General features: G+C 65.1%; 51 protein-coding genes (2 of these 51 cut by a window edge). 30 read left to right on the top strand and 21 right to left on the bottom strand.

The window, feature by feature from the left end:
* Both BRSPCE3_RS05195 and BRSPCE3_RS05190 read left to right on the top strand, forming a co-directional pair.
* Window positions 1–2,141, top strand: the 3' portion of a protein-coding gene (locus tag BRSPCE3_RS05195; RefSeq protein WP_244064624.1) for an efflux RND transporter permease subunit. 1,039 nt of this gene lie to the left of the window's left edge; the window shows 2,141 of its 3,180 coding nt (coding positions 1,040–3,180); its start codon lies off the left edge, out of view; it ends in the stop codon at window positions 2,139–2,141.
* Window positions 2,128–3,330, top strand: coding sequence for an efflux RND transporter periplasmic adaptor subunit (locus BRSPCE3_RS05190; RefSeq protein ID WP_244064623.1), 1,203 nt, complete (start codon window positions 2,128–2,130; stop codon window positions 3,328–3,330). Before BRSPCE3_RS05195 ends, BRSPCE3_RS05190 begins: the two co-directional genes overlap by 14 nt.
* Window positions 3,331–3,492: 162 nt before the next feature.
* On the opposite strand, the gene BRSPCE3_RS05185 is transcribed toward BRSPCE3_RS05190, so the two are convergent.
* Entirely contained in the window at window positions 3,493–5,004 is a 1,512-nt protein-coding gene (locus BRSPCE3_RS05185; RefSeq protein ID WP_244064621.1) for an acetyl-CoA acetyltransferase, read from the bottom strand.
* Between the two features lie 143 nt (window positions 5,005–5,147).
* Entirely contained in the window at window positions 5,148–6,281 is a 1,134-nt protein-coding gene (locus BRSPCE3_RS05180) for a nitronate monooxygenase (RefSeq protein ID WP_244064619.1), read from the bottom strand.
* 276 nt (window positions 6,282–6,557) lie between these two features.
* On the opposite strand from BRSPCE3_RS05180, the gene yghU reads away from it, so the two are divergent.
* The gene (yghU, locus tag BRSPCE3_RS05175; RefSeq protein ID WP_244064618.1) at window positions 6,558–7,436 is read left to right on the top strand and encodes a glutathione-dependent disulfide-bond oxidoreductase; all 879 of its coding nucleotides are present in this window, start codon (window positions 6,558–6,560) and stop codon (window positions 7,434–7,436) included.
* A 132-nt stretch (window positions 7,437–7,568) separates the two neighbouring features.
* Here yghU and BRSPCE3_RS05170 read toward each other — a convergent pair whose 3' ends face one another.
* From BRSPCE3_RS05170 to BRSPCE3_RS05150, 5 genes are all read right to left on the bottom strand, one after another.
* Window positions 7,569–7,844, bottom strand: coding sequence for a GNAT family N-acetyltransferase (locus BRSPCE3_RS05170; protein WP_244064617.1), 276 nt, complete (start codon window positions 7,842–7,844; stop codon window positions 7,569–7,571).
* Between the two features lie 10 nt (window positions 7,845–7,854).
* A complete protein-coding gene (locus tag BRSPCE3_RS05165; protein WP_244064616.1) occupies window positions 7,855–8,472 on the bottom strand; it encodes a flavin reductase family protein in 618 nt (205 codons plus the stop codon).
* A gap of 167 nt (window positions 8,473–8,639) precedes the next feature.
* Window positions 8,640–9,914, bottom strand: coding sequence for an acyl-CoA dehydrogenase family protein (locus BRSPCE3_RS05160; RefSeq protein ID WP_106329037.1), 1,275 nt, complete (start codon window positions 9,912–9,914; stop codon window positions 8,640–8,642).
* A gap of 175 nt (window positions 9,915–10,089) precedes the next feature.
* Entirely contained in the window at window positions 10,090–10,467 is a 378-nt protein-coding gene (locus BRSPCE3_RS05155; RefSeq protein WP_244064614.1) for a VOC family protein, read from the bottom strand.
* 282 nt (window positions 10,468–10,749) lie between these two features.
* Window positions 10,750–11,532, bottom strand: a complete 783-nt coding sequence (locus BRSPCE3_RS05150; protein WP_244064613.1) for an SDR family NAD(P)-dependent oxidoreductase — start codon at window positions 11,530–11,532, stop codon at window positions 10,750–10,752.
* Between the two features lie 163 nt (window positions 11,533–11,695).
* Here BRSPCE3_RS05150 and BRSPCE3_RS05145 point away from each other — a divergent pair, with 163 nt between their 5' ends.
* Genes BRSPCE3_RS05145 through BRSPCE3_RS05135 form a run of 3 tightly spaced genes read left to right on the top strand, consistent with a single transcriptional unit; the run spans window position 11,696 to window position 13,847 of the window.
* Window positions 11,696–12,490, top strand: a complete 795-nt coding sequence (locus tag BRSPCE3_RS05145) for an enoyl-CoA hydratase/isomerase (RefSeq protein ID WP_244064611.1) — start codon at window positions 11,696–11,698, stop codon at window positions 12,488–12,490.
* Window positions 12,487–13,473, top strand: a complete 987-nt coding sequence (locus tag BRSPCE3_RS05140) for a phosphotransferase family protein (protein WP_244064610.1) — start codon at window positions 12,487–12,489, stop codon at window positions 13,471–13,473. Before BRSPCE3_RS05145 ends, BRSPCE3_RS05140 begins: the two co-directional genes overlap by 4 nt.
* Window positions 13,474–13,475: 2 nt before the next feature.
* Window positions 13,476–13,847 (top strand): DUF6285 domain-containing protein, encoded by a 372-nt coding sequence (locus BRSPCE3_RS05135; RefSeq protein ID WP_244064608.1) that lies wholly within the window; start codon window positions 13,476–13,478, stop codon window positions 13,845–13,847.
* Window positions 13,848–14,009: 162 nt separating this feature from the next.
* On the opposite strand, the gene BRSPCE3_RS05130 is transcribed toward BRSPCE3_RS05135, so the two are convergent.
* Window positions 14,010–14,789, bottom strand: coding sequence for an enoyl-CoA hydratase-related protein (locus BRSPCE3_RS05130; protein ID WP_244064607.1), 780 nt, complete (start codon window positions 14,787–14,789; stop codon window positions 14,010–14,012).
* Window positions 14,790–15,009: 220 nt separating this feature from the next.
* Between BRSPCE3_RS05130 and BRSPCE3_RS05125 the strand changes: the two genes are divergently transcribed.
* Together BRSPCE3_RS05125 and BRSPCE3_RS05120 are read left to right on the top strand one after the other, a co-directional pair.
* A complete protein-coding gene (locus BRSPCE3_RS05125; RefSeq protein WP_244064606.1) occupies window positions 15,010–16,284 on the top strand; it encodes an acyl-CoA dehydrogenase family protein in 1,275 nt (424 codons plus the stop codon).
* A gap of 26 nt (window positions 16,285–16,310) precedes the next feature.
* Window positions 16,311–16,784 carry a GFA family protein gene (locus BRSPCE3_RS05120; RefSeq protein WP_244064604.1) on the top strand — a complete coding sequence of 158 codons (474 nt, stop codon included), beginning with the start codon at window positions 16,311–16,313 and terminating at the stop codon, window positions 16,782–16,784.
* A gap of 150 nt (window positions 16,785–16,934) precedes the next feature.
* Here the strand turns inward: BRSPCE3_RS05120 and BRSPCE3_RS05115 are convergent, their stop codons facing one another.
* The gene (locus BRSPCE3_RS05115; RefSeq protein ID WP_244064603.1) at window positions 16,935–18,515 is read right to left on the bottom strand and encodes a fatty acid--CoA ligase; all 1,581 of its coding nucleotides are present in this window, start codon (window positions 18,513–18,515) and stop codon (window positions 16,935–16,937) included.
* Window positions 18,516–18,760: 245 nt separating this feature from the next.
* Window positions 18,761–19,636 (bottom strand): SDR family oxidoreductase, encoded by an 876-nt coding sequence (locus BRSPCE3_RS05110; RefSeq protein WP_244064602.1) that lies wholly within the window; start codon window positions 19,634–19,636, stop codon window positions 18,761–18,763.
* A gap of 101 nt (window positions 19,637–19,737) precedes the next feature.
* Between BRSPCE3_RS05110 and BRSPCE3_RS05105 the strand changes: the two genes are divergently transcribed.
* The 3 genes from BRSPCE3_RS05105 (at window position 19,738) to ppc (ending at window position 25,219) form a co-directional block, all read left to right on the top strand.
* Window positions 19,738–20,550, top strand: a complete 813-nt coding sequence (locus tag BRSPCE3_RS05105) for a crotonase/enoyl-CoA hydratase family protein (RefSeq protein ID WP_244064601.1) — start codon at window positions 19,738–19,740, stop codon at window positions 20,548–20,550.
* A gap of 84 nt (window positions 20,551–20,634) precedes the next feature.
* Window positions 20,635–22,179 (top strand): acyl-CoA synthetase, encoded by a 1,545-nt coding sequence (locus tag BRSPCE3_RS05100; protein WP_244064599.1) that lies wholly within the window; start codon window positions 20,635–20,637, stop codon window positions 22,177–22,179.
* Window positions 22,180–22,411: 232 nt separating this feature from the next.
* Entirely contained in the window at window positions 22,412–25,219 is a 2,808-nt protein-coding gene (ppc, locus tag BRSPCE3_RS05095) for a phosphoenolpyruvate carboxylase (protein WP_244064598.1), read from the top strand.
* Between the two features lie 45 nt (window positions 25,220–25,264).
* Here the strand turns inward: ppc and BRSPCE3_RS05090 are convergent, their stop codons facing one another.
* The 4 genes from BRSPCE3_RS05090 to BRSPCE3_RS05075 all read right to left on the bottom strand — a co-directional run bounded on the left by BRSPCE3_RS05090 (window position 25,265) and on the right by BRSPCE3_RS05075 (window position 29,109).
* Window positions 25,265–26,377 (bottom strand): SMP-30/gluconolactonase/LRE family protein, encoded by a 1,113-nt coding sequence (locus BRSPCE3_RS05090; RefSeq protein ID WP_244064597.1) that lies wholly within the window; start codon window positions 26,375–26,377, stop codon window positions 25,265–25,267.
* A gap of 152 nt (window positions 26,378–26,529) precedes the next feature.
* Complete coding sequence (locus BRSPCE3_RS05085) at window positions 26,530–27,444, bottom strand: SDR family oxidoreductase (protein WP_028338734.1); 915 nt, start codon at window positions 27,442–27,444, stop codon at window positions 26,530–26,532.
* A 107-nt stretch (window positions 27,445–27,551) separates the two neighbouring features.
* Window positions 27,552–28,691 carry a chemotaxis protein CheR gene (locus BRSPCE3_RS05080; RefSeq protein ID WP_021079893.1) on the bottom strand — a complete coding sequence of 380 codons (1,140 nt, stop codon included), beginning with the start codon at window positions 28,689–28,691 and terminating at the stop codon, window positions 27,552–27,554.
* A 4-nt stretch (window positions 28,692–28,695) separates the two neighbouring features.
* Window positions 28,696–29,109, bottom strand: a complete 414-nt coding sequence (locus tag BRSPCE3_RS05075) for a Zn-ribbon domain-containing OB-fold protein (RefSeq protein ID WP_050420086.1) — start codon at window positions 29,107–29,109, stop codon at window positions 28,696–28,698.
* A 244-nt stretch (window positions 29,110–29,353) separates the two neighbouring features.
* On the opposite strand from BRSPCE3_RS05075, the gene BRSPCE3_RS05070 reads away from it, so the two are divergent.
* The 10 genes from BRSPCE3_RS05070 to BRSPCE3_RS05025 all read left to right on the top strand — a co-directional run bounded on the left by BRSPCE3_RS05070 (window position 29,354) and on the right by BRSPCE3_RS05025 (window position 38,863).
* Window positions 29,354–30,601: an amino acid ABC transporter substrate-binding protein gene (locus BRSPCE3_RS05070; protein WP_244064596.1), complete on the top strand. Its 1,248-nt coding sequence runs from the start codon at window positions 29,354–29,356 to the stop codon at window positions 30,599–30,601.
* A 45-nt stretch (window positions 30,602–30,646) separates the two neighbouring features.
* The gene (locus BRSPCE3_RS05065) at window positions 30,647–31,570 is read left to right on the top strand and encodes a branched-chain amino acid ABC transporter permease (protein ID WP_244064594.1); all 924 of its coding nucleotides are present in this window, start codon (window positions 30,647–30,649) and stop codon (window positions 31,568–31,570) included.
* The gene (locus BRSPCE3_RS05060; protein ID WP_244064593.1) at window positions 31,563–32,483 is read left to right on the top strand and encodes a branched-chain amino acid ABC transporter permease; all 921 of its coding nucleotides are present in this window, start codon (window positions 31,563–31,565) and stop codon (window positions 32,481–32,483) included. Before BRSPCE3_RS05065 ends, BRSPCE3_RS05060 begins: the two co-directional genes overlap by 8 nt.
* Window positions 32,473–33,204 carry an ABC transporter ATP-binding protein gene (locus BRSPCE3_RS05055; protein WP_244064592.1) on the top strand — a complete coding sequence of 244 codons (732 nt, stop codon included), beginning with the start codon at window positions 32,473–32,475 and terminating at the stop codon, window positions 33,202–33,204. Before BRSPCE3_RS05060 ends, BRSPCE3_RS05055 begins: the two co-directional genes overlap by 11 nt.
* Entirely contained in the window at window positions 33,194–33,913 is a 720-nt protein-coding gene (locus BRSPCE3_RS05050) for an ABC transporter ATP-binding protein (RefSeq protein ID WP_244064591.1), read from the top strand. Before BRSPCE3_RS05055 ends, BRSPCE3_RS05050 begins: the two co-directional genes overlap by 11 nt.
* Window positions 33,914–34,022: 109 nt before the next feature.
* Window positions 34,023–35,372 (top strand): amidase, encoded by a 1,350-nt coding sequence (locus BRSPCE3_RS05045; RefSeq protein ID WP_244064589.1) that lies wholly within the window; start codon window positions 34,023–34,025, stop codon window positions 35,370–35,372.
* The gene (locus BRSPCE3_RS05040) at window positions 35,365–36,051 is read left to right on the top strand and encodes a DUF2848 domain-containing protein (protein WP_244064588.1); all 687 of its coding nucleotides are present in this window, start codon (window positions 35,365–35,367) and stop codon (window positions 36,049–36,051) included. Before BRSPCE3_RS05045 ends, BRSPCE3_RS05040 begins: the two co-directional genes overlap by 8 nt.
* Window positions 36,052–36,211: 160 nt before the next feature.
* Window positions 36,212–36,955, top strand: a complete 744-nt coding sequence (locus BRSPCE3_RS05035) for a 2OG-Fe(II) oxygenase (RefSeq protein ID WP_244064586.1) — start codon at window positions 36,212–36,214, stop codon at window positions 36,953–36,955.
* Window positions 36,956–36,968: 13 nt separating this feature from the next.
* Window positions 36,969–37,622, top strand: a complete 654-nt coding sequence (alkB, locus tag BRSPCE3_RS05030; RefSeq protein WP_244064584.1) for a DNA oxidative demethylase AlkB — start codon at window positions 36,969–36,971, stop codon at window positions 37,620–37,622.
* A gap of 26 nt (window positions 37,623–37,648) precedes the next feature.
* Window positions 37,649–38,863: an MFS transporter gene (locus BRSPCE3_RS05025; protein WP_244064582.1), complete on the top strand. Its 1,215-nt coding sequence runs from the start codon at window positions 37,649–37,651 to the stop codon at window positions 38,861–38,863.
* Window positions 38,864–38,959: 96 nt separating this feature from the next.
* On the opposite strand, the gene BRSPCE3_RS05020 is transcribed toward BRSPCE3_RS05025, so the two are convergent.
* The 6 genes from BRSPCE3_RS05020 to hpaH form a co-directional block, all read right to left on the bottom strand.
* Window positions 38,960–40,588: a thiamine pyrophosphate-dependent enzyme gene (locus BRSPCE3_RS05020; RefSeq protein WP_244064580.1), complete on the bottom strand. Its 1,629-nt coding sequence runs from the start codon at window positions 40,586–40,588 to the stop codon at window positions 38,960–38,962.
* 24 nt (window positions 40,589–40,612) lie between these two features.
* The gene (locus BRSPCE3_RS05015) at window positions 40,613–41,485 is read right to left on the bottom strand and encodes a fumarylacetoacetate hydrolase family protein (protein WP_244064578.1); all 873 of its coding nucleotides are present in this window, start codon (window positions 41,483–41,485) and stop codon (window positions 40,613–40,615) included.
* A gap of 66 nt (window positions 41,486–41,551) precedes the next feature.
* Window positions 41,552–42,535: a 3,4-dihydroxyphenylacetate 2,3-dioxygenase gene (hpaD, locus tag BRSPCE3_RS05010; RefSeq protein WP_244064577.1), complete on the bottom strand. Its 984-nt coding sequence runs from the start codon at window positions 42,533–42,535 to the stop codon at window positions 41,552–41,554.
* A 122-nt stretch (window positions 42,536–42,657) separates the two neighbouring features.
* Entirely contained in the window at window positions 42,658–44,202 is a 1,545-nt protein-coding gene (gene hpaE, locus BRSPCE3_RS05005; RefSeq protein ID WP_244064576.1) for a 5-carboxymethyl-2-hydroxymuconate semialdehyde dehydrogenase, read from the bottom strand.
* The gene (locus BRSPCE3_RS05000) at window positions 44,195–44,593 is read right to left on the bottom strand and encodes a 5-carboxymethyl-2-hydroxymuconate Delta-isomerase (RefSeq protein WP_244064575.1); all 399 of its coding nucleotides are present in this window, start codon (window positions 44,591–44,593) and stop codon (window positions 44,195–44,197) included. The genes hpaE and BRSPCE3_RS05000 overlap by 8 nt, the downstream gene beginning before the upstream one ends.
* 21 nt (window positions 44,594–44,614) lie before the next feature.
* Window positions 44,615–45,421 (bottom strand): 2-oxo-hept-4-ene-1,7-dioate hydratase, encoded by an 807-nt coding sequence (gene hpaH / locus BRSPCE3_RS04995; protein WP_244064574.1) that lies wholly within the window; start codon window positions 45,419–45,421, stop codon window positions 44,615–44,617.
* 110 nt (window positions 45,422–45,531) lie between these two features.
* On the opposite strand from hpaH, the gene hpaR reads away from it, so the two are divergent.
* A complete protein-coding gene (gene hpaR / locus BRSPCE3_RS04990) occupies window positions 45,532–46,059 on the top strand; it encodes a homoprotocatechuate degradation operon regulator HpaR (RefSeq protein ID WP_244064573.1) in 528 nt (175 codons plus the stop codon).
* Window positions 46,060–46,083: 24 nt separating this feature from the next.
* Here hpaR and BRSPCE3_RS04985 read toward each other — a convergent pair whose 3' ends face one another.
* Window positions 46,084–47,079, bottom strand: a complete 996-nt coding sequence (locus BRSPCE3_RS04985; protein ID WP_244064572.1) for a GntR family transcriptional regulator — start codon at window positions 47,077–47,079, stop codon at window positions 46,084–46,086.
* A gap of 287 nt (window positions 47,080–47,366) precedes the next feature.
* Here BRSPCE3_RS04985 and BRSPCE3_RS04980 point away from each other — a divergent pair, with 287 nt between their 5' ends.
* The 8 genes from BRSPCE3_RS04980 to BRSPCE3_RS04945 form a co-directional block, all read left to right on the top strand.
* Complete coding sequence (locus BRSPCE3_RS04980; RefSeq protein WP_244064571.1) at window positions 47,367–48,512, top strand: ABC transporter substrate-binding protein; 1,146 nt, start codon at window positions 47,367–47,369, stop codon at window positions 48,510–48,512.
* 217 nt (window positions 48,513–48,729) lie between these two features.
* The gene (locus BRSPCE3_RS04975) at window positions 48,730–49,602 is read left to right on the top strand and encodes a branched-chain amino acid ABC transporter permease (protein WP_244064570.1); all 873 of its coding nucleotides are present in this window, start codon (window positions 48,730–48,732) and stop codon (window positions 49,600–49,602) included.
* Window positions 49,599–51,371 carry an ATP-binding cassette domain-containing protein gene (locus tag BRSPCE3_RS04970; protein WP_244064569.1) on the top strand — a complete coding sequence of 591 codons (1,773 nt, stop codon included), beginning with the start codon at window positions 49,599–49,601 and terminating at the stop codon, window positions 51,369–51,371. The genes BRSPCE3_RS04975 and BRSPCE3_RS04970 overlap by 4 nt, the downstream gene beginning before the upstream one ends.
* Window positions 51,371–52,099: an ABC transporter ATP-binding protein gene (locus tag BRSPCE3_RS04965; RefSeq protein WP_244064568.1), complete on the top strand. Its 729-nt coding sequence runs from the start codon at window positions 51,371–51,373 to the stop codon at window positions 52,097–52,099. The genes BRSPCE3_RS04970 and BRSPCE3_RS04965 overlap by 1 nt, the downstream gene beginning before the upstream one ends.
* A gap of 36 nt (window positions 52,100–52,135) precedes the next feature.
* The gene (locus BRSPCE3_RS04960; RefSeq protein WP_244064567.1) at window positions 52,136–53,221 is read left to right on the top strand and encodes a malate/lactate/ureidoglycolate dehydrogenase; all 1,086 of its coding nucleotides are present in this window, start codon (window positions 52,136–52,138) and stop codon (window positions 53,219–53,221) included.
* 62 nt (window positions 53,222–53,283) lie between these two features.
* Window positions 53,284–54,060 carry an HpcH/HpaI aldolase/citrate lyase family protein gene (locus BRSPCE3_RS04955; RefSeq protein ID WP_092125098.1) on the top strand — a complete coding sequence of 259 codons (777 nt, stop codon included), beginning with the start codon at window positions 53,284–53,286 and terminating at the stop codon, window positions 54,058–54,060.
* A 180-nt stretch (window positions 54,061–54,240) separates the two neighbouring features.
* Window positions 54,241–55,764, top strand: a complete 1,524-nt coding sequence (locus BRSPCE3_RS04950) for a UxaA family hydrolase (RefSeq protein WP_244064566.1) — start codon at window positions 54,241–54,243, stop codon at window positions 55,762–55,764.
* Between the two features lie 109 nt (window positions 55,765–55,873).
* Window positions 55,874–56,184: the 5' portion of a GDSL-type esterase/lipase family protein gene (locus BRSPCE3_RS04945; protein ID WP_244064565.1), read on the top strand. 193 nt of this gene lie beyond the right edge of the window; 311 of the gene's 504 nt are visible here — the first part of the coding sequence; it begins with the start codon at window positions 55,874–55,876; the stop codon falls past the right edge of the window.

The raw sequence follows: 56,184 nt of genomic DNA, 5'->3' as shown, positions 1-56,184 counted from the left end.
GCGTCATGATCCTGCTGTTCCTCGGCAGCTGGCGCTCGACCGTCATCATCGCGGTGTCGATCCCGCTGTCGGTGCTGGGCGCCATCATCATGCTGTCTCTGATCGGCGAGACGCTGAACATCATGACGCTCGGCGGCCTCGCGCTCGCGGTCGGCATCCTGGTCGACGACGCCACGGTGACGATCGAGAACATCAACTACCATCTGGAGCAGGGCAAGCCGGTCGAGCAGTCGATCCTCGACGGCGCCAACCAGATCGTGACGCCGGCCTTCGTCTCGCTGCTCTGTATCTGCATCGTGTTCGTGCCGATGTTCTTCCTCAGCGGCGTGGCGCGCTTCCTGTTCGTGCCGATGGCCGAAGCCGTGATGTTTGCGATGATCTGGTCGTTCATCCTGTCGCGCACCCTGGTGCCGACGATGGCGAACTACCTGCTGCAGCCGCATGTGCATCACGAGGGCGCGCCGCCGAAGTCGCGCAATCCCCTGGTCTGGTTCCAGCGCGGCTTCGAGGCGCGGTTCGAGCGTATCCGCAGCGGCTATCACAATTTGCTCGAGATGGCGCTCGGCCATCGCAAGGTGTTCGTCGGCGGCTTCCTCGTGGTCGTGGCGGCGTCGTTCCTGCTGGTGCCGTTCCTGGGCCGCAACTTCTTCCCGGCGGTCGACGCCGGCAACATCCTGATGCATGTCCGCACCCAGGTCGGCACCCGCGTCGAGGAGACCGCCAACCAGATGGCGGATGTCCAGAAGGCGATCCGCAAGCTGATCCCGGGCGAGATCGAGACCATGACCGACAACATCGGCATGCCGATCTCCAGCATCAACCTGACCTACAACAACACCGGCGTGATCGGCCCGCAGGATGCCGACATCCAGATCAAGCTGAAGGAAGGTCACAGGCCGACCGAGGAGCATGTGCGCGCACTGCGTGAGCAGTTGCCGCGGCTGTTCCCGGGCACCAGCTTCTCCTTCCTGCCGGCCGACATCGTCAGCCAGATCCTCAACTTCGGCGCGCCGGCGCCGATCGATTTGCAGATCCGCGGCGCCAATCTCGAGGCCAACTACGCCTATGCCAACAGGCTGCTGGCGAAGATCAAGCGGATTCCGGGCATCGCCGACGCGCGGATCCAGCAGTCACCGAACAATCCGACCTTCAACATCGACGTCGACCGCACCCGCGCGCAATATGTCGGCCTGACCGAACGCGACGTCACCAACGCGCTAGTGGTCAACCTCGCCGGCTCCTCGCAGGTCGCGCCGACCTACTATCTCAATCCCGACAACGGCGTGTCCTATTCGATCGTGATGCAGACGCCGCAATACCAGATCGACTCGCTGAGTGCGTTGCAGACCCTGCCGATCACCGCGACCGGCAACACCCAGGCGCCGATCCTCGGCGGCATCGCCGACATCAAGCGCGCCACCTCGAGCGCGGTGGTGTCGCAGTACGACATCCAGTCGCTGGTGCAGATCTATGCCACCACGCAGGGCCGCGATCTCGGCGGCGTCGCGACCGACGTGCGCCAGCTGATCGCCGATACCGCCAAGGAGGTGCCGAAGGGCTCGTCGGTGGTGCTGCTCGGCCAGGTCCAGACCATGAACTCGGCCTTCACCGGCCTGTTGTTCGGCCTGCTCGGCGCGGTCGTCCTGATCTACTTCCTGATCGTCGTGAACTTCCAGTCCTGGTCGGACCCGTTCGTGATCATCACGGCGCTGCCGGCCGCGCTGGCCGGCATCGTCTGGATGCTGTTCACCACCCAGACCACGCTTTCGGTTCCGGCGCTGACCGGGGCCATCATGTGCATGGGCGTCGCCACCGCGAACAGTGTGCTGGTGATCAGCTTCGCCCGCGAGCGCTATGAGGAACTCGGCGACCCCGTCGCGGCGGCGCTGGAGGCCGGATTCGTCCGGTTCCGCCCGGTGCTGATGACGGCGCTCGCCATGATCATCGGCATGGCGCCGATGGCGCTGGGGATGGGCGAGGGTGGCGAGCAAAACGCGCCGCTGGGCCGGGCGGTGATCGGCGGCCTGATCTTTGCGACCTTCGCGACGCTGATGTTTGTTCCCGTGGTATTCAGTATGGTACACAAGAAGCAAGGCGCCAAAGCCGCCGCCTCATCGGAGATTCCGCATGCAGCCCACTGAACAGCGCCCACCGGTGTCCCGCCGGAGACTGGGCATATTCGGCGTGGTTGCACTGGTCGGCGCCGGGCTGATCGTCGGCACCGGGATCCGCGCCCGTGAGGAGCAGGACACCAGACTGAAGGAATGGACCGACGACCAGGCCATTCCGACGGTCGCGGTGGCGCTGCCCAACGCCAAGGCGCTGAGCCCCACGATCGACCTGCCGGGCCGGCTCGAGGCCTATTCCCGCGCGCCGATCTATGCCCGGGTGTCCGGCTATCTCAAGAACTGGGACGCCGACATCGGCGCCCGGGTCAAGACCGGGCAGGTGATCGCCGAGATCGAGGCGCCCGACCTCGACCAGCAATTGCTGCAGGCGCGCGCCGATCTCGCCAGCGCCCAGGCCTCGGCCAAGCTCTCCGAGGCGACGCTGGCCCGGCGCAAGACGCTGGTGGCGTCCAACTTCGTCTCGGCGCAGGAGATCGACGAGCGCACCGCCGACCTCTCCAACAAGAACGGCGCGGTGAAGGCCGGCCAGGCCAATGTCGAGCGGCTGGAAGCGCTCGCCGGCTACAAGAAGATCACGGCGCCGTTCGACGGCGTGGTGACCTCGCGCGACACCGACGTCGGCGCGCTGATCAACGCCGGCGGCAATTCGGGCCCCGCGATGTTCACGATCTCGGACATCACCAAGCTGCGCGTCTATGTCAACGTGCCGCAGAACTACGTGCCGGCGATCAAGATCGGCGCCAAGGCCACGCTGGCGTTGCCGGATTACCCGAACCGCAACTTCCAGGCGACGGTGGAGGCGTCCTCGCAGGCGGTCGATGTCGCCTCCGGCACGACGCGGATGCAGCTCGGGCTCGACAACTCCTCCGGCGAATTGATGCCGGGCAGCTATGCCAGCGTGAAGCTCAATCTACAGCGCGAGTCCACGCCGCTCAGCATTCCCGCCAGCGCGCTGATCTTCAACAGCAGCGGCCTGCGGGTCGCGACCGTCGGCCCCGACGACAAGGTGCTGTTCAAGACCGTGAAGATCGGCCGCGACCTCGGCAAGGAGATCGAGATCGCCTCGGGCCTCGCGCCCGACGATCGCATCATCACCGCCCCGCCGGATGGCCTGGCCGACGGCGACCATGTCCGCGTCACCGGCGCCGGCGCCAAGGGCAAGCCGACCACCGCGTCCGAGAAGCAGGACGTGAAGGGGTAAATCCTTCGTAGCCCGGATGAAGCGAAGCGTAATCCGGGGCAGATCGTCAGCGGACAGAGCCGCCCCGGATTGCGCTGCGCTCCATCCGGGCTACGCACGAAAGCGGCTTGCTCCGCCGTCATCCCTGCGCAAAGGCGAAGCCTTGCGGCGCGACAGGAACTGTTACCCCACCCGCCATTCCGGCACGCCGTCACTGGCCGTGACGATGTCGCCCGTGCCGCCGACCGGCGTGCGGTCCATGTTCTGGAGATGCGCCAGCGTCGTTGTGTCGCTCGCCCGGATGCGGCCGAGCGTGCGGCGGCCGTCCTCGGTGCGCAGCATGGTGACGCCGTGCTCGACCTCGCCATTGGCGCGGTAGATCACGGTGAAGGCCTCGACCTTGCCCTTGCCTGTTGCCTCGGCGGTGAAGTCGGGCACGTCGCGCCGGTTGCGGTCGGCCTCGGCCTGCACGCTGGTGTCCTGCTTGAGCGCGGCCGTCGGCGCCGCGCGCGACAGCACGAGGCCATGATGCTTGGTGACGAAGCCGCCCTGGCCATAGAGCAGGCCGAGCGTGCCGCCGCTTCTCAATTTGCGCACCATCGCGCAGGCCGAATGCGTCATGTAGGTGTTGAGCGGCGCGCCGAAGAAAGTGAGGCCACCGGTGACCGTCGGCTGCACGTCGGCGCCGAGGCCGAGCGTCCGGCGCGCCATCTTCGGCACGCAGGGGAAGCAGCTATAGAGCTCGATCGCGTCGAACTTCCTGCCGTCGCCGCCGGCGAGATCCATCACCGCCTTCAGCACCGCGGTCTGCGCGTGGCTCTCGACGAACTGGTCGCGGATCAGATAGTCGCGCGGCTCTTCCGCCGAGGCGCCGCCGAGCGGATAGATCAGCTTGTCTTCCGGCACGCCGGCGGCGCGCGCCTTGGCGAGGCTGGTCAGGATCAGCGCGCCACCCATGTTCACGGTCGGGTTCGCCACCATCAGCTTTGTGTACGGCCAGGCGATCATCCGGTTGTCCGGCGTCGCGGTGGTGATCTCGTCGCCGCTGAACTTCTTCTTCAGCCATGAGCTCGGATTGTCGGCGGCGACCCGCGCATAGGTCGACCACAGCTCGCCGGATTCCTTCAGCGCCTCGCGCGGGGTCTGGCCCCAATGCGCCGAGGTTGCGGACTCATAGAGCGGATAGACCGTGATCGGCCGGAACACGCCGAGCGTCACCGCGAGCGGCTTCTGGAACGCGGCGCCGCGCTTCGGCTCCTCGACGTCGTGCGCGAACGGCGTCCACGGCAGTGTGAGGCCGGCGCGCTGCGCCTTGGTCGCGGTCGACTGCGCCTCCGCCCCGCACACCGCGGCGACGCTGCATTCGCCGCGCGCGATGCGCTGCGCCGCTTCGTGCAGATAGCGGATTGGGCTCTCGCCGCCGACCGGGCCGTAATAGAGGTGCGCGGGCGCAATGCCGAGCCGCGCCGCCAGTTGCTTCTCGGGATCGCGGTAGCGCCAGCTCAGGAAGTTGACGACGTCGAGCGACTGGATCTCGCCAAGCAGCTTCGCGCCGCTGTCGGCCTCCGCGCGCTTCAGCGCCTCTTCGAGCAGCGTGAGCGGCTCGAGGCCGGCGGCGACGTCCTTCGGACGATCGACGATCTCGCCGACGCCGACGATGACGGGAATGCGGTCTTCGGGGATGCTGTTCGACATTCTTGTTGGTTCACTCTGAGGTATTGGACTCGATGATTGTTCAAGGCGTCATTGCGAGGAGCAAAGCGACGAAGCAATCCATGCTTCCGCCGGGGTGAGATGGATTGCTTCGCTTCGCTCGCAATGACGGCGAGGAGGGATCGTCACTCCGCCACCAGCGCGTTCATGTGCTCGACGGCCTCGACGAAATCTTCCTTGAACTCCTGCACCACGGCGCCGGCGGATTTGACGCTGTCGACGAGGCCGACGCCCTGGCCGACGAAATAGCTGACGAGATCGCGCGCCTTCGCGTTGCCGGCGGCGGCCGAGCGGTCGATGGCGTTGAAGGCGTCGCGGCTGATGATGCTTTGCAGCGGCATCGGCAGCGCGCCGGGGCTATCCGGCGAGCGGTCCCACGCGTCGGTCCACACCGAGCGGAGCTGCCGCGCCGGCTTGCCGGTGCGGCCCTTGGAGCGGATTGCGTCGCGCGAGGAGGCCGCGATCATCTTCTCGCGGAAGATCTCCGAGGTCTCCGACTCCACGGTCGCAAGCCACACCGAGCCGGTCCAGGCGCCGGCCGCGCCCATCGCCATGCAGGCCGCCATCTGGCTGCCGGTCATGATGCCGCCGGCGGCGAGCACCGGCACGTCACGGATCTTCTTGACCGCCTTGATCACCTCGGGCACCAGCACCATGGTCGAGACCTCGCCGCAATGGCCGCCCGCCTCGGTGCCCTGCGCGACGAGGATGTCGACGCCGGCCGCGACCTGGCGCAGCGCGTGCTCCTTGGAGCCGACCAGGGCTGCGACCGGCACGCCGTGCTTGCGGCCCATCTCTATCATCGCCTTCGGCGGCACGCCGAGCGCGTTGGCGATCAGCCGGATCGGATGCCGGAACGACACTTCCAGCAGTTGCAGCGCGGTCTCGGCATCGAACGGCTGCGGCTGGTTGTCGGCGACATTGCGGCTGGTCAGCTCGATGTCGTACTTCTTCAGGAGATCGCGGGTGAAGTCGCGATGCTGCTGCGAGACGCGCGCCTCGAGGCTTTTCCAGGTGACGTTCTTCTCGCCCGCGGTGGAGATGTTTTCGGGGATCAGCACGTCGATGCCGTAGGGCTTGCCGTCGACATGCGCATCGATCCACTTCAGCTCCTGCTCCAGAGTCTCCGGCGAATGCGCGGTGGCGCCGAGCACGCCGAAGCCGCCGGCGCGGCTGACCGCGGCCACCACGTCACGGCAATGGCTGAAAGCGAGCAGGGGGAAATCAATTCCCAGCATGTCGCAGATCGGTGATTTCATGGACTGGTTCTCTCCCGGCGGCTGCTTCTTGTGCTTGTTGGCGTCAGCCCCCTGCGACGCTAGCGCATCACGGTCGGCGAAGCCAAGCGGGTTTCGGCCGCGGCGATCTTGCGTGCACGCGCTGCTGGGCTGCATCGCTCGCAGCGCATTCCGCTGGGTAGAAAATGCGATCCGGTGGGCTGGGCAAAGCGTTTCGTGCCCACCATCTAGTGCGGACATGGGATAGGCCGGCGGCCGCCGCGCCACCTAGCAAGAACATCAACCGGGAGCCACGACGTGACTGACATTCCTGCCTACGAGCCGCCGAAAGTCTGGACCTGGAACAAGGAGAGCGGCGGGCGCTTCGCCAGCATCAACCGGCCGATCGCAGGCCCGACCCACGACAAGGAGCTACCGGTCGGTCGCCATCCGCTGCAACTCTACTCGCTGGCGACCCCGAACGGCGTCAAGGTCACCGTGATGCTGGAAGAGCTGCTGGCGGCGGGCCACAAGGGCGCGGAATACGACGCCTGGCTGATCAAGATCGACGGCAACCAGTTCGGCAGCGGCTTCGTTGCCGTCAATCCGAATTCCAAGATTCCGGCGCTGATGGATCGCAGCGGCAAGGAGCCGATCCGGGTGTTCGAGTCGGGTTCGATCCTGGTCTACCTCGCGGAAAAGTTCGGCGCGTTCCTGCCGACCGACGTCAAGACCCGCGCCGAGACCTTCTCCTGGCTGTTCTGGCAGATGGGCTCGGCGCCCTATCTCGGCGGCGGCTTCGGGCATTTCTATGCCTATGCACCGACCAAGATCGAATATGCCATCGATCGCTTTGCGATGGAGGTGAAGCGCCAGCTCGACGTGCTCGACCGCCGGCTCGCCGACAACGAATATCTCGCCGGCGACGTCTACACCATCGCCGACATGGCGGTGTGGCCGTGGTACGGCGGGCTGGCCAAGGGGCTGCTCTATGGTGGCGGCGAATTCCTCTCGGTGCAGGACTACAAGAACGTGCAGCGCTGGACCGATGCGATCGCGGCACGGCCGGCGGTGAAGCGCGGCCGCATGGTCAACCGCACCTGGGGTGAGCCGTCGAGCCAGCTCCACGAGCGCCACGACGCCAGCGATTTCGAGAGCAGGACGCAGGACAAGGTTGCGGAGCAGACGGCGTCGTAGTTTGTAGGGCGGATTAGCCGACCGCGTCCGCCGTAGCTCAACGAGCGAAGGCGGAAGGGGTAATCCGCCATCATGCGCCCCCACAAAGATCGGCGGGTTGCGCTTCGCCAACCCGCCCTACGGATCCGGGCCTTACCCGAGCAAATCGTCGTACTCCGGATGCTTCTTCATGAAGCCCTGGATGAACTCGCATTTCACCACGAGCTTGATGCCTTGCGCGCGGACGGCGTCGAGCGTGGCACGCGCGATCTTCGAGCCGATGCCACGGCCGCCGAGCTCCGGCGGCACTTCGGTGTGCACCAGCGTGATCGTGTCCGGCGTCTTGCGGTAGACCACGAAAGCGGTGCCACCGTCGACGGCGAGCTCGAACCGGCTTTGCGCCGCGTTGTCGCTGAAGGTTTCGCTCATTGTCTTGTCCTTATTTCTTCTGTACGCCCTCGGCCACGGGAAACACCACACGGTCGTCGGTGTGGCAGTAGCGGTCGGCGAACATGCGGCCGATCGGGTGGTAGCGTTCCATGTGGACGCGCATCGCGTCACGGTCCCACAATTCGTCGCGGATGTGGAAGTGGATGCCCTCGCCCATGATCAGCTGGCGGTCGCCATTGACGTCGATCAGCTTCCAGGTCCTGCACTCCATCGCGAACGGCGCGTCGGCGAGGCGAGGGACCGCGATCTTGCTGGACGGCGCAAGCTTCATGCCGAGATAATCCGGCTCGCCGATCTCCGGCGGGAAGTCGCCGCTGCTTTCGTGCATCGCGCGCGCCAGCGGTTCGTCGGTCAGGTTGACCACGAATTCGCCCACGCGTTGGATGTTGACCAGGGTGTCCTTCTCGCGGCCGTCGGGTCTGCGGTTGACCGCGAACATGCACAGCGGCGGGTCCTCGCAGAACACGTTGAAGAACGAGAACGGCGCCGCATTGACCACGCCATCCGCGTTCTGGCTCGTCACCCAGGCGATCGGCCGCGGCAGCACGAAGGAAGTCAGCACCTTGTAGCGTTCGCGCTGGCTGAGGTCGCTGGGGGAATATTCCATGGGGGACTCTCTTGTTCGCCTCGACCCGCTTGCAGGGTGAGGCCGGATTTCAAGCGTAGCTTGAAATCCGGGTGAGGGGGACTCTCCGCGAGTCTCTCTCACCGACTTCGCGGAGACTCCCCTCATCCCGACCTTCTCCCCGCACGCGGGGAGAAGGCGAAGATAGACTACGGCATGCTCAGCTCGTGGCGGCCGACCACCATCCAGTGCACCTCGTCCGGACCGTCGGCGAAGCGGAGATGGCGGACGTCCTGGTACATTTCGCCGAGCGGCGACCACTGCGAGATACCGGTGGCGCCGTGCATCTGGATTGCCTGGTCGATCACCTTGCAGGCGCGCTCGGGGACCATGGCCTTGACCATCGAGACCCAGACGCGGGCTTCCTTGTTGCCGAGCACGTCCATCGCCTTGGCCGCCTTCAGCACCATCAGCCGCATCGCCTCGATCTCGCAGCGAGCCTGGGCGATGATCTGCATGTTGCCGCCGAGATGGGCGATCTTCTTGCCGAAGGCTTCGCGGGTCAGGCCGCGCTGCACCATCATGTCGAGCGCCTTCTCGGCCTTGCCGATGGTGCGCATGCAGTGATGGATGCGGCCCGGTCCGAGGCGGACCTGCGAGATCTCGAAGCCGCGGCCTTCGCCGAGCAGCATGTTCTCCTTCGGCACCTTGCAATTGTTGAAGCGCAGATGCATGTGGCCGCGCGGCGCGTGATCATGGCCGAACACATGCATGGGCCCGAGGATCTCGACGCCGGGGGTGTCGATCGGGACCAGGATCTGCGACTGCTGCTTGCTCGGCGCGGCGTCGGGATTGGTCTTCACCATCACGATCATGATCTTGCAGCGCGGATCGCCGGCGCCGGAGATGTAATACTTCTCGCCGTTGATCACCCACTCGTCGCCGACCAGCTTGGCGGTGGTCGAGATGTTCTTTGCGTCGGAGGAGGCGACGTTCGGCTCGGTCATCGCATAGGCCGAGCGGATCTCACCGTTGAGCAGCGGCTTCAGCCACTTCTCCTTCTGCGCCTTGGTGCCGACGCGCTCCAGCACTTCCATGTTGCCGGTGTCCGGCGCCGAGCAGTTCATCGTCTCCGAGGCCAGCGGGCTCTTGCCGAGCTCGGCGGCGATGTAGGCGTAGTCGAGGTTGTTGAGGCCGTCGCCGGTCTCGGCATCGGGCAGGAAGAAATTCCAAAGGCCGACTTCCTTGGCCTTGTCCTTGGCCTTCTGCAGGATCGCGAGCTGCTCGTCCGTGAAGCTCCAGCGGTTGGTCTTCTTCTCGCCGGCGCGATAGAACTCGACCGACATCGGGTCGACGGTGTCGCGGATGAACTGCTTCACATGGTCGTAGAGCGGGCGGACCTTGTCCGACATCCGGAGGTCGTTGAGCTCGTCGCCCGGACTGAGCGTGTAGTTCGTGGTGCGCGGCACATAGGCATGTTTCATTGTCTTTTCTCCCTCGCGAAGGCGCGTTTCGCGGCGGACAATAGACGCGGGCGCCGCCAAGTGCGAGCACCGATTTTCCTGATATCCCTGCCGCATCGCGGAATTTGGCGGCGGCGTTTCAAACGTTGTTTGAACGCCGCCGCATACAGCATTAAAGAGTCCCGGCGGTCGCCGGTTAGCTCATTCGGTGCATTGCGCAGATCTTGTTGCCGTCGAGGTCACGCAGATAGGCGAGATAGAGCCTGATGCCGTTGCCTTCGCGCACGCCTGGCGGGTCCTCGCAGGGCTTGCCGCCATTGGCGACGCCGGCCGCGTGCCAGGCATGGACTTGCTCCGGCGAAGAGCAGGCAAAGCCGATCGTGCCGCCATTGGCGTGGGTCGCCGGCTCGCCGTTGATCGGCTTGGAAACCATGAAAATGCCGGCCTTGGTCAGGTACATAATGCGGTGACCGTCGACCCGCGCCGGCCGGACATCGAGCGTGCCGAGCAGCGCATCATAGAACGCCTTGGCCTTGTCCAGATCGTTGGTGCCAACCATCACGTGCGAAAACATCTGAAATATCCTCCCTGCTTGCTGAAAGCCGCTTTGTGCGCCCCTCGCGGCGCGAACGCTAGCAGCAGTTTTGTCGCGGCGAAAGCGACGCAGCGTCGCGTGGATGTATGACTCACAGACCGCGCAACACACTCGCTGTCGTCCCGGCGAAGGCCGGGACCCATTACCCCAAATGGTTATCGTTGCGCGATGCTGGGGCCACAGCCTTCTTTAACAACTCAACCCTGTGGTTATGGGTCCCGGCTTTCGCGGGGACGACACCGGTGTTGCGGCCGTGAATCCTCAGAACGCTGTGTACCCGCCGTCAATCACGAAGCAATCCGCCGTATGATACGACGACGCCTGGCTCATCAAGTACACCGCGATGCCGCCGAAATCGCTCGGCTCGCCGAAGCGGCGCACCGGGATGCGCGGTATCACGTTGGCGACGAACTTGTCGTTGGCCATGATGCCGGCGGTCATGTCGCTCTTGATCCAGCCGGGCAGGATCGCATTCGCGGTGACGCCGTGGCGGGCGAGCTCGACGCCGAGCGCGCGGCACAGCGCATTCAGTGCGGCCTTGGTACCGGCATAGTGCTCGTTGCGCGCGGTGCCGAACAGCGAGGCGAGGCTCGAGGTCGCAACCAAGCGGCCGAACTTGTCGCCAGCCTCGGCGCGCTCGGTCATGTGGCGTGCCGCAGCCTGGAATACGTGGAAGACGCCGTCGAGATTGGTCGCGAACATCTTGCGCCATTCCTCCTCGGTGCGGTCGATGAAGGAGCGGCGTCCGCCGCCGCCGATGCCGGCATTGGCGAAGCAGCCGTCGACGCGGCCGAAGGTGTCGAGCGTCGCCTTCATCGCGGTCTTGACCGAGCCGGGATCGCTGACGTCGCAGAACTGGGTCGCGACCTTGCCTGGGCCGGCCTTCATCGAGGCGGCGGCGTTGGCGTTTTTTTCCGCGTTGCGGCCCCAGATCGCGACGTTGCAGCCGGCGGCGTTCAACGCCTGCGCGATGCCGAGCCCGATGCCGCCATTGCCGCCGGTGATGACAGCGACGCGGCCGGTGAGATCGAAGATGCCACTCATTGGGGTTTCCATTTGGTTTGGTGCGCGCTAATCACGCGTTCACGGATGGGCTTGTCGTCGACCATGGACAAGCCCGGCACAAAAATCAAATATGGGTCCAAACATAGGTCGACGCATCGACCTACCGCGGTACCAACCGCCGAGGCAACGTAAAGAGGAAACCATGCAGTTCAAGCACGTCACGCTCGACTTCGACGGATCGGTCGCGATCCTCAAGCTCGACCATCAGGAAGTCATGAACGCGGTTTCGATCGACATGCTGGGCGGCCTTGCAGAGGCGCTCGATGCGATCGACGACAAGCGCGACGAGGTGCGCTGCCTGGTGATCACGGGCGCGGGCAGGGCCTTCTGCACCGGCGCCAATCTGCAGGGCCGCAACCAGCAGCAGAAGCCCGGCAGGAGCAATGCCGGCGCGGCGCTGGAGACCGCGTTCCATCCGTTCCTGCGCCGATTGCGTAAGCTACACTGTCCGATCGTGACGGCGGTCAACGGTCCGGCCGCCGGCGCCGGGATGAGCTTTGCATTGATGGGCGACCTCATCCTGTGCGCGCGCTCGTCCTATTTCCTGCAGGCGTTCCGCCGCATCGGCCTGGTGCCGGATTGCGGCTCGACCTGGCTGTTGCCGCGGCTGATCGGCAAGGCGCGCTCGGTCGAGCTGTCGCTGCTCGGCGAGCGGCTGCCGGCCGAGAAGGGGCTTGAATGGGGCCTCGTCAACCGCGTCTATGACGACGCCGCGCTGATGGAAGAGACGATGAAGATGGCGCACGATCTCGCCAACGGCCCGACAGTCGCGCTGTCGCTGATCCGCAAGCTGTATTGGGACAGCCCGGAAAATACCCTCGAGGATCAGCTCAATCTGGAATTCGAGTCGCAGCGGATCGCGGGCCGCGCGGAGGATTTCAAGGAAGGCGTCACGGCGTTTCTCGAAAAGCGACCGGCGAAGTTCAAAGGCAAATGATCGAGACCGAACTCAACCGCTGCGTCGCCGCGTTTCATCCCGGTGCCACCGGTGTCACCGGTGCGGCAAAATTGTCCGGCGGCGCCAGCCAGGAGACCTGGACGTTCGACATCGTGCACCCGGACGGCACGATCGGCGCGATCCTGCGCCGTGCGCCGCCGGGCTATGGTGCCGCGCCCGGCCGCGCCGCCGGGCTCGATGCCGAGGCCACGCTGATGCAACTCGCGCATGATGCGGGCCTGCCGTCGCCGAAGGTGATGCACGTGCTGGCGCCGGAGGACGGCCTTGGCCGCGGCTTCATCATGGCGCGGGTCGAGGGCGAGACCATCGCGCGGAAAATTTTGCGCGACGAGGAATATGCCGGTGCGCGACCGTTGCTGGCGCGCCAGCTCGGCCGCGTCATCGCCGGCATCCACAGCCTGCCGCAGGCCAAGCTGCCGAAGCTGCGCAGCCTGACGGCAACCAAGGAGATCGAGGATCTCTCCCGCGAGTATCACAGCTTCGACTGGCCGCGGCCGGTGTTCGAGCTGGCGCTGCGCTGGCTACGCGATCACGATCCCGGTCCGCCGTCCGAGGTCACGCTGGTGCATGGCGACTTCCGCCACGGCAATCTGATCATCGGCCCCGACGGGGTGCGCGCAGTGCTCGACTGGGAGCTTGCGCATTTCGGTGATCCGATGGAGGATCTCGGCTGGATCTGCGTCAATTCCTGGCGCTTCGGCGAGATCGACAAGCCGGTCGGCGGCTTCGGCACCCGCGAAGATCTGTTCGCAGGATACGAGGAAGCCGGCCGCAAGGCTGAGCCCGATCGCGTGAAGTTCTGGGAAGTGATGGGCACATTGCGCTGGGGCGTGATGTGCTGCGGCATGATGCAGCGCTTCCGCCTGGGCCCCGATCACTCGATGGAGCGCGCGATGATCGGGCGCCGGGCGTCGGAGACCGAGATCGATCTGTTGCGGCTGCTCGCTCCGCGAGGGAAATAACCATGCAGGACGAACCGACACCCACCGAACTGATCAAGGCCGTCGCCGATTTCCTGCGCAACGAGATCGCGCCGGCGATCAAGGGGCACAACAGCTTCAAGCTGCGCGTCGGCATCAACGCGCTCGATCTGGTGACGCGGCAGCTCGCGCTGGCCGAGGCCGGCGATGCGACCGAGGCCGCGCGGTTGAAGGCGCTGCTCGGCGCGGATGGCTCGCTGATGGAGCTGAACCGCGCACTGTCGGCGAAGATCGCAGGCGGCGAGGTCGATCTGACAACGCCGGGGCTGCCGGAGCATCTCTGGCAGACCACGATGGACAAGCTCGCCGTCGACCAGCCGAACTACGCGGCGTACAAGAGGGAGCTCGGAAAGTAGGGAGGGTGGAGCGCAATACATCCGGCGTCGTCCCGGCGAAGGCCGGGACCCATAACCACAAATATTGGTTGTAACGCACTGCCGGAACGACGATCCCGTTCACAACACCGGCTGCGGAGTATGGGTCCCGGCCTTCGCCGGGACGACCAGTGGAGAGAGCGGTTACCGCCCCAGCCACTTCGGCGGGCGCTTCTCCGAAAATGCCTTCGGGCCCTCGATGTAATCCTGCGAGGCGGCCATCGCCTTCACGGCCGGATATTCGCGCTGCTCGGTCATGGCCTGCTCGAGCGAGACTTCGAGGCCCTTCTGGATCGCCTGCTTGGAGGCGCGGATCGACATCGGCGAGTTCTTGGTGATGGTCTCGGCCCAGCGCTCGGCGGCGGCCAAGGCCTCACCCTGCGGCACCACCTCGTTGACGAAGCCGAGCTCGAGGCCTTCCTTGGCGCTGACGTGGCGCGCGGTCAGGATCATGCCCATGGCGCGCTTCAGGCCGATCTGGCGCGGCAGCCGCTGCAAGCCGCCGGCAAGCGCCGCGAGACCGACGCGCGGCTCGGGCAGGGCGAAGGTCGCATTCTCCGCCGCAATGATCAGGTCGCAGGCCAGCGCAACCTCGAAGCCACCACCCATAGCGACGCCGTTGACGGCGGCGATAATCGGCTTGTCGCAGTCGAAGCGGGTGGTCAGGCCGCCGAAGCCGCCCTTGTCCCAGCCGCGCTTGCCGCCCGCGGCCTGCCATTTCAGGTCGTTGCCGGCGCAGAACGCCTTGTCGCCGGCGCCGGTGACGATCGCGACCCACTGCTCGGGATCGGCGGAGAAGTCGTCGAACACCTTGTTGAGCTCGAAATGCGCGTCGATGTGCAACGCGTTGTAAACCTCGGGCCGCGACAGCGTCACGATGGTGATGGGACCCTTGCGCGTCACCTTGGAGAATTTCAGATCCATGTTTGCTCCCGTCGATTTTCTGCGGCGAAGAATATTGCCGATATCCTAGCGCCTGCGCGCCGTTCCGTGCCATCCAATTACGCAACGCGACCGCGCGCGCAAGCCTCACCCGCCTGCTTGACTTGGCGGCGCGCTTCTCACCTTAATCGGTTCGAATGGGCATCTGCGATAGCGCCTAAACGCAAAACCAGAAACAACAAGTTCTTCGGGAGTGACCGCCTTGGATTTCAATCTGCCGGCTGACCTGACCGCTTATCTCGCCGAGCTCGACCAGTTCATCGAACGCGAGATCAAGCCGCTGGAAGAAGCTGACGACAACATCCGCTTCTTCGATCACCGGCGCGAATGGGCGCGCACCGATTTCGACAAGGGCGGCCTGCCGCGCCGTGAATGGGAACTGCTGCTGCGCAAGGTCAAGAATCTCGCCGACGCCGCCGGCCATCTGCGTTTCGCGATCCCGAAGCGTTACGGCGGCAAGGACGGCTCCAATCTCTGGATGGCCGTGATCCGCGAGCATTTTGCCTCGAAGGGGCTCGGTCTGCACAACGACCTGCAGAACGAGCATTCGATCGTCGGCAATCTCCCGCTCGTGACCATGCTCGATCGTTACGGAACCGACGAGCAGAAGGCGATGATCGACGGCTCGATCACGGGCACCTACCGCATCACGTTCGGCCTGACTGAGCCCGAGCATGGCTCCGACGCCACGCACATGGAAACCAAGGCGGTGCCGGCCACGCGCGACAACGTCAAGGGCTGGATCATCAACGGCGAGAAGATGTGGACGACCGGCATGCATGTCGCGACCCACTGCGCGCTGTTTGCCCGCACCTCCGGCAATGACGGGGATGCGCGCGGCATCAGCTGCTTCCTGGTGCCTGCGAAGTCGCCGGGCGTGAAGGTCGAGGAGTATATGTGGACCTTCAACATGCCGACCGATCATCCGCGCGTCAGCTTCACCGACGTGTTCGTGCCCGAGGATGCGCAGTTCGGCGAGGTCGGCCGCGGCCTGTCGCTGGCGCAATGTTTTGTCCATGAGAACCGCATCCGGCAGGCGGCGAGTTCGCTGGGAGCCGCAGTCTACTGCATCAACGAGAGCGTGAAGTATGCTCGCGAGCGCAAGCCGTTCGGCAAGGCGCTGGCCGAGAACCAGGCGATCCAGTGGCCGCTGGTCGAGCTCGCGACCCAGGCCGAGATGCTGCGGCTGCTGATCCGCAAGACCGCCTGGGAGATGGACCAACTCACCCAGGCACAGGTCGAGCACACGCTGTCGGATCGGGTTTCGATGTGCAACTTCTGGGCAAACCGGCTGTGTTGCGAGGCCGCCGACCGCGCGATGCAGGTGCATGGCGGCATGGGCTATTCGCGCCACAAGCCGTTCGAGCACATCTACCGCCATCATCGCCGCTATCGCATCACCGAAGGCAGCGAGGAAATCCAGAAGCGCAAGGTGGCGGGCTTCCTGTTCGGCTACATGGGAGCCGGCAAGCACTGAGACCCAAACAGAGGAGGCGGTACGACATGGAGGGTGGATGCACCTGCAGAAACGTCCGCTACCGCCTCAACGGCAGGCCGTTGATCGTGCATGCCTGCCACTGCACCTGGTGCCAGCGCGAGACCGGCACCGTGCACGCGCTGAACGCGATGTACGAGGCCGAGCGGGTCGAACACGTCGCGGCCGAGCCGGAGATCGTCGACACGCCGTCGGCGAGCGGCAAGGGCCAAAAGATCGCGCGTTGCCCGCGCTGCAAGGTCGCGGTGTGGAGCAATTATCCGGGCTCGGGACCGGCGGTCCGCTTCGTCCGCGTCGGCACGCTGGACGATCCGGGCCAGTGCCCGCCGGATGTCCACATCTTCACGTCGTCGAAGCAGCCCTGGGTGACGTTCCCGCCAGGCGCGAACGTGTTTGCCGAGTATTACGATCGGCGAGAGGTCTGGCCGGAGGAGGCGCAGCTGCGCTGGCGCACGATGCGGGAGAGGACGAAGGAGGCGTGATGCGAACCACGCTCTCCATCGTCGTCCCGGCGAAGGCCGGGACCCATAACCACGGTCGGTTGTCGGTTGAGCGGGCTGTGGCCCCAGGGTCTTACCACCACCAACAACGGTGGTAATGGGTCCCGGCCTTCGCCGGGACGACGGGGCAGGTTAATTCACCTGCCGATCTTTCCCCGCCCAGTACGGCTCACGCAAGCTCCGCCGCAGAATCTTGCCCGACGGGTTGCGCGGCAGCGCCGGGATGAAGTCGACCGATTTCGGCGTCTTGTAGCCGGCGATCCGCTCGCGGGTGAAGTTGATGATGTCGGTCGCGGTCGCGCTCTTGCCCGGCTTCATCACCACCACGGCCTTCACCGCCTCGCCCCATTTGTCGTCGGGGATGCCGATCACGGCGGCTTCGGCGACATCAGGGTGATCGCACAGCGCGCTCTCGACTTCGGCCGGATAGATGTTCTCGCCGCCGGAGATGATCATGTCCTTGATGCGGTCGTGGATGTAGAGATAACCGTCTTTATCCATGTAGCCGGCATCGCCGGTGCGCAGCCAGCCGTCGCTATCGATGGTGCGGGCGGTGGCCTCCGGTAGATTCCAGTAGCCGGCCATGTTGGAGCCGGAGCGGGTGGCGATCTCGCCGACTTCGCCCGGCGGCAGCGGCTTGCCGTCCGGATCGAGGATCGCGAGCTCGATGCCGGGCAGCGCCTTGCCGGCCGAGCGCATCCGGTCGAGCCCTTCGATGTGATCCTCCGGCGGCAGCGCGACGATGGTGCCTGTCGTCTCGGTCATGCCGTACATCTGCACGAAGCCGCATTTGAAGACCTCGATGCACTCTTTGAGCAGCGCCGCCGGGATCGGCGAGGCGCCGTACAGCATGTATTTCAGGCGGGAAAAATCGACCTGCCGCGCGCGCGGCTGCCGCACCACGAACTGCATCGCGGCCGGCACCATGAACAATTTGGTGATGCCGGACTGCTCGAAGAAGTCGAGCACCTTGGTCGGGTCGAACTCGCGGGCGATCACGCCGCGGGCGCCGTGATAGAGCCCCATCACGCCCCAGCCGGAGCCACCGATGTGGAAGATCGGCATCGCGACCAGCGAGACGTCGTCGGTGGTCCACCGGTTCCATTCCGGCTTCTCGGCCTCGTTGCCGCTCTGCACCAGATTGAGGAAGTTGGCGTGCGACAGCATCGCGCCTTTAGGCTTGCCCGTGGTGCCCGAGGTGTAGAGCTGGATCGCGATGTCCTTCGGCTCGATCGCAACGCGCGGGTCGTCGCCGCTCTGCGCGTCGCGCCACGCCAGATAGTCGGGCCATTCCGGCGCGCCGCCCTCGGTCGTGATGATGCTGCGGACGCTGGGCAGCTTGTCGCTGATGTTGCGCGCCTGCGTGATGAACTCAGGACCGACGAACAGAATGGGGGCTTTGCAATCGTCGACGATGAAGGCGACCTCGGGGCCTGCGAGGCGCCAGTTCACCGGCGCCATCACCACGCCGGCCTTCATCGCCCCCATCAGCAATTCGAAATAGAAGTCGCTGTTCTTGCCGAGATAGGCGATGCGCTCGCCTTTCCTGATGCCCATCGCGACCAGCGCGTTGGCGACACGGTTGGTGTTGGTGTCGAATTCGGCGAAACTGGTTTGCCGCCCCTCGAACTCATAGGCCAGCGCGTCGCCGCGGCTGTTGGCGCGGTCGCGCACCATGTCGGCAAGGTTGCTCAGCTTCGGCGCGTCGGACATGTTTCCCCCGTGACGTCTTGTTTTGGTTGCGCGGAGTGTGGCGGCATCGCGCGGGAAAAACAATACGGGGGGAGGTGGGTGCGCTATATCCCCAGCGTCGTCCCGGGCTTGACCCGGGACCCATAACCACAGGATTCAGTTATCGAGCACGCTGTCGCCCCAGCGTGCTCAATGTTTTCGAGCGGTGGTTATGGGTCCCGGCCTTCGCCGGGACGACAGTGGTGATTGCGGCAGGTACGCGTGCCTCAGCCTCGCGCCGCGCGATCCTTCTCGTTCTGCGCCTTGATCGAGTCGCGCGCCTTGGTCCAGTCGTCGTCGCTCCAGTCGCGCAGCTGGTAGAAATTGCCGCCCATCGCCAGCGCCTGCGCGCCGTCCATGGCGATGGTCTCGCCGTTGATCCAGTCGCAGCCTCCGGAGATCAGGAACACCGCGAGGTTTTGCAGCTCCTCCATGGTGCCGACCCGGCCCATCGGGTTCATCGCCTTGGTACGCGCGCCGGCCTCGTCGCCGGGCTTGATACGCTTGCTCATGCCCTCGGTCGGGATCTCGCCGGGGGCGATGGTGTTGAGGCGGATGCCGTGGCGGCCCCATTCGATCGCGAGCGACATGGTCATGGCATGGATCGCCGACTTGCTCATCGCCGACGGCACCACGTAAGGCGAGCCGTTGCGCACCCAGGTCACGGTGATCGACACCACGTTGCCGCGATGCCCGCCTGCGATCCAGCGCCGGCCCACCGCGTGCGTCACGTAGAAGGTGCCGTGCATCACGATGTTGGCGACGGCGTCGAAACCGCGTGGCGACAGCTCTTCGGAGCGCGAGATGAAATTGCCGGCGGCGTTGTTGATGAGATCGGTGAGGGGGCCGCTGGTGGTCCAGATCGCCTCGATCATCTCGTCGACCGCCATCGCGTTGCGGATATCGACACCGTGGCTGACGACGCGTCCGCCATGCTCGGCCATCAGCTCGGTGGCGGTCTCGTCGCAAACGCTCTTGCGGCGCCCGCAGATATGCACCTCGGCCCCGAGTTGCAGGAACCGGGTGGCCATCGACTTGCCGAGGCCAGTGCCACCACCGGTTACCAGGATGCGCCGCCCGGCAAGAAGCTGATTGGTGAACATCGTTTCCTCCACGGGGGTTGTCAGTTAATTGGTCGATTGACTAAAAGCGGACAACGGCCTTTGTGTAAAGCGCCAACTCAGGGAACGAAGCGGAGGGAATGATGGAAGATCGCGTTTCGATATCGATTTCAGACGGTATCGCCGATGTCCGGCTGGTGCGGGCGGACAAGATGAACGCGCTCGATGCCGCGATGTTCGAGGCATTGGTCGCTGCAACCGACCGGCTTTCCAAGGAAAAAGGCGTCCGGGTGGTGGTGCTCTCAGGCGAGGGCCGCGCCTTCTGCGCCGGCCTCGACATGGGCCGTTTCGCCGCCATGAAGGACGGCGGTAATGGGGTGCCGGGCGGCGCGAACCGCGATCTCACCATCCGGACCCACGGCAAGGCCAATGCCGCGCAGCAGGCGGTCTGGGGCTGGCGCCAGCTTCCGGTGCCCGTCATCGCTGCAGTCCATGGCGTCGCCTTCGGCGGCGGCTTCCAGCTCGCGCTTGGCGCCGACATGCGCTTCCTCTCAACCGACGCGCGGATGTCGATCATGGAGATCAAATGGGGCCTTGTCCCCGACATGGCGGGCACACCGATCCTCGCGAGCCTGGTGCGCGACGACATCCTGCGCGAGCTCACCTACACCGGCCGCATCTTCTCGGCGCAGGAGGCTCAAAGTTACGGCCTCGCCACCCGCGTCTGCGACGATCCGCGCGCCGCTGCGCTCGAAGTCGCGCGCGAGATCGCCGGCAAGAGCCCGGATGCGATCCGCGCCGCCAAGCGGATGTTGAACAATCTGCCGGTCGATCCGGCGGCCGCGCTGCTCGCGGAATCCGTCGAGCAGCAAAAACTGCTCGGCAGCCCGAACCAGACCGAATCCGTGCGCGCCAATCTGGAGAAGCGCGCGCCAAGGTTTGCGGATGTCGGATAACCGTTACGCTATCATTCCGGGTTCGGTCCTGCGGACCGCCCCGGAATGACGAAGTAAAACCCGACACAAGATCGGACCACGGCAATGGAAACGTCAAAGCCCTTCCTCGGTATCGTCAGCGGCGGTCGCCGACGCGATCACGCCGCGGTGGCCGAGCGCACCGAGCGTATTGCCAGCGGCCTGAACAGGCTCGGCGTCAAGCCGGGCGACAGCGTCTGCATGCTGATGCGCAACGACATCGCCTTCATCGAGGCGGCCTACGCAGCGATGCGGCTCGGCGCCTATGGCGTGCCGGTCAACTGGCACTTCAAGCCGGAGGAGATCAACTACGTGCTGACGGATTCCGGCACGCGCGTCCTGATCGGCCATGCCGACATGCTGCATCCGCTGCGCGGCGCGATCCCCGATGGTGTCACCGTGCTGAGCGTACCGACGCCACCGGAAATCCTCGCCAACTACAAGATCAATCCCGATCATCTGGCGACGCCGGATTTCGCGATCGATTTCGAATCCTGGCTGGCGCAATTCCCGCGCTATGACGGCCCGGTGGTGCCGCAGCCGCAGAACATGATCTACACCTCGGGCACGACCGGCCATCCGAAGGGCGTGCGCCGCTTCGCGCCGACGCCGGAGCAGACTGCGAATGCAGAAGCGATGCGCGGGATGATCTACGGCCTGAAGCCGGGGGCACGCGCGATCCTGCCGGGACCGCTCTATCATTCCGCGCCGAATTCCTTCGGGCTGCGTTCGGGCAGGCTCGGCGGCGCGCTGGTGCTGATGCCGCGCTTCGACGCCGAGGAGTTTCTACAGCTGATCGAGCGCGAGAAGATCGACACCATCTTCATGGTGCCGACGATGTTCATCCGCCTCATGAAGCTGCCGGAGGAGATCCGCCGGAAGTACGACATGTCGTCGCTCCGCCACATCATCCATGCCGCCGCGCCGTGTCCGCCCGACGTCAAGCGCGCCATGATCGAATGGTGGGGGCCGGTGATCTACGAATTCTACGGATCGACCGAGTCGGGTGCGGTGACCTTCGCCAATTCCGAGGACGCGCTGAAGAAGCCCGGCACGGTCGGCAAGATCTCGCCCGGCGCCGAGCTTCGCTTCATCGGCGACGACGGCCGCGAGGTAGCGCAGGGCCAGATCGGCGAGATCTATTCGCGGATCGCGGGCAATCCCGATTTCACCTATCACAACAAATCCGAGAAGCGCGCCGAGATCGACCGCCAGGGATTCATCACCTCGGGCGACGTCGGCTATATCGATGCCGACGGCTACGTCTTCATCTGCGACCGCAAGCGCGACATGGTGATCTCGGGCGGCGTCAACATCTATCCGGCCGAGATCGAGGCCGTGCTGCATGCGGTGCCCGGCGTGCACGACTGCGCGGTGTTCGGTATCCCCGATACCGAGTTCGGCGAGGCGCTGATGGCGGTGGTCGAGCCGCAGCCGGGCGTCACGCTGGACATCGCCTCCGTCCGCGCCCAGCTCAAGACCGCGCTTGCCGATTATAAGGTACCCAAGCACATCGAGATTCAGACCAACCTGCCGCGCGAGGATTCCGGAAAAATCTTCAAGCGCCGGCTGCGCGACCCCTATTGGGAGCGGGCGGGGCGTAGGATCTAGGGCCACGAACTCACTGTCGTCCCGGCGTAGGCCGGGACCCATAACCACAAGCGGCGGTGCTGCGCGACGCTGTGGCCCCAGCCCGCTTTCACCACAAACGCCGGTGGTTATGGGTCCCCACCTTCGTAGGGACGACATTGGTGTGGTGCACCGCCACCAAGTTCATCTTGCGCTGCGGCAAAAAAAGCGCACACTCGGAAGGACCCGGGCAGCCTCTGGAGTGTAGCCAGCCATGTCTCCCCAGACCATGCCGTCCGAAACCGAGATCCGTGCCGAGAGCGCTGCCGAAGCCAGTCTCCTTGAGAAGGCGGCACAGGAGGAGGACGCGCGGCTCCGGAACGACATCCGGCTGCTCGGGCGCGTCCTCGGCGACACCGTACGCGACCAGGAAGGGGCTGATGTCTTCGACCTGGTGGAGCGCATCCGCCAGACCTCGGTCCGGTTCCACCGGAACGAGGACAAGCTGGCGCGGCGGGAGCTGGAAGGCATCCTCGACGGCATGTCGATCGCCGAGACGCTGCAGATCGTCCGCGCCTTCAGCTATTTCTCCCACCTCGCCAACATTGCCGAGGACCAGAACAACATCCGCCAGATGCGCAGCCGCGGCCCGGGCGGGGCGCCGCGGCCGAGCACGCTAGAACAGACGCTGGTGCACGCCCGTCAGGCCGGCCTCAGCCCGGCCGATTTGCGCGACTTCTTCGAGAGCGCTCTGGTCAGCCCGGTCCTGACCGCGCATCCGACCGAGGTCCGCCGCAAGAGCACGATGGACCGCGAGATGGAGATCGCGGATCTGCTCGACCGCCGCGAGCGGCTGCAGATGACGCCGGACGAGAGCGAGGCCAGCGACGAGCAGCTGCGCCGCGCCGTCGTGACGCTGTGGCAGACCAATCTGCTGCGCCGGACCAAGCTGACCGTGCTCGACGAGGTCGCCAACGGCCTGTCGTTCTACGACTACACCTTCCTGCAGGAAGTCCCGCGGCTGCATTGTGCGCTGGAGGATCGGCTGAACAAGGAGGGCGGTGAGGCCGGCGAGGTCGCCTCGTTCCTCCGGATGGGAAGCTGGATCGGCGGCGACCGCGACGGCAATCCGTTCGTCACCGCGGAGGTGATGCGCGGCACGCTGCGGCTGCAGTCGAGCCGGGTGCTCAGTTTCTATCTCGAGGAGCTGCATGCACTCGGCGCCGAGCTGTCGCTGGCGGCGCATCTCGCCGATGTCTCGGACGAACTGCGGATCCTTGCCGAGCGCTCTCCGGACACGTCACCGCATCGCAGCGGCGAGCCTTATCGTCTTGCCGTGTCCGGCATCTATGCGCGGCTCGCGGCCACCGCGATGCGGCTCGAGGTCGAGACCACGCGGCCGCCGGTCGGCAAGGCGGAGCCCTATGCGAGCGTCCGGGAATTCCAGGCCGATCTCGATGTGCTGAATCGCTCGCTGATTGCGAACAATTCCAGCGTGATCGCGCGCGGCCGGCTGCGGCAGTTGCGGCGGGCGGTGGATTGCTTCGGTTTCCATCTGGCGCGGCTCGACATCCGCCAGAATTCGGCGGTGCACGAGCGCACCGTCGCCGAGTTGCTCGACACCGCCAATCCCGGCACGTCGTACCTGGCGCTCGGCGAGGAGGCGCGCGTCAGCCTGCTGCTCGGCGAATTGCGCAGCGCGCGACCGCTGGCCTCGCCCTTCGTCAAATATTCCGAGGAGACCCTGGGCGAGCTCGCGGTGTTCCGGGCGGCGGCCGAGGCGCATGCAAGGTTCGGCCCCGAGGTGATCTCCCAATGCATCATCTCGATGTGCAAGGGCATGTCCGACATGCTCGAAGTCGCGGTGCTGCTGAAGGAGGTGGGCCTCGTCAATCCGTCCGGCCGCAGCGCGATCAACATCGTGCCGCTGTTCGAGACCATCGAGGATCTGCAGGCGTCCAGCGGCATCATGGACCGCATGCTGGTGCTGCACGACTATCGCAAGCTGGTCGACAGTCTCGGTAGCGTGCAGGAGGTGATGCTCGGCTATTCCGACAGCAACAAGGATGGCGGCTTCGTCACCTCGGGCTGGGAGCTCTACAAGGCCGAGATCGGCCTCGTCGAGGTGTTCGAGCGGCATGGCGTGCGGCTGCGCCTGTTCCACGGCCGCGGCGGCTCGGTCGGCCGCGGCGGCGGCCCGAGCTATGATGCGATCATCGCGCAGCCAGGCGGCGCGGTGAACGGCCAGATCCGCATCACCGAGCAGGGCGAAATCATCTCCTCGAAATATTCCAATGCCGAGGTCGGCCGCAGCAATCTGGAGATTCTCGCCGCGGCGACGCTGGAGACCAGCCTGCTGCAGCCGCGGCAGAGCGCACCGCGCCCGGAATATCTCAGGGCGATGGAGGAGATTTCCGCGCTCGCGTTCAAGGCCTATCGCGGGCTCGTCTACGAGACGCCAGGTTTCGCCGACTACTTCTGGGGTTCGACCGTGATCAACGAGATCGCGACCTTGAACATCGGCAGCCGTCCGGCCTCGCGCAAGAAGACCCGCGAGATCGAAGACCTTCGCGCGATTCCCTGGGTGTTCTCCTGGGCGCAATGCCGGCTGATGCTGCCGGGCTGGTATGGTTTTGGCGCTGCGGTCGAAACCTGGATCGCGGAGCACCCGGAGCAGGGCATGCCGTTCCTGCAGGAGCTCTACCGGGAATGGCCGTTCTTCCGCACGCTGCTGTCCAACATGGACATGGTGCTGGCGAAGAGCTCGATCGCGATCGCCTCGCGCTATGCCGAGCTGGTACCCGACGTCGCGCTACGCGAGAAGATCTTCGGCCAGATCCGCCGCGAGTGGCATCTGTCGATCGAGACACTGCTCGACATCATGGGCCACGACCGGCTGCTGCAGGGTAACCCGCTGCTGGAGCGCGGCATCCGCAACCGCTTCCCCTATATGGATCCGCTCAACCATGTGCAGGTCGAGCTGCTGAAGATGCATCGCGCGCACAACCCCGACGAGCAGGTGCTGCGCGGGATCCAGATCACGATCAACGGGATTTCGGCGGGACTCAGGAACAGCGGCTAATTGCTGTGTCGTCCCTGCTTTCGCAGGGACGACAGCGTATTTGCGTCAGCAGTTGTGCGCGCCCTTCGTCTCCACATAGACCGCATAGAGCGACTGGCTCGCGGTCATGAACAGGCGGTTGCGCTTCTTGCCGCCGAAGGTGAGATTGGCGCAGGTCTCGGGCAGCAGGATCTGGCCGATCCGCTGGCCGTCGGGCGCGAACACCTGCACGCCGTCATAGCCCGGTCCGACCCAACCGGCGCCGACCCAGATGTTGCCGTCGATATCGACCCGCATGCCATCCGGGAAGCCCGACTTGCCGTCCAGCGTCATGTCGATCAGCGTACGCGGGTTGGAGAGCTTGTCGCCGTTCAGGTCGTACTGCCAGACGATGTTTTTCGCGTTTGGATAATGCGTGATGCCGGTATCGCAGACATAGACCTTCTTGTAGTCGTGGCTGAAGGCGATGCCGTTCGGCTTGAACGGTTCGTCGGCGACCTTGGTGATCTGCCCGGTTGCGGCATCGATGCGATAGACCGCTTCCTTCTGATAGGGCTGCTTCGATCCGGTGTTGGCCAGTTGGCCCTCATAGATCGAGACTGCGCCGTAGCCGGGATCGGTGAACCAGATCGACTTGTCGTTGGGATGCACGACCATGTCGTTGGGTCCGTTGAGCTGCTTGCCGCCCGCCTGCTCCGCCAATGACGTCACGCTGCCGTCGTGCTCGTAGCGCACCAGCCGGGTGCGTTCGGCGGTGATCTGGCGACCCTCGAAATCGAAGGTCGAGCCGTTGGCCTCGTTCGACGGCTTGTGGAACTGCTCGGAGATGTGGCCGTCATCGTCGAGATAGCGCAGCTGCCGGTTGGCCGGGATGTCGCTCCACACCAGATACTGGCCCTGCGCGTTCCAGGCGGGCCCTTCGGCCCACAGACAGCCGGTGTAGAGTCGCTTGATCGCGGTGTTGCCGACCTTGGCCTTGAAGCGCTTGTCGTCGATCACGACGATATCCGGGTCGGGATAGCGCTGCGGCTCCGCATTGGGGCCGAAGTCGCGCGCCGCAGCATCGGATGCGGCCATCGCAGTTGCAGCAAGCGCGGTTACGCCGCGCAAGATCGTTCGACGGTCGAACGCCTTCGTTCCGTCGCCCTGGTGTTTCTCAGTGTTGCTTGGATTTGTCACGAAAGTCCTCCCAGTCTTTTTTGTTATCGGGAGGAGGATCATACCCCCGCAATTCTGGCACAATGCGGGCGCGCGATGAAGAAACAACCAAGGAGTGTGTCGCCCCGGCGTTCTCGTCGAGGCGACGTTTCATAAAACTGTCAGATCGAAGTTCAGATCGGGTCCCAGGTGAAGACGTCGGCGGAGCGGTCGAGCTTGGCGAACGATCCCTTCAGCGCCGGCATGCCATGTTCGGCAATGGTCTCCGGCGTCCAGCCTTCGCCGCGATGCACTGAGCGCACCGGACGATGCTGGCCGAACAGGAAGATCTCGTTCATGCGCACGCCGAAGATCTGGCCGGTGACGTCCTTGGCGGCGTCCGAGAGCAGATAGGCGCAGACCGGCGCGATCTTCTCCGGGCCCATCTGCTTGATCTTCTCGACGCGCGCCTTCTCGGCATCGGTCTCGGTCGGGATGGTGCCGATCATGCGGGTCCAGGCGAACGGCGACACGCAGTTCGAGCGCACGTTGAAGCGGCCCATGTCGAGCGCGATCGATTTCGACAGGCCGACGATGCCGAGCTTGGCGGCGGCGTAGTTGGCCTGTCCGTAATTGCCGATCAGGCCGGAGGTCGAGGTGAAGTGCACGAACGAACCTGACTCCTGCTCGCGGTAGATCCGCGCCGCGGCGTGGCTGACATAGAACGAGCCCATCAGATGCACCTTGATGACGGCCTCGAAGGCTTCCACGCTCATCTTGTGGAAGATCATGTCGCGCAGGATGCCGGCATTGTTGACGACGCCGTCGAGCCGGCCGAAATGATCGGTCGCGGTCTTGACGATCTTGCTCGCCGGAATGGCTTCCGCCACCGACTCGAAATTGGCCACGGCCGTGCCGCCGCGCTTCTTGATCTCCTCGACCACTTCCTCGGCGGGTGCCGCGCTCGAGCCGCCGCCGTCGGCTGCGCCGCCGGGATCGTTGACCACGACCTTGGCGCCCTCCGCCGCGCACAGCAGCGCGATCTCGCGGCCGATGCCGCGGCCCGCGCCGGTGACGATGATGACTTTATCCTGCAGTGATTTTGCCATGTGGTTCTCCTTGCTATGTCCGTCATTCCGGGGCGCACGAAGTGCGAACCCGGAATCTCGAGATTCCGGGTCTGGTCCTTCGGACCATCCCGGAATGACGGAGGTTGTTACTTCTCGTTCGTAAAGATGATCGTGCCGCTTGCGGCGAACATGCCGCCGACGCCGTGGCAGACCGAGATCTTGGCGTTCGGCACTTGCGCCGGCGCGATGCCGCGCATCTGCCGCACGCTCTCCTGCAGCGCGTACATGCCGTACATGCCGGAGTGCATGTAGCTCAGCCCGCCGCCATTGGTGTTGAGCGGCAGCTTGCCGCCGGGGCGGGTGTTGCCGTCGGCGATGAACTTGCCGGTTTCCTCATGGGGCATGAAGCCGAGGTCGCCGAGGCCGTAGAGCGGCAGATGCGCGAAGGCGTCGTAGATCATCAGATGATCGACGTCCTTGTGGGTGATGCCGGCCTCCTTGAATGCCAGCGGGCCCGCCACCTTGAAGGCGCGGGATGAGTCGAAGGTCTTCATCTGGCTGACCATCGGCGTTTCCACGCTCTCGCCGGTGCCGAGGATGTAGACCGGCTTCTGCGGAAAATCCTTGGCGCGGTCGGCCGAGGTCAGGATCAGCGCGCCGCCACCGTCGGTGACGAGGCAGCATTGCAGCAGCCGGAACGGATAGGCGATCATCCGCGAGTTCAGGACGTCGGCGACCGTGATCGGATCTTTCATGGTCGCGCGCGGGTTCTTCGCCGCCCATTCGCGCTGCACGACCGCCACCATTGCGAGTTGCTCATGCGTGATGCCGTGCGTCTTCATGAAGCGCAGCACCGGAATCGGGAACATGCTCGGCGGCCCGTAGACGCCGAACGGTGACTCGAACTGGCCGTTGAGGCTGTCGGGTGCGGTGAAGCGCGGCTGCTTGCCGATCATCGACTTGCCGCTCTCGGCATGGGTGATCAGCACGGTCTTGCACAGGCCGGCCTCGATCGCGGCCGCGGCGTGGCGGACATGCAGCATGAACGAGCAGCCGCCGACCGAGGTGCCGTCGACCCAAGTCGGCGTGATGCCGAGATAATGCGCCATCTGCTGCGGGGTCTCGACGGCGGTGGCGAAGCCGTCGATGTCGGACAGCTTCAGCCCAGCATCCGCGATCGCATTCAGCGCCGCGTCCGCGTGCAGCTGGATCTGCGACATGTTGGGGATCACGCCGAGCTCGGTGGTTTCGGCCGCACCGACGACGGCAACCTGATTCCTGCGCATCACATTACCCCTTTGCCGGGCGGAAGAGGGGAAGAGTGATCTTGTCGTCGAGCGCCTCGAAGGCGACCTCGAGCGGCATGTCGAGCTCCAGCGCTTCCGGCGTCTGCGGACAATCGATGATGTTGCTCATCATGCGCGGACCCTCGTCGAGCTCGACCACCGCGATCGCATAAGGCGGCGTGAAGCCGGGGGCGGCGGGACGGTGGTTGATGACGTAGCTGTAGAGCTTGCCCTTGCCGCTGGCCTTGAAAACCGAGACCTTGCGCGAGGCACAGGAGGGGCAGAACGGCCGCGGTGGAAAGTAGACATTGGCGCAGGCGTCGCAGCGCTGCAGGCGCAGCTCGCCGGCCTTGGTGCCGTCCCAGAAATGCTGGGTCTCAGGTGTCGGCTTTGGTTTCGCGCGCGCGGGCTCGGCCATGTCTGATGTCTCCTCCCGAAATCGTTATGGTCTTGATGCGCCATCGGACCAACGGCCGTCAACGGCCCATCCATGCCGCGCACAGCGGCCTGTGTTCCGCGCATGCCGCATATTCCGCCCCTCGCACAATTGCTAAGGCCGCGATGCTTGTGTCGCTCCGATCCGGCGCGTAGAAGGGCCGCGTCGAAGCTACGTCCAAGACATGTCCAAGACACGTCCAAAAGAGCCCGGGAGGAATAATATCATGCTGAGGATCATCGGCGCGGCACTCGCTGCCAGCCTCGCATTCGCAACGCAGGCGATGGCCGCCGACGCACCGTCGGAGATCAAGATCGGCACGCTCTACGCGTCCTCGGGGCGTTACGCCTCGATCTCTATGCCGGTCTACAGCTCGCTGAAATTGTGGGTCGAGCAGAAGAACGCCGAGGGCGGCGTGTTCGTGAAGGCGTTCGACAAGAAAATCCCGATCAAGCTCGTGTCCTATGACGACCAGAGCAACACGGCGACCGCGGCGACGCTTTATAACCAGCTCGTCACCCAGGATAAGGTCGACCTGCTGGTCGCCGATTCCGGATCGGTGCTGACGGCGCCCGCGGTTGCGATCGCGCGCGACCACAAGATGTTCCTGTTCGACCAGACCGGCACCGGCGCAAGCTTCTTCTCCAAGGACAATCCCTACATCGCGCTGATGGCCGACCCTGTGTCGACGGTCTGGCCGAAGCCGGTGGCTGACTTCATCAGCCATGACGGTCCCGGCCTCGGCATCAAGAAGATCGCGATCCTCTACGCGACCAACGAGTTCACTGGCACCCAGGCCAATGCGTTCCGCAAGTTCGTCAAGGAGTCCGGCGCGCCGATCGAGATCGTCTATGACCAGGGCGTTCCGACCGAGACCACCAACTACAACGTCATCATCAACAATATCAGCAACGCCAATCCGGACGCGGTGATCCATTTCGGCTACGCGCCGAACGACATCGCCTTCCTGCGCAACGTCCAGGACGTCGGCACCAAGTTCAAGATGCTGTTCGCGATCTATGCCGGCCTCGAGACCGAGCTGCTCGAGAAGAACGTCGGCGCCAAGGGTCTCGAGCACATCTGGACCTATGTGCCGCCGTCGGAGCTGGATTATCCCGTCAATTTCGGCATGAACATGAAGGATTTCCGCGCCGCCTGGACCAAGAAGTACAACGACGGCAAGATGGAGTTCGGCTTCAACGCGGTGGCCGGCTACACCACGGCGCTGGTGATCGAGAAGACGCTGTCGGTTGCGGCCAGCCTCGACCAGATGGAGCTGCGCCGCGCGGTGTTCTCGCTCTCAGGCCAGCTCAAGACGCTCGATGGCACCTTCGCGCTGGATGAGACCGGCGGGCAGATCGGCGAGTTGACGCCGCTCGGCCAGCTCACGGTCGACGAGCACGATCACATCAAGTTCGTCTCGATCTATCCGCACGAGACCGCCACCGGCAAGCCGATCTATCCGGCGCCGTGATGCAGGTGAGGGCGGCAGGCGTAACCTTCGGCGGCGAGCGATAGCATGACCTATGCGCTCGTTGCCGGCGTGCTGTTCGGGCTGTATTTCAGCCTGGTCGGCATCGGTCTCAATCTCGTGTTCGGCGTCATGCGCATCGTCAACCTTGCGCATGGCGATATCCTGATGCTCGGTGCGTTCATCGCGCTGGGCGTGGTCGGCATTGCCGGCATCGATCCGCTGTTCGCTGTGCCGCTGGCGTTTATGGTCTTCGTGCTCGCCGGCGTGCTGCTATACTGGGTGCTGGTGCCGCGGCTGCAGGGCTCGGCCAACCCGGAAATGCTGTCGATCATCCTGTTCTTCGGCCTGTCGCAGGTGATCGAGGCCGTCACTACGATCTTCGCCGGAACCAGCGAGCGCTCGATCCAGAGCCGGCTGCTCGGCACGGTTTTCACGACCATCAAGGTGAAGTGGTTGGGCGGCAAGGCCGCTGGCGCTGGGCCGATCCAGATCTTCGGCCAGGGCTTTCCGGCGCCCTGGGTGATCGCGGCGATCACCAGCCTGATCGCGATCGGGCTGGTCTACCTCTATCTCTACCACACGCGGCTCGGCACCTTGACCCGTGCGGTGATGTCACGCCGTGACGAGGCCTTGGCGACCGGCATCGACGTCGATCGCGTCTCGGCGGCCGCGTTCGGCATCGGGCTCGGCATCGCGGCGGTCGCCGGCGTGTTCGCGCCCTTCATGTTCGGCTCGGTGACGCCGGCGTTCGGCGCCGATGCGACGGTGACATCGTTTGCAATCGTCGTGCTCGGCTCGCTCGGCAATCCGCTCGGCACCGCGCTCGGCGGTGTCGTCTACGGCCTGTGCTACATGCTGGTGCAGACCTATCTCAGTTCCTGGGCCGACCTGCTGCCCTATGTGTTGTTGATCGTGATCCTGTTGCTGCGCCCGAGCGGTCTGCTCGGAAGGCGGGTGCGCGTTGCATAGCGCCTCGAAACACCTGCTGTTCATCCTGGCGCCACTGGTCGTGGTGTTCGCACTGCTGCCCGGCGCCTATCAAAACCATCTGCTGCTGTTCAACTTCGTGATCTTCCTGATCCTCGCGCAGGGCGTGAACATCATCTATGGCTTCACCGGCTATCTGCCGTTCGGCTATGTCGGCTTCTTCGGTGCCGGCGCTTATGGCTTCGCCATCATGGTGATGCATCTGCAGACGCCTGCGCCCCTCGCCGTGCTTGTCGGCGGCGCCGTCGCGGTCGCGCTCGGCCTGTTGCTGACGCCGCTGCTGCGGCTGTCGGGCGCTTATTTCGCGATCGCGAATCTCGCGGCCTCGCTCGCGGTGCTGCACTTCGTCGCCAACCCGGCGCTGGAGGGCATCACCAAGGGGCCCTACGGCGTGTCGCTCACCGGTACGTTCAACCCGACGCATGCGTATTATGCCGCAGTCGTCGTGATGGCGCTGACGGTCGGCGCGGTGATCTATCTCAAGAACTCGCCGTTCGGCCTTGCGCTGCAGGCCGTGCGCGAGGATGCGGTGTCGGCCTCGATGGCCGGCGTCAACATCATCAAGATGCGGGTGATCGCCTGGCTCGCCTCGGCGCTGGTCGCGGGCCTCGCCGGCGGCATCTATGCCTGGTACGTTTCGGTGTTCTATCCGGACAACGTATTCTCCGGCGAGTTCTCGATCTTCGCCATCGTGTTCGCGCTGTTTGGCGGCGTTGCCACCGTCACCGGACCGATCGTCGGCGTGCTGATCCTCTATGGCATCTACAATCTGATCGGCTTCACCACGCCGCAATATTTCCAGCTGATCTACGGCCTGTTGATCATGGGACTGGTGCTGTTCCTGCCCGCAGGGCTGGTGTCGCTGGCAACGCGCAGGGGGTGGCATGTCCCCTGAGCAGAACTCCATCCTCAAGGTCTCGAAGCTGGTCAAGCGCTTCGGCGGCTTCCACGCGCTCGACGGCCTCAGCTTCCACGTTGTTCCCGGTGAGATCCTTGGCCTCGTTGGTCCGAACGGGTCCGGCAAGACCACGGCGATCAACGTGATCTCCGGGCTCTATGCGCCCGACGGCGGCGAGGTCGTGTTCGACGGCGCGTCCTCGGGCGGCGTTGCCTCGCACAGACTGGTTCACCGCGGCATCAACCGCACCTTCCAGGTGCCGAAGCCGTTCCTGTCGCTGACGGTGCGTGAGAACATCCAGGTGGCGCTGGCCTATGGCGGCGCGACCGGCACGCCGCCGTCGATCGCCGAATTGCTTGAGAAGTACCGCCTCAAGGAGGTCGCCGACCGTCCGGCCGCCGATCTCAACAGCGCGCAGCAGAAGATGCTCGATCTGACCCGCGCGCTCGCGACACGGCCGCGGCTGCTGCTACTCGACGAGCTCGCCGCCGGCCTCAACCCGGCCGAGCTCGACTGGATCGCCGGCCGCATCAAGGCCTTGGCCGCGACCGGCATGGCGATCATCGTGGTCGAGCATCTGATGGGCTTCATCGAGCAGATCACCGACCGCGTCATCGTGCTCAATGCGGGCAAGGAGATCTTTGAGGGCACGCTCGCGACCGCGGTGCGCGAGCCGCAGGTGATCGAGGTGTTCTTGGGAGGCGAGCATGCCCACTGATGCGATGCCGCTTCTTGACGCCGGCGGCGTCGATGCCGGCTACGGCACCATGCAGGTGTTGTGGGGCGTCGATCTCGACGTCCGCCCCGGCGAGACCGTGCTGCTGCTCGGCGCCAATGGCGCGGGCAAGACCACGTTCCTGAAGTCGCTGGTCGGCTTGATCGAGGCCCGCAGCGGCCATATCAAGCTCGGCGGCGAGGACATCACGAAGATGCGATCGTCCGATCGCATGAAGCGCGGCATGACCTACATGTCGGAGCTCGCGGTGTTTCCCGATCTGTCGATCGAGGAGAACATCCGGGTCGGCGCGCAGGCGCTGGGCCACGCCAATCCGGGCGCGCGGGTCGACGAATTGTACGGCCTGTTTCCGGTGCTGCGCGACAAGCGCCGCGATCCGGCCTCCAGCCTGTCCGGCGGCCAGCGCAAGATGCTCGGTATTGCCAAGGCGCTGTCGGCCGAGCCGAAGCTGCTGGTCATGGACGAGCCCTCGGCCGGGCTGTCGCCGCTGTTCGTCAAGGAGGTGCTGCGCGCGTTGTCGAGCCTGCAGGGCCGCGGACTGGCGCTCCTGATCGCCGAACAGAATATCGGCTTCCTCGAGATTGCCACCCGCGTCTTCGTGCTGGAAGGCGGGCGGATCCGCTTCTCCGGCACGGTTGCCGAGATGAGCGGCAATGAAGAGCTGCACCGCGCCTATTTCGGACTGAAATGATAGTGATGCGAGGCGGGGCCGGCGCACTGGAAATCGGCCCCGGTTCGCGCAACAATCGGCTGCTGCCGTGAAGCGCACGCCGTCAAGTGCAAGCCGTGAAGTGAAAGCCATGCCCAAAAATCCGACACTCGCCTCCCTTGCCGCCGATCTCGCCAGCGGCGCGACTTCCGCCCGCAAGCTCGTCGAGCAGTGCATCGCCAGGATTGCCGATCCGGCAGGCGAGGGCCAGCGCACCTTCATCCATGTCGACCGTGATGCCGCACTGGACGCCGCCGACGCCATGGACCGGCTGCGCAAGGCCAACGCGGCGCCGTCGCCGTTTGCCGGCATTCCGGTCTCGATCAAGGACCTGTTCGACATCAAGGGGCAGGTGAGCCGCGCCGGCTCCCGCGCGCTGGATGATTCCGCGCCGGCGGATGCCGATGCGCCCGTCGTGGCGCGGCTCAAGCGCGCCGGCTTTGTCGTGATCGGCCGTACCAACATGACCGAGTTCGCCTATTCCGGCATCGGCATCAATCCGCATTACGGCACGCCGAAGAGCGCCTGGAATCGGAGCGTCGGCCACGTGCCCGGCGGCTCGTCCTCGGGTGCGGCGGTCTCGATCGCCGACGGCATGGCGTTCGGCGCGCTCGGCACCGACACCGGCGGCTCCTGCCGGATCCCGGCCGCCTTCAACGGCATCGTCGGCTACAAGCCGACGCAGCGCCGGATTCCGCTCGATGGCGGCGTGCCGTTGTCGTTCACGCTCGACAGCTATGGCCCGCTGGCCAATTCGGTGGCCTGCTGTGCCGTGCTCGATGCGGTGCTGGCCGACGAGCCCGTGACGCCGCTCGTCCCGCGCCCGGTGAAGGGGATGAGGCTTGCGGTGCCGACCACGGTCGCGCTCGACGACCTCGACGATACCGTCGCAAAAACCTTCGAACGCGCGCTCGCTTCGCTGTCGCGCGCCGGCGCCTTGATCGAGCGCATCGAGGTGCCCGAATTCCATGATGTCGGCGTGATGAACGCCAAGGGCGGGTTTTCGGCGGCCGAGAGCTATGCCTGGCACCGCTTCCTGCTGGCCAGCAAGGGCGATATCTACGATCCCCGCGTCGCGGTGCGGATCCAGCGCGGCGAGGGTTTTCTTGCTGCCGACTATATCGACCTCGTTAATGCGCGGCGGTCGTTCATCGCCCGGACCGGGGCACGCATCGCACCCTACGACGCGTTGGTGCTGCCGACCACGGCGAACCTGCCGCCGACCATCGCCGCGCTCGCCGACGATAAGGCGTTCGCCACGGAGAATTTACGCGCGCTGCGCAATCCCTCGCTGATCAACGTGCTCGATGGCTGCTCGATCTCGCTGCCCGCGCATCGCGAGGGCGAGGCGCCGGTCGGCCTGATGCTCGCTGCCGCGGGTGGTTCGGATCGCCGCATCTTCGAGCTTGCGGCCGGAATGGAGACCGTCATCCGTGTTTGATCTCACCTTCAACGTCGACGACAAGGGCGTCGCGACGCCGCTTACGCTGGAAATCAAGCAGGCCGTGATCGCCGGCTGGACCGGCCGCGATCCGGTGGCGCGCGACAAGCACATCGCCGAGCTCGAAGCGCTCGGCATCGCGCGGCCAGCGACCACGCCGATCTACTACCGCTGCTCGGCGCGCCGGCTCACCTTCGCCGATGCCATCGAAGTCTGCGGCGAGGACTCCAGCGGCGAGGTCGAGTTCGTGCTGATCGGCTGGCAGGGCCGCACCTTCGTCGGTTGCGGCTCTGACCATACCGACCGCAAGGTCGAGAGCTACAGCGTCACGGTGTCGAAGCAGATGTGCGACAAGCCGATGGCGTCTGAATTGTGGGAACTCGAGGACGTCATCGGTCACTGGGACCAGCTGATCCTACGCTCCTGGGCCACGATCGGCGGCCAGCGCGTGCTCTACCAGGAAGGCACTCTCGATCACATGCTGCCGGTGAAGGACCTGATCGTGCGCGGCTTCGACAAGAGTGCGTTGCCCGACGGCTGCGCCATGTTCGGCGGCACCTTCGCCGCCAAGGGCGGCATCCGCCCCGCCAGCCGCTTCGAGTTCGAGCTGGAAGACCCGGTGCTGAAGCGAAAGATCAGCCACGGCTACGACGTGGTGACGCTGCCGGTTAGGGGATGATCTGTTTCCGCGCGTCGTTTCGTTGAGAGATGACCGACGCTCTCTCCGCACGTCGTCCCGGCTTTCGCCGGGACGACACCGAGAATGGGGAACGTCCTCCGGCATGTTTCTGTCGGAAATCGGGTGGCGCCAGCGGCGATCAAGGGCCAGATTCTGCCTCATGACAGCAACCGCCAAAACCCTCACCCGCCCGGCCACCGGCATCCCGGCTCGCGTCGACGCGCTCGACTGGGACTATATTACGACCGACCTCGACGGGCAGGGGTGCGCCGTCCTCAACGGCCTGCTGACGCCTGAGGAATGCGACGCCATTGCCGCGCTGTATCCCGACGACGGCCGGTTCCGCAGCAAGGTCGTGATGGGCCGCCATGGCTTCGGCCGCGGCGAGTACAAATATTTCTCCTATCCGCTGCCGGACCTGATCGCGGAGTTGCGGCCGGCGCTGTATGCGCGGCTGACCGCGACCGCCAATCGCTGGAACCAGACGATGGGGATCGAGATCAACTACCCCTCCTCGCACGCGGCGTTCCTGAAACGGTGCCACGACGCCGGGCAGACGCGGCCGACGCCGCTGCTGCTGCAATATGGCGAGGGCGACTACAACTGCTTGCACCAGGATCTCTATGGCGAGCACGTGTTTCCGATCCAGGTCGCGATCCTGCTGTCGCAGCCCGGGCGCGATTTCACCGGCGGCGAGTTCGTGCTGGCCGAGCAGCGGCCGCGGATGCAGTCTCGGCCCGAGGTGGTGCCGCTGACCAAGGGCGATGCGGTGGCCTTTGCCGTGCATCACCGTCCGGTGCAGGGGACACGCGGGCCCTATCGTGTCAATCTGCGCCACGGCGTCAGCCGGATCAGGTCCGGCCATCGCCACACCGTTGGTGTGATCTTCCACGACGCGAAGTGAGTGCGAGAGACGCGTGGCCGCTGATCTGTTCGAGACCATTGGCGATGCTCGGCCGCCACGCGAGACCATCGCGGACGGCGCGGTGTTGTTGCGCGGCTTCGTGCGGCCGTTCGAGGCTGACCTGATTCCAGCCTTGCGCGTGATCGTCAAGCAGGCGCCGTTCCGGCATCTGGTCACGCCGGGCGGCCACCGCATGTCGGTTGCGATGACCAATTGCGGTAGCGTCGGCTGGGTCTCCGATCCCAGCGGCTATCGCTATGATCCGATCGATCCTGATACGGGACAGCCCTGGCCGGAGATGCCCGAGGTGTTGCGAACGCTCGCCGCCAGCGCCGCCGCCGAGGCTGGCTTCAACGGCTTCGCGCCGCAGGCCTGCCTGATCAATCGCTATGTGCCTGGCGCAAAACTGTCGCTGCATCAGGACAAGGACGAGCTCGACTACGGCGCACCGATTGTCTCGATCTCGCTCGGGCTGCCGGCAACCTTCCTGTTCGGCGGCCTGAAGCGCAGCGACACGCCGCGCCGCTACCGGCTCGAACATGGCGATGTCGCGGTATGGGGCGGGCCGTCACGGTTATTTTATCATGGGGTCGCGCCGCTCTCCGAGGGCGAGCACGGCGCGCTGGGCCGCCAACGCATCAATTTGACCTTCCGCAAGGTGCGTTGACGCGCCGGGTGGTCTAGAGTTGGCGGATGACCACCAAGGCCGACCACGCCGTCAACCGCACCGGCGTCTATCTCGCCGTGCTGCAGCTCGTCTTCACGCTGGGCTGGACCACCTACCTGATCTATCTGCCGAAGCTGTGCGCCGATGTCGGCATCGCGCCCACGACCGTCATCCTGATCCTGATGATGGATCAGGGCATTTTCACCGTCACCGATACCGCGATGGGCATGGCTGCCGACAGGATTGCGAGCCTGGTCGGCCGGCTCGGTGTGTTCGTCGGCATCCTCGCCGCGATCTCCTGCGCCGCCTTCATCGCGCTGCCTTATGTGGCGGGCACCGGGCCGGGCGCAAAAGTCTGGCTGATCGCGCTGATCGTGGTCTGGGCCGTCACATCGTCGGCGTTGCGCGCGCCGCCGCTGACGTTGCTCGGCAAGTATCGCGCGCAACCGTCGGTCCCGTTCCTCGCCGCGCTCGCGATGCTGGGCTACGGCATCGCCGGTGCGGTCTCGCCCTATCTCGGCGTCGTGCTGCGCGATCACGATGCGCGGCTGCCGTTCGTGCTGTCAGGCGCGGTGCTGCTGCTGACGGCGCTCGCGTTTTCCGGGATCGAGCGCCGCGTCGCGGCGGAAACAGAGCCCGTGCGGCTCGCCGCGCCCGCAAGGCGGCTCGGCGCAGTGCCGATGTTCCTGATCGGATCGATGGTGCTGCTCTCGCTCGGCTATCAGCTGCATTTCAACATCAACAGCGCACCGTTTTATTTGCGCTTTGCCAAATCGAACGAGCTGCAATGGCTGATGCCGGTGTTCTGGATCGGCTTCAACATCGCGATGTTCCCGGCGAGCATCGTCGTCAAGCATCGCGGCGGCCTGATCGTGATGGGCGCGGCGGGACTGCTCGGCGCCTTCGCGATCGTCGCCGCCGAGATCGCCGGCAGCCTCAACGTCCTGATCGTGGCGCAGTTCATGGCGGGCGCCGCCTGGGGCTGCATGCTGATGAGCGCGGTGTCGGCAGCGCTCGCGATCGGCGAGACCGGCGCGGAGGGCAAGGTCACGGGGCTGGTGTTCTCGGCGCTCGCGCTTGCGACCTTTGCGCGGATGGCAGCGGTCGCGGGCGGCCTGCAGAAGATCCCGGACTATGCGCCGCTGGTGCATTGGGCGCCGGTCGCCTGCTGGTCGGTCGCCGGCGCCGGCCTGCTCGTGATCGCCGCGTCGCGGCTGCAACGCGGCGCCAAGAGCGCCTAGAGCTTTGGTTCTGATTCAATCAGAACCAAAGCTCTAGATTCTAGTTTTGACGCGTTTTCTTCACGCGAACCGGTGTCCACTTCGCTCGAAAACGCTCTAGTTATTCCGCGCCGGATGGATGAACGCCCAAGGCGAGACTTCGGAATCGGTCGGTACCTCCACCGAGATCACATAGGGGCCGCCGTCGGCCAGCGCCTTCTCCAGCACCGGGCGGAAGTGATCCGGCGATGTGACGCGCGCGGCGCCGACGCCAAAGGATTCCGCGAGCTTGACGAAATCAGGATTGACGAGGTCTGAGGCGACGACGCGGCCGTCGAAGCGCTCGCGCTGGTCGCGGCGGACATTGCCATAGGCGTTGTTGTTGAACACCAGCGTCACCACGCCGATCCTGAACTGCACCGCGGTGGCGAGCTCCTGCACGCCGAACATGAAACCGCCGTCGCCGGTGATTGCGACCACCGGCTTGTTCGGGTTGGCGACCTTGGCGCCGAGCGCGGTCGGGAAGCCCGAGCCGAGCGTGCCCTGATAGCCCGAGGTGACGAAGGTGCGCGGCTCGTAGATCGGAAAGCCGTACCAGGAGGCGAAGCCCACCTGCGACAGCTCGTCGGTGACGATGGCGTTGGCCGGCAGCACCTCGCGGAGGATCTTCAGATAGGCCATCTGCGGCTGGATGCGCTGGATCTCCTGCTCGGTCGCGGCCGTCGCCTCGCGGATCGCGGCGCGGCGGCCTGTGGTCTTGCTATAGCCCACCTTGCGCACGGCAGCGGCGAGATCGGCGGTCGCGGCCTTGGCGTCGGCGATCACGGCGGCATCGGCCGGCCAGCGCCGCAGCTCGACCGGATCGATGTCGATCCGCACGCATTTCAATCCGGTCGGCTGATAGGGCCAGCGCGACATCGTCGGCAACTCCATGCGGCTGCCGATGCCGATCATCAAATCGGTCTTCGGCCAGAGCTTGTAGGCAGAAGCCATGGTGAGCCCGAGCTCATGCGCGTTGGAGACGATGCCGCGGCCGCTGCGGAATGCGACCACGGGCGCGTCGATCATCTCGGCGAGCTCGAGGATCTCCTCGCGCGCCTCGATGGCGCCGCTGCCGACGAAGATCATCGGCGCCTTGCTGCCGGCGATCAAATCGGCGGCGGCCTTGATACGGTCCGGATCGGGCTGCGGTGCCGGCAGCGGATCGAACGGCTTGACGGCAGCAACCCGGGTGCGCTGGGTGAACACATCCCAGGGCATCTCCAGCGAAGCCGGGCCGCGCCGGCCGGACAGCATTTCCTGGAACGCGCGCGACACCATCGCGGGCGCATTGTCGGGATATTCGATTCGGTCGGCCCATTTCACGAAGGTGCGCAAGGTCGCGAGCTGATCCGGCATCTCGTGCAGATGGCCACGGCCCTTGCCCAAAAATTGCGTCGGCACCTGGCCGGTCAGGCACAGCACCGGCTCGTTGCAGCCGAATGCGGTCAGCAGCGCCGCCGAGGCGTTGAGCACGCCGGGGCCGGGCACCACGCTGAACACGCCGGGCTTGCCGCTGGATCGGGCATAGCCGAACGCCATGTAGCCGCAGGCCTGCTCGTGGCGGGCGCCGATCACCTTGAGCTGTGCCTGATGGAAGGCATCGAACAGGCCATAGATCTGCGCGCCGGGCAGGCCGAACACGGTGTCGACGCCGTGGGCGACGAGGCCGTTGACGATCGCTTCGCCGCCGGATGTTGAGGTCATGGCACTGTCCACTTGCTGGTGAAGTTAGGTGGTTTCGTCGACGACGCCGTTGTGCAGGATGCCGACGCCTTCGGCCTCGACCTCGACGACATCACCGGGCTTCAGATAGCGCGGCGGATCGAACCGCGCACCCGCGCCGGTCGGTGTCCCCGTGACGATGATGTCGCCGGGAACCAGCGTCGTGAAAGTCGAGATGTAGTTGATGAGGTAGCGGAAGCCGAAGATCAAGCGCGAGGTGCGGTCATCCTGCCTGACTTCGCCGTTGACCCGCGTGGTCAGCCGGATGTCTGCGATCTGCGCTTCGCCGGTGTAGGGCACGATCCAGGGGCCGAGACTGCCGGTGGAATCGAAGTTCTTGCCCTGGGTGACGTTGAACTTGGCGTGGCGCACCCAGTCGCGGATGGTGCCTTCATTGCAGAGCGTGATCGCGGCGATGTGATTGAGCGCGGCGCTCTCCGGAATGTGCCGGCCGGCCTTGCCGATCACTAGCACCAGCTCGCCCTCATAGTCGAGCTGCGGCGAGATCCGCGGCCGCACCACCGGCGTGTTGTGGCCGACGAAGGAACGCGGCACCCGCAGGAACATGCTGGGATACTTCGGTGCGTCCGAGCCGTCCTTGTACTCGGCATTGCGGTCCGGATAGTTGACGCCGATGCAGATGATCTTGTCCGGCGCCGGGATCGGCGGCTGCCAGGTGACCGCGTCGAGCGCGTGGTCGGGCGCGCGCTTGGCCGCGTCCTCGGCAAGCTTGGTCAGTGCACCGGCGGCGATCGCCTCGCGCAGCGTCGGATAATCCTTGGCGAAGCGCGACGAGAGGTCGACGATCCCGCTGTCGGTGACGGCGCCATAGCTGTTGGCGCCGTTGATGGAATAGGTGGCGAGGCGAGGGGCTGACATTAGCAGTCTCATAATTGGCGTCGTCCCGGCTTTCGCCGGGACGACGAGGGGATGGAATCTTGTTCGTTAATCCGCAACCAGCACGTCGGCGACGAAGCGCGGCTCGCGCACCGTTTGCCCCGCGAAGGTCGAGCCTTCCTCGAACCAGGAGCGCGGCGCCGGCGCGCCCCACAAAGTCTGGCGGCGCGGATCGCGCAGCGACCAGCGCAGCGGCTCATGGTCGTGATCGCCGGTGAAATAGTCGCTGGTGTAGAGCTCGATGCGGTGGCCGTCGGGATCGCGGATGTAGAGGAAGAACGCGTTGGAGATGCCGTGCCGGCCCGGGCCGCGCTCGATGTTGGCGAGGAAACCCGACGAGGCCATCACGTCGCAGAGATGCACGATGTTCATGGCGGTCGGCACCCAATAGGCGATGTGGTGCAGGCGCGGGCCGCGGCCGTTGGTGATGGCGAAGTCGTGGACATTGCCCTTGCGGTGCATCCAGGCGGCGGCGATGCGCCCCTGGTCGCCATCCTCCTCGGCATATTCGGTGAGGCGGAAGCCGAGCCGGGCGTAGAAGTCGACGGTGTCCTGCACTTCGGCGGCGAACACGTTGAAGTGGTCGAGCCGCTGCGGATGGCAGCCCTTGTAGAGATCATAGCGTCGCAACAGATGCGGGCGCTTCTCCATCGTGGCGTAGAGCTCGATCTGGAAGCCGAACGGATCGGTGAATTGCAGCGTGCGGCCCTGGAACGGCTGGTCGACGAAGGCGTAGGTGATGCCATTCTCGGAGCAGAAGGCCGCGGCCTTGTCGAGGTCATGGTCATTGCCGACCTTGAAGCCGAGCCGGTTGCAGGCCGCCTTCGCAGCCTTGCGCAGCACCACCGAGTGATGCTGGTGCTCCTCGCTGGCGCGCAGATACACCGATTTGTCGTCGCGGTCCTCGATGTGGAGGCCGACCGTCTTCTCGTAGAAGGCGGCGCTCTTGTCGAGATCCGTGACGTCGAGCACGGCATGGCTGCAGCGGATGATGTTGAATGGCGGATCGAAGACGTGTGTCGGAACGGGCATCGGTGTTTCCCCTCTGGATCGTCATTCCGGGATGCGCCCCTTGGCGCAGGCCCGGAATCCATAACCACGATCGTGAGTATGGATTCCGGGCTCGCCGCTACGCGTCGCCCCGGAATGACCAGCTAAATTCCCAGCTTCTGAATCTTGTGCGTCCCGCGCGCGAGCGAGACGTGCTTGGTTTCCATGTAGAAGTCGAACGAGTAGTCGCCGCCGTCGCGGCCGATGCCTGACGACTTCATGCCGCCGAACGGGGTCGGCAGATGGCGGACGTTTTCCGAATTGAGCCAGATCATGCCGGCTTCCAGCGCATCCGCCACGCGCAGCGCGCGGCCCATCTCGCCGGTCCAGACATAGCCCGTCAGGCCATATTGCACGCCGTTGGCGATCTCGATGGCCTCTTGCTCGTCCTTGAACGGGATCACGGTCAGGAACGGACCGAACACCTCCTCCTGCGCGACCCGCATCTTTGCGTTCGCGCCGGTGACCAGCGTCGGCTGCACGTAGTGGCCGCCGCCGGGGCCGTCATGCGGCTTGCCGCCGACTGCAATCGTCGCGCCGTCCTTCTTGGCGACGTCGAAATAGCTGCAGACCTTGGCCAGATGCCGCTCATGGATCAGCGGCCCGATCTCGGTCGCGGGATCGAGGGGATGACCAACCTTGAGCGCCTGCACGCGGGCGGTCAGCTTCGCGATGAATTTCTCGGCGACGCCCTGCTGAACCAGCAGCCGGCTCGACGACGTGCAGCGCTCGCCGTTGAGCGAGTAGATCATGAACACGACCGCATCGAGCGCGCGGTCGAGATCGGCGTCGTCGAACACGATCGCCGGGTTCTTGCCGCCGAGCTCGAAATGCACCCGCTTCAGTGTCGGCGCGCCCTGCGCCATGATCGCAGATCCCGTCGCGCTCTCGCCGACGAAGCCGATCGCCTTGATTGCAGGGTGCTCGGTCAGCGCCTTGCCGGCCTCCTCGCCAAAACCATGCACGGTGTTGAAGACGCCGTCGGGGATGCCGGCCTGTTGTGCGAGCTTGACCAGCAGATCGGCGGTCACCGGCGACCATTCCGCGGGCTTGTGCACCACGGTGCAGCCCGCGGCGAGCGCCGGTGCGATCTTCCAGGTCGAGAGCATGAACGGCGTGTTCCACGGCGTGATCACGCCGACCGGGCCGATCGGCACCCGGGTCGAGATGTTCCAGTGCTCGTCGGACGGCGTGTTGAGGCCGTCGCGGGCCTCGCCGCATTTGTCGGCGAAGAAGCGGAAATTCTCCGCGGCGCGGATCGCGGCCTTGGCCATGAAGCGGTGCGCCTGGCCGGTGTCGATGCATTCGAGCACGGCGATGTCATCGGCGCGGGCCTCGATCGCGTCAGCCACGCGATGCAGCAGCTTGCGGCGCTGCGCCGCCGGCATGTCGCGCCACGCCTTGAACGCCTTGGACGCCGCGGTTGCGGCGCGGTCGATATCGTCGACGTTGCCGCGTGCGACCGTCGCCAGCACGGTGCCGTCGATCGGCGACTTCGTCTCAAAGGTCTGGCCGGAGGCCGCCGGCACGATCTTGCCGTCGATCACGTTGCCGATGCCTTCGGCCTTCAACTTCGCCAGAAGTGGACCGGCACGGTCGCGGTTGGCCTGGAACACGTCGGCTGCGGATTTCGGAGTGGCTTTATCCATTGACCGTCTCCACCTTCAGTGCGTCGTGGATGTTGTTGCGTTTCCAGCTGGTTTCCTTGTCGTTGATCTGCATGTCGAACGATAAGGCGAACTTACTGTCGGCGAAGACCGGATCGAGATGGGCCGACAGCGCCTTGAAGATGTACTCGCCGGCCTTCTTGCGGGCGGCGAGATCACGGCCTTCGCCGAGCCGCAGCACCATGTCGAGGAAGCCGTAAGTCTTGCGGCCGTCGGCGATCGCGTAATGCTCGCACCTGATGGCGCGGACCCGGATGCCGCCGAGCGGGAAGATGCCGGTCTCGACCGCGGCGTTGCGGACCAGTTCGACCGTCGCACCCATGTCGACGAGACCGTCGAGATTGGCGGAATATTCAAGCGTGAAATGCGGCATGCAGCGCTCCTGCTGAGTGCGTCAGGCGAAGTAGCAGCTCACGGAACCGTATGGTCCGTAGTCGGCCTGGATGGTGTCGCCCTTGCGGGTCTCGATCGGACGGATGAAGGAGCCGGCCAGCACGATTTGTCCGACCTCCAGCGCCAGCCCGTTCGGGGCGATCTTGTTGGCGAGCCACGCCACGGCGGTCGCCGGATGATTCAACACGCCGGCGGCCAGACCGGTTTCCTCGAGCTGGCCGTTGCGGAAGCAGAGCGCGCCGATCCAGCGCAAATCGGCCTCCAGCGGGCGGATCGGGCGGCCGCCGAGCACGATGCCGGCATTGGCGGCGTTGTCGGCGATGGTGTCGAAGATTTTTCGCGTTGCCTTGGTCTCGGGATCGACGCGTTCCACGCGCGTGTCGAGGATTTCAAGCGCCGGCACCACGAAATCGGTGGCATTGAGCACGTCGAACAATGTGCAGTTCGGCCCCGACAGGCGATGCTTCATCACGAAGGCGAGCTCGGCCTCGACGCGGGTTGCGATGAAGCGGTCGGTCGGCACCAGCCCGCCATCGGCAAAGAACATGTCGTCGAGCAGGATGCCGGAATCCGGCTCGTCGATATTGAGCGCGCTCTGCATCGCTTTCGAGGTCAGGCCGATCTTGTGGCCCTTGACGACGCGGCCCTGCGCCACCTTCATCTCGACCCAGACCTTCTGAATCGCGTAGGCGTCTTCGAGGGTGATGCGAGGGTATTCCAGCGAGAGCTGGCGGATTTGCTTGCGGGTCTTTTCCGCGCCGTCGAGCCGTTCGGCGGCAGCGCGGATATCGTCCTTGGAGAGGGCCATGCGTGCTACACAAAAGTGGATGTCGGGAGATGATTAACATGTTAAATGAATTCCCGCAAACTGAATCGGGGCATGCTGCAACGCAAAAGTTCGTTGCGGTGGATTAGGTGATGGCGCGAAAGAATTCGAACGATACGGGGCCGGGGCAGGGCGACGACGCGGCGGCGCGACGGGCCCCGATGCGCGATTTCTCGCGCTCGCTGCCGATGTCGCTGCTCCGCGCGCGTGAAGCGGTGATGCGGCAATTCCGTCCATCGCTGCGCAATCACGGGCTGACCGAGCAGCAGTGGCGGATCCTGCGGGCGCTCACCGCGGTCGACGAGATCGAGGTTACCGAGCTCGCCCGCATGGCGTTTCTGCTTGGCCCGAGCCTGTCGCGGATCCTGCGCGATCTCGAAGGCCGTCAGTTGATCGAGCGCAAGGCGGCGGAGAACGATGCGCGGCGCGCGGTGGTTTCAATCTCCGCCAAGGGGTTGAAGCTGATCGAGGCGGTAGCGCCGACGTCGGAGACGATCTATGCCGAGATCACCCGGCGCTTCGGGGCGCGCAAGCTTGCCGAATTGCAGGAGATGCTGGGCGCACTGGAGGGGAGTCTTGCCGCAATGGGTTCGGCCGATGACGTTGAGGTCGAGGAGTAGCCGCGCCGATGTGCGGGACGGCGATCAGGCCATGTAAGGCACGCGCGAGATCACGTTGATGGCACGGAATTCGGCAATCCAGCCCGCGACCTTGGAGTGAGACCACTCGATATGCCGGCGCAACGTTGCCGCCGCGGCGTCACCGTCGCGCGCCCGCAAGGCCTCGATGATCACCAGATGCTCGTCCATGAAGGAATCGATCTGCGGCGCGGTCAGCGCCACCTGAATGTGCTTGCCGATCACGAATGCGCAATGGGTGCGCTTGAGCGCCTCGATCATCTCGCGATTGATGCCGTAACCCAGGCAGTGGATATGCAGATCGCCCTCGATCTCGTCGAGCTCGCCGACGCCGACGCGGCTGCGGAATTGAATGCCCTCGCGCAGCCGCTCCGCCATCCGATCGAGCAGCGCGGCGGGAATCTTCGCCGCAGCGGATTTGAGCAGCAGCGGCTCGAGGGTTGCGCGCACCTCGAAGATGTCGCGAAGCCTATCTTCGTCTAGTGGCACGACATACCAGTGCGCCTTGGCGCCTTTTTCCAGGATTCCGATCGCCTGTGCGCGGAGCAGCAGGTTGCGCGCCACCGTGCGTCCGACCCGGAAATGCCGTGCCAGCGCCAGCTCGCTGACGCGGAAGCGTCCGAACAGCGACCGGTAGATGATCTCGCGTTCGAGCTTGTAATAGAGTTCGTCCCAGGCGTCGCTGCGCACGGCCTCGACCGGCCCGTCGGTCAGCCCGAACATCTCGGGCGTGATCGGGACACGGCGCGGTTCGACCTTGCGTTTGCCGGCGATGACGCCGCGGCCGTCGAAGCGGCGCACCAGGCCGATATGCTCGAGCTGTTCGAAGGCCTGCCGCACCGGCGAGCGGCTGGAGCCGAACAAGGTCGCGATCGCCGATTCGGAAAGCACGGTGCCGGCGGGGACGTCGCCGGTCCGGATGTGCCTCGCCAATGCGCTCTTGATCAGCGCGTAGGCCGGCTGTTTCCGTCTGGTCTGCGATTTCGCTCTTGGAATCGACATCGATGACTGCCCGTCGGTCACATGATCACGTGATCGCGTCAGGGATGTTCGTAGCAGGCATTTACGCACCGTTACCAGCGGACTTTTGGCTATTGCGTGCAATGTGCAATCATGTTTAGCTAGCCAAGCGCCAGATTGATGGCCGCCGTTGCGCGTCTCGTGCGCTGCAGCGGCGTTCACGTTTGTTCGTCGCGCCGATTGACGGCCGCGGATAGAACAACAAATCGACGCGTCAGCTCGTCTCAACGCAGCCGACAGCAAGTTCGGCGCATCACAGGGAGGATTGAATGAAACTGACGAGGCGTGAATTTTCCGCCGGCTTGGCGGCAGGTCTCGCTGCACCTGCGCTGATGCGCAGCGCGTGGGCGCAGGGCGCGACCATCAAGATCGGCATGTGCGTGCCGGTGACTGGACCGGCCGCGGAGCAGGGCCTGTGGGCCCAGAACGGCGCCAAGCTGGCGCTCGCGGCGGTCAACAAGGCCGGCGGCGTGCTTGGCAAGCAGGTCGAGCTCGTCATCGAGGACGACCAGACCACCAATCCGGGCATCGTGCTGGCATTCTCCAAGCTCGCCGCGCAGTCCGATATCGTTGCCTTCCTCGGCTCGATCCGCTCGACCCAGGTGCAGGCGATGGCGCCCGACGTGATCAAGGTCGGCAAGCCCGTGATGATCGGCGGCACCAATCCCGATCTCACCCATTCCGGCAATCCCTGGCTGTTCCGCTTCCGCCCCAATGACAATTACTCCGGCCGCGTGATCGCCGATTTCGGCGTCAACACGCTCGGCAAGAAGAAATGGGCGATCGTGCATTCCACCGACGCCTTCGGCACCGCGGGCGGCAAGGCGCTCACGGAAGCGCTGACCAAGCTCGGCGCGCCGCCGGTACTCGACCAGGGCTACGCCAACCAGAGCCAGGACTTCACTCCGGTCGTGCTGGCCGTTAAGCAGTCCGGCGCCGACGTGCTCGGCACCTACTTCACCTTCGAGAACGACCTCGGCATCTTCGCCCGGCAACTGCGCCAGCTCGGCGTCAATATCCCCTGGGTCGGCTCGCCCTCGGTGGTGGCGGTCTCCTCGACCAAGCTCGCAGGTCCCGCGCTGTTCGGCACCTACGGGGTCGCCGACTTCGCCGAGGACTCGAGCGATACCGCGAAGGCGTTCGGCAAGGCCTATCGCGATGCCTACAAGACTGCGCCCGACAACCAGAGCGCCTGGCCGTATGACGCGATCACGATCCTGTCAGCGGCGATCAACAAGGCCGGCTCGACCGATCCGACCAAGATCCGCGAAGCCATCCTGGCGACGCAGAAATTCGCCGGCGCCGAAGGCGAATACAATTTCGACAAGAACGGCGACGGCCTGCACGGCTACAATGTCGTGAAGAACGATAAGGGCAAGATCGTCTACGACAAGCACATCGACTTCAACGATTGATCTGACCGGGTTGGGAGGCACGAATGGATGGGCTCCCTCCCCCCTTGCGGGGGAGGGTTAGGGAGAGGGGTAAGCCGCACGGGCGGAATTCGTGGCTTACCCCTCTCTCCAACTCTCCCCCGCAAGGGGGGAGAGAGCCCTACCACCTCCCGAACGACAATCACTCCGATCCGGCTGGTGCCGGGATGTTCGCTTCGCCTTTCAATCGAGCGCTGTCATGGATCTGGTTCTCCAACTGCTCTTCACCGGCATCGGCATCGGCGCGGTCTACGCGCTGGTCGCGCTCGGTTTCGTGCTGATCTTCCGCGCCACCAACGTGGTGAACTTCGCACAGGGCGAATTCTCGATGGTCGCCGCCTATCTGATGGTGGTCTGCGTCGAGCTCGGGCTGCCATATTGGCTGTCCTTTGTGATCGCGCTCGCCGGCATGGCGCTGCTTGGCGTCATCTTCAATCTCGGCGTCTACTATCCGCTGCGCCATCGCACCTATCTGCCCGTCATCATCGCCACGATCGGCGCCTCGATCCTGCTGTCGAACTCGGTGCTGGCGATCTACGGTCCGCAGCCGCAGGTGCTGCAGGGATGGTTCGAGACGCCCGGCATCCAGCTCGGCCCGGTTTATCTCGACAGCCAGTATCTGTTGATCATCGGCGTCACGATCCTCCTGGTGCTGTTCAATTTCTGGTTCTTCGAGAAGACGCTGCTCGGCAAGAAGCTGCAGGCGACCTCGCAAGACAAGGAGATGGCCTCGCTGCTCGGCATTTCCGTCTCCACCATGATCATGATCACCTTCATCTATTCGGCGGTGCTCGGCGGTCTTGCCGGCATCCTGGTCGCGCCGGTGCTGTTCGTCTCGATCCAGATGGGTTCGACGATCGCGCTGAAGGCGTTTGCCGCGACCATCATCGGCGGTTTCGGCGATGTCGCCGGCGCCATCGTCGGCGGCCTGGCGCTCGGTGTCATCGAGACGTTCGGCGCCGCCTATATTTCGGTGCCGTACAAGGACGGCTTTGCCTTCCTGGTGCTGATCGCCTTCCTGGTGTTCCGGCCGCAGGGCATCTTCGGCGAACGTGTCGCGGAGAAAGCATGAGCGCCAGCGACAACATGATTCCGGCGCCCGCCGTGCGCTCGAAGCCGCTGATCATCCGGCATCTGCCGTATTTCCTCGGCGCCGCGGTGCTGGTGGCGCTTGCCGCCAGCATGCAGTTCGACGGCTACGTGCTCAACATCCTGCTGCAGGCCACGACCTTCTCGATCGCGGTGTTCGGGCTGTCGGTCGTGCTCGGCCTGTGCGGCCAGATCAACCTGGCGCAGGCCGCGTTCTTCGGTTTCGGCGCCTATGCGGTCGGCCTCGGGACAGCGGACCTGCATCTGAATTTCTGGCTCTGCCTGGTCGGCGGCTGCGTGATCGCGCTGATCGCCGGCGCGTTCCTGGGCATGTCGACGTTGCGGCTCGGCGGGCATTACCTTGCCATGGTGACGATCTCGTTCCAGCAGATCGTGACACTGGTGATGATCAATGCCATCGGCGTGACTCACGGACCCGACGGCGTCGCCAACATTCGCCGGCCCGAGCTGTTCCAGTCCTCGCAAAGTTATCTGGCTTTCTGCGTCGCGATGCTGGCGATCGTCGGCTATCTGGTCTGGCACCTGCCTGACACCAAGCTTGGCCGCGCCATGCGCGCGGTGCGCGACAACGAGCTCGCGGCCGGCGTCAACGGCATCGACGTGTTTCGCACCAAGGTCTCCGCCTTTGCGGTGTGCGCGGCGCTCGGTGGCCTCGCGGGTGGCCTGTTCGCCGGCGGTTTCGCCTATGTCAGCCCGGATCAGTTCTCGTTCGCAGAATCGATCCAGTTCCTGACCATGTCGCTGCTCGGCGGCGTGGCCTCTCCGATCGGCTCGGCGATCGGCACTGGGCTCCTGATCCTGATCCCGGAATGGCTTCGCTTCCTGAAGAGCGTGCCCGGCCTCTATCTCGCCATTTACGGCCTGTCCGTGATCCTGATCATCCGCTTCATGCCCGATGGCATCTGGGGCTTCGTGTCTGATGCGTTCACCCGCTGGCGCGCCCACACCGGGGCGCCGCCGGTTGCCGGAGCCCTCCAGCTCAAGCCGGCGACCACTGGCGGCGACATCGTGCTCGAAGTCACCGGGCTCTCGAAGCATTTCGGCGGCCTCAAGGCGGTCGACGGCGTCGACATCGCGGTGAAGCGCGGCAGCGTGCACGCGCTGATCGGACCGAATGGCTCCGGCAAGACCACGACGCTGAACGTGCTGTCCGGGCTCTACAAGGCCACATCGGGCAAGATCGTGCTCGACGGCACCGACATCACCAGCATGGCACCGCATCAGCGCACCGCCGCAGGTCTCGGACGCACCTTCCAGAACATCCGCCTGTTCCGCTCGATGACGGCGCTGGAGAATGTCGAGATCGGCGCCGAACGGCCCGGCAACACCATGATCGGGAAGGGCGATGACGCGCTGACCGAGCGCGCGATGGAGGCGTTGACTTTCGTCGGCCTCGGCAACCGCGCCAACGAGCTGATCTCGAGCTTCTCCTACGGTCATCAGCGCCTGATCGAGATCGCGCGGGCGCTGGCGTCGAACCCGACCTTGCTGCTGCTCGACGAGCCGGCTGCCGGCCTCAACTCGACCGAGAAGCTCGAACTGCATGAGCTGCTCAAGCGCATCGCGGCGCAAGGCCTCACCATCCTGATCATCGATCACGACATGACCCTGGTCTCGGAAGCCGCCCAGCACATCACCGTGCTGAACTTTGGACGCCGCATTGCGGATGGCGAGTCGATGGCGGTGCTGCGCCATCCCGACGTCGTCTCCGCCTATCTCGGGAGCGAATGATGCCGCTGCTCGAAATCCGTAATCTCGTGGTCCGCTACGGCGAGATCGAGGCGCTGCGCGGCGTCACCATCGCCGTGGAGCAGGGGCAGGTGGTCACACTGCTCGGTGCCAATGGCGCCGGCAAGTCGACCACGCTGCGCGCGATCTCCGGCCTCGCCAAGCCGGCCTCCGGCGACATCATGTTCGACGGTCAATCGATCGCCGGTCTCGGGCCGGAAGCGATCGTCCGGCTCGGCATCTCGCACGTGCCGGAGGGCCGGCGGGTGTTTCCGGGCCTCACCGTGAAAGAGAACATCATGCTCGGCGCGTCGAACCGTAAGGTCGGGGCGTCGCAGATCTCGCGCGAGGCTGACGCGATGTTCGACCTGTTCCCCGACATCCGCGCCTTCTCCAACGCGCTCGGCTGGACGTTGTCCGGCGGCCAGCTGCAGATGGTCGCGGTGGCGCGCGGGCTGATGGCCAAGCCACGGCTGCTGCTGCTCGACGAGCCCTCGCTCGGCCTCGCGCCCGTGATCGTGCAGGCGGTGTTCCGCATCATTTCGCAGATCAGGAAGGACACCACGGTCTTGCTCGTCGAGCAAAATGCGCGCATGGGACTTTCAGTCGCCGATCACGGTTTTGTTCTCGAAACCGGGCGGATCGTGCTGGGCGGCAAGCCCGACGAATTGTGGGGCAATGAAGCCATCGCCGCGGCCTATCTCGGCGGCCACGCCAAGTCCCACGCCTGACAACTCACTGTGCTGTATCGAGCGAGCTAGTTTTTCATGGTCACCATCAAGGTCGATAACCTCATCAACTTCGTGTCCGAGGTGTTTTCCCATTCGGAGTCCTCTCCGGAAGAGGCTAAGCGCATCGCGACTTACCTTACGACGGCGAATCTCACCGGGCATGACAGCCACGGCGTGATCCGCGTGCCGGTATATGTCCGGTGGAAGAAGATGGGCTCGATCGTGCCGAACCAGACGCCTGAGGTCGTGGTCGACACGCCGTCGCTCGCGGTGGTCGACGGCAAGTTCGGCTATGGCCAGACCGTCACCCCGATTGCGGTCAAGCTCGGCATCGAGAAGTGCAAGAAAGCGGGGCTTGCCGCCGTCGCGCTGCGCAACTCCGGCCATCTCGGCCGCGTCGGCGACTGGGCGGAGATGGCCGCCGCCGAGGGACTTGTTTCGATTCATTTCGTGACCGCGGCGGGCTCGCTCTTGGTAGCGCCCTATGGCGGCGTCGAGAAGCGGCTGTCGACCGCGCCCTATTGCGTCGGCATTCCGCGCCAGGGCCAGGACCCGATCGTGCTCGATTTCGCGACCTCGGTCGTCGCCGAAGGAAAGGTGCTGGTTTCAAGCCGCGGCGGCAAGAAGCTGCCGCATGGCGCGCTGGTCGATGCCGACGGCACGCTGAGCGAGGATCCGCACGTGCTGTATGGTCCGTACACGCCGGACGGGCCGCGCGATCACACCAAGGGGACCGGCGCGATCCGCGCCTTCGGCGATCACAAGGGCTCCGGCCTCGCGTTCATCTGCGAGCTGCTCGGCGGCGCGCTGACCGGCACCGGCGCGACCTCGTCGGACCGCCGCTTCGCCAACGGTATGATGGCGTTCTACATCGATCCCAAGGTGATCGACACCAGCAATTTCTTCGATGGCGAGATCACCCGCTACACCGATTTCATCCGCGCCACCAAGCCGATCGCGGGCACGGATTCCGTACTGGTTCCAGGCGATCCCGAGCGGAAAACCCGTGCCGATCGCACCAGGAACGGCATCCCCTTGCCTGACGACACCTGGGCGGCGATAGTGAATACCGCGCGCGAAGTCGGCGTCAGCGAAGTCTCGATCCAGCGGGCGACCAGCTGAGGTCCGCCCTCCAAGAAAACCTTCAAGAAAGCCCTCAAGAAACACAAAAGGAAACGTGATCAATGGCAAACAAGGTCAAGCAGGTCTGGGCATCGGGCAAGGCGGTGGTGAACGCGTGGCTTGCGATCCCCTCCGGGTTCTCGGCCGAAGTGATCGCGCAATGCGGCTTCGACAGCGTCACCGTCGACATGCAGCACGGTGTGCAGGACTATCAGTCGATGGTGCAGTGCTTCCAGTCGATGCATGCCCATCCGGTCACGCCGATGGTCCGCGTGCCCTGGAATGAGCCCGGCATCATCGGCAAGGTGCTGGATGGCGGCGCCTATGGCGTGATCTGCCCGATGGTCAACACGCCGCAGGAAGCCAAGAATCTCGTTTCCTACGCAAAATATCCGCCGAAGGGCGTGCGCTCCAACGGTCCGATCCGCGCCGGCATGTACGGCTCGGCCGGCACCTATCAGCAGACCGCCAACGACGAGATCGTGCTGCTGCCGATGATGGAGACCAAGACCGCGGTCGAGAACATGGAAGCGATCCTCGATGTCGAAGGCATCGACGGCGTCTATATCGGCCCGTCCGATCTCGGCTTCTCCTACGGCCTGGTGCCGAAGCTCGATCGTGACGAGCCGGAGATCCTCAAGATCTACGAGAAGATCATCAAGGAATGCGGCAAGCGCGGTCTCAACCCCGGCATCCACTGCTCCGGCGCCGAAGGCGCGGTGCGCGCGATCAACATGGGCTTCAAGCTCGTGACGCTGTCGAACGAAGTGGGCCTGATGCAGGTCTACGCCAGGATGCAGGTCAACCAGACCCGCGAGAAGTCCGGCGGCAAGGCGTAAGCACTTGTTTGCTCCCTCGCCCCGCGCTTGCGGGGAGAGGGTTGGGGTAAGGGGCCTCCATCCGGCGAGCACCATCGTTGCAATGACTTCGTGCCTCGCCCCTCACCCGGATCGCTGACGCGATCCGACCTCTCCCCGTAAAGGACGGGGAGAGGTGAAGAAAGACAAAGGAGAACTCCGATGGCCTCGGCTCAAACGATCCGCCTGCACGCCGACGACAGCGTCCTGATCGCGCGCGCGAGCCTGCCGCCGGGGTTGGAGGTGACCGAGGGCGTCACCACGCTCGATCGAATCCCGGCCGGCCACAAGGTCGCGATCAAGCCGATCGCGACAGGCGAGCCGATCAGGCGCTATGGCCAGATCATCGGCTTTGCGACGCAGGCGATCGCGCCCGGCCAGCACGTGCACACCCAGAATTGCGGTATGGGCGATTTCGCCAAGGACTACGCCTATGGCGTCGACGTCAAGCCGGTGCCGAACTTCGATCTGCCGGCGACCTTCGAGGGCATCCGCCGCGCCGACGGCCGCGTCGCGACGCGCAACTACATCGGCATCCTCACCTCGGTGAATTGCAGTGCCCATGTCGCCGGGATCGTCGCCGACATGTTCAAGAAGAATCCGTTCACCGGCGACAACCCCCTGGCCGATTACCCGAATGTCGACGGCGTCGTCGCGCTGACCCACAAGACCGGCTGCGGCATGACCCAGGACGAGCCGCTGGCGCTGCTTCGCCGCACGCTCGGCGGTTACGCGCGGCACGTCAATTTCTCCAACGTCATCGTGCTCGGCCTCGGCTGCGAGGTGAACCAGATCGGCGGCCTGATGGCCGAGCAGAAGCTCGCCGGCCGCCTGCGCGCGATGGACATCCAGGAGGTCGGCGGCACGCGCAAGACGGTCGAGGCTGGCGTCGCCTTCGTCAAGGAAGCGCTCACTGACGCCAACAAGGTCAAGCGCGAGGCGGTGCCGGCGAGCGAGCTCACCGTGGCGCTGCAATGCGGCGGCTCGGATGGTTACTCCGGCGTGTCGGCCAATCCGGCGCTGGGTGCCGCGAGCGATCTGCTGGTCCGTCACGGCGGCACGGTGATTCTCTCGGAGACGCCGGAGACCTACGGCGCCGAGCATCTGTTGACCCGCCGCGCCGTCAGCCGCGAGGTCGGCGAGAAGCTGGTCGGCCTGATGCGCTGGTGGGAGGAATATACCCAGCGCGAAGGCGCCGAAATGAACGCCAATCCGAGCCCCGGCAACAAGGCCGGCGGCCTCACCACCATCCTGGAGAAGTCGCTCGGCGCGATGGCCAAGGCCGGCAGCACCAACCTCGTCGACGTCCTTCACTACGCCGAGCCCGTCACCAAGAAGGGTTTCGTGTTCATGGACACGCCCGGCTACGACCCGGTCGCAGCGACCGGGCAGGTCGCCGGCGGCGCCAATCTCGTCTGCTTCACCACCGGCCGCGGCAGCGTGTTCGGTTGCAAGCCGGCGCCGTCGATCAAGCTCGCCACCAACACGCCGATGTACAAGCGGATGGAAGACGACATGGACGTCAATTGCGGCACCATCCTCGACGGCGAGGAGAGCGTGCAGGAATGCGGCCAGCGCATCTTCGACCTCATCCTCAAGACCGCCTCAGGCCAGCCGACCAAGAGCGAGAGCTTCGATTTCGGCGGTGCCGAGTTCGCGCCGTGGGTGCTCGGCGCGACGATGTAGTCTCCGCGTAGCCCGGATGGAGCGCAGCGAAATCCGGGACTCTCGCCGTGGATGAAGATCCCCGGATTACGCTTCGCTTCATCCGGGCTACGGACTGGACGGAGGAAACATGCGCGCACGTCGATTGAGTTTCTTCGGATGCCTCGCATTTCTGGCCGCTTTGAGCCTTGGCGCCGGTTCGGCTGACGCCGCAACCATTGTTGCGCTAGGCGCGAGCAACACCTATGGCAAGGGCGTGGCGCGCAACCAGGCCTATCCGGCGCAGCTCGAAGCGATTTTGCGCGCCAAGGGATTGAACGTCCGCATCGTGAATGCCGGCATCAATGGCGACACCACCGAAGGGATGCTGCAACGGCTCGACCGGGTAGTCCCGAACGGCACCCGTGCGCTGATCCTGCAGCCGGGCGGCAATGACCGGCG

Origin of the sequence: Bradyrhizobium sp. Ce-3 (assembly GCF_022835695.1) — a bacterium.
Lineage (GTDB): Bacteria > Pseudomonadota > Alphaproteobacteria > Rhizobiales > Xanthobacteraceae > Bradyrhizobium.
This window is presented reverse-complemented; position numbering and strand designations above follow the sequence as displayed.

What these genes read in the sequence shown, in the direction of transcription:
- BRSPCE3_RS05190 (WP_244064623.1), top strand. Translation starts at nt 2,128, where the DNA reads ATGCAGCCCACTGAACAGCGCCCACCGGTGTCCCGCCGGAGACTGGGC.
- BRSPCE3_RS05185 (WP_244064621.1), bottom strand. Translation starts at nt 5,004, where the DNA reads ATGTCGAACAGCATCCCCGAAGACCGCATTCCCGTCATCGTCGGCGTC.
- BRSPCE3_RS05180 (WP_244064619.1), bottom strand. Translation starts at nt 6,281, where the DNA reads ATGAAATCACCGATCTGCGACATGCTGGGAATTGATTTCCCCCTGCTC.
- BRSPCE3_RS05170 (WP_244064617.1), bottom strand. Translation starts at nt 7,844, where the DNA reads ATGAGCGAAACCTTCAGCGACAACGCGGCGCAAAGCCGGTTCGAGCTC.
- BRSPCE3_RS05165 (WP_244064616.1), bottom strand. Translation starts at nt 8,472, where the DNA reads ATGGAATATTCCCCCAGCGACCTCAGCCAGCGCGAACGCTACAAGGTG.
- BRSPCE3_RS05160 (WP_106329037.1), bottom strand. Translation starts at nt 9,914, where the DNA reads ATGAAACATGCCTATGTGCCGCGCACCACGAACTACACGCTCAGTCCG.
- BRSPCE3_RS05155 (WP_244064614.1), bottom strand. Translation starts at nt 10,467, where the DNA reads ATGTTTTCGCACGTGATGGTTGGCACCAACGATCTGGACAAGGCCAAG.
- BRSPCE3_RS05150 (WP_244064613.1), bottom strand. Translation starts at nt 11,532, where the DNA reads ATGAGTGGCATCTTCGATCTCACCGGCCGCGTCGCTGTCATCACCGGC.
- BRSPCE3_RS05145 (WP_244064611.1), top strand. Translation starts at nt 11,696, where the DNA reads ATGCAGTTCAAGCACGTCACGCTCGACTTCGACGGATCGGTCGCGATC.
- BRSPCE3_RS05140 (WP_244064610.1), top strand. Translation starts at nt 12,487, where the DNA reads ATGATCGAGACCGAACTCAACCGCTGCGTCGCCGCGTTTCATCCCGGT.
- BRSPCE3_RS05135 (WP_244064608.1), top strand. Translation starts at nt 13,476, where the DNA reads ATGCAGGACGAACCGACACCCACCGAACTGATCAAGGCCGTCGCCGAT.
- BRSPCE3_RS05130 (WP_244064607.1), bottom strand. Translation starts at nt 14,789, where the DNA reads ATGGATCTGAAATTCTCCAAGGTGACGCGCAAGGGTCCCATCACCATC.
- BRSPCE3_RS05120 (WP_244064604.1), top strand. Translation starts at nt 16,311, where the DNA reads ATGGAGGGTGGATGCACCTGCAGAAACGTCCGCTACCGCCTCAACGGC.
- BRSPCE3_RS05115 (WP_244064603.1), bottom strand. Translation starts at nt 18,515, where the DNA reads ATGTCCGACGCGCCGAAGCTGAGCAACCTTGCCGACATGGTGCGCGAC.
- BRSPCE3_RS05110 (WP_244064602.1), bottom strand. Translation starts at nt 19,636, where the DNA reads ATGTTCACCAATCAGCTTCTTGCCGGGCGGCGCATCCTGGTAACCGGT.
- BRSPCE3_RS05105 (WP_244064601.1), top strand. Translation starts at nt 19,738, where the DNA reads ATGGAAGATCGCGTTTCGATATCGATTTCAGACGGTATCGCCGATGTC.
- BRSPCE3_RS05100 (WP_244064599.1), top strand. Translation starts at nt 20,635, where the DNA reads ATGGAAACGTCAAAGCCCTTCCTCGGTATCGTCAGCGGCGGTCGCCGA.
- ppc (WP_244064598.1), top strand. Translation starts at nt 22,412, where the DNA reads ATGTCTCCCCAGACCATGCCGTCCGAAACCGAGATCCGTGCCGAGAGC.
- BRSPCE3_RS05085 (WP_028338734.1), bottom strand. Translation starts at nt 27,444, where the DNA reads ATGGCAAAATCACTGCAGGATAAAGTCATCATCGTCACCGGCGCGGGC.
- BRSPCE3_RS05080 (WP_021079893.1), bottom strand. Translation starts at nt 28,691, where the DNA reads ATGCGCAGGAATCAGGTTGCCGTCGTCGGTGCGGCCGAAACCACCGAG.
- BRSPCE3_RS05075 (WP_050420086.1), bottom strand. Translation starts at nt 29,109, where the DNA reads ATGGCCGAGCCCGCGCGCGCGAAACCAAAGCCGACACCTGAGACCCAG.
- BRSPCE3_RS05070 (WP_244064596.1), top strand. Translation starts at nt 29,354, where the DNA reads ATGCTGAGGATCATCGGCGCGGCACTCGCTGCCAGCCTCGCATTCGCA.
- BRSPCE3_RS05065 (WP_244064594.1), top strand. Translation starts at nt 30,647, where the DNA reads ATGACCTATGCGCTCGTTGCCGGCGTGCTGTTCGGGCTGTATTTCAGC.
- BRSPCE3_RS05055 (WP_244064592.1), top strand. Translation starts at nt 32,473, where the DNA reads ATGTCCCCTGAGCAGAACTCCATCCTCAAGGTCTCGAAGCTGGTCAAG.
- BRSPCE3_RS05050 (WP_244064591.1), top strand. Translation starts at nt 33,194, where the DNA reads ATGCCCACTGATGCGATGCCGCTTCTTGACGCCGGCGGCGTCGATGCC.
- BRSPCE3_RS05045 (WP_244064589.1), top strand. Translation starts at nt 34,023, where the DNA reads ATGCCCAAAAATCCGACACTCGCCTCCCTTGCCGCCGATCTCGCCAGC.
- BRSPCE3_RS05035 (WP_244064586.1), top strand. Translation starts at nt 36,212, where the DNA reads ATGACAGCAACCGCCAAAACCCTCACCCGCCCGGCCACCGGCATCCCG.
- BRSPCE3_RS05025 (WP_244064582.1), top strand. Translation starts at nt 37,649, where the DNA reads ATGACCACCAAGGCCGACCACGCCGTCAACCGCACCGGCGTCTATCTC.
- BRSPCE3_RS05020 (WP_244064580.1), bottom strand. Translation starts at nt 40,588, where the DNA reads ATGACCTCAACATCCGGCGGCGAAGCGATCGTCAACGGCCTCGTCGCC.
- BRSPCE3_RS05015 (WP_244064578.1), bottom strand. Translation starts at nt 41,485, where the DNA reads ATGTCAGCCCCTCGCCTCGCCACCTATTCCATCAACGGCGCCAACAGC.
- hpaD (WP_244064577.1), bottom strand. Translation starts at nt 42,535, where the DNA reads ATGCCCGTTCCGACACACGTCTTCGATCCGCCATTCAACATCATCCGC.
- hpaE (WP_244064576.1), bottom strand. Translation starts at nt 44,202, where the DNA reads ATGGATAAAGCCACTCCGAAATCCGCAGCCGACGTGTTCCAGGCCAAC.
- BRSPCE3_RS05000 (WP_244064575.1), bottom strand. Translation starts at nt 44,593, where the DNA reads ATGCCGCATTTCACGCTTGAATATTCCGCCAATCTCGACGGTCTCGTC.
- hpaH (WP_244064574.1), bottom strand. Translation starts at nt 45,421, where the DNA reads ATGGCCCTCTCCAAGGACGATATCCGCGCTGCCGCCGAACGGCTCGAC.
- hpaR (WP_244064573.1), top strand. Translation starts at nt 45,532, where the DNA reads ATGGCGCGAAAGAATTCGAACGATACGGGGCCGGGGCAGGGCGACGAC.
- BRSPCE3_RS04985 (WP_244064572.1), bottom strand. Translation starts at nt 47,079, where the DNA reads ATGTCGATTCCAAGAGCGAAATCGCAGACCAGACGGAAACAGCCGGCC.
- BRSPCE3_RS04980 (WP_244064571.1), top strand. Translation starts at nt 47,367, where the DNA reads ATGAAACTGACGAGGCGTGAATTTTCCGCCGGCTTGGCGGCAGGTCTC.
- BRSPCE3_RS04975 (WP_244064570.1), top strand. Translation starts at nt 48,730, where the DNA reads ATGGATCTGGTTCTCCAACTGCTCTTCACCGGCATCGGCATCGGCGCG.
- BRSPCE3_RS04970 (WP_244064569.1), top strand. Translation starts at nt 49,599, where the DNA reads ATGAGCGCCAGCGACAACATGATTCCGGCGCCCGCCGTGCGCTCGAAG.
- BRSPCE3_RS04965 (WP_244064568.1), top strand. Translation starts at nt 51,371, where the DNA reads ATGCCGCTGCTCGAAATCCGTAATCTCGTGGTCCGCTACGGCGAGATC.
- BRSPCE3_RS04960 (WP_244064567.1), top strand. Translation starts at nt 52,136, where the DNA reads ATGGTCACCATCAAGGTCGATAACCTCATCAACTTCGTGTCCGAGGTG.
- BRSPCE3_RS04955 (WP_092125098.1), top strand. Translation starts at nt 53,284, where the DNA reads ATGGCAAACAAGGTCAAGCAGGTCTGGGCATCGGGCAAGGCGGTGGTG.
- BRSPCE3_RS04950 (WP_244064566.1), top strand. Translation starts at nt 54,241, where the DNA reads ATGGCCTCGGCTCAAACGATCCGCCTGCACGCCGACGACAGCGTCCTG.